Source organism: Jeotgalicoccus meleagridis (assembly GCF_903994045.1).
In the GTDB taxonomy this organism is placed as follows: domain Bacteria; phylum Bacillota; class Bacilli; order Staphylococcales; family Salinicoccaceae; genus Jeotgalicoccus; species Jeotgalicoccus meleagridis.
Genome location: NZ_CAJEWD010000003.1, coordinates 1 through 57160 on the forward strand (window position 1 = coordinate 1; position 57160 = coordinate 57160).

General features: G+C 36.2%; 60 protein-coding genes, 3 pseudogenes and 1 riboswitch (1 of these 64 cut by a window edge). Of the genes and pseudogenes, 14 read left to right on the top strand and 49 right to left on the bottom strand.

Annotation, left to right across the window (positions count from 1 at the left end; translation table 11 throughout):
• Positions 1-25: 25 nt before the first annotated feature.
• The 9 genes from JEOSCH030_RS00030 to JEOSCH030_RS00070 all read right to left on the bottom strand — a co-directional run bounded on the left by JEOSCH030_RS00030 (position 26) and on the right by JEOSCH030_RS00070 (position 8300).
• On the bottom strand, positions 26-181 hold the full coding sequence (locus JEOSCH030_RS00030; RefSeq protein ID WP_183369012.1) for a hypothetical protein: 156 nt from the start codon (positions 179-181) through the stop codon (positions 26-28).
• A 245-nt stretch (positions 182-426) separates the two neighbouring features.
• Positions 427-1200 carry a KinB-signaling pathway activation protein gene (locus JEOSCH030_RS00035; RefSeq protein WP_183369014.1) on the bottom strand — a complete coding sequence of 258 codons (774 nt, stop codon included), beginning with the start codon at positions 1198-1200 and terminating at the stop codon, positions 427-429.
• Complete coding sequence (locus JEOSCH030_RS00040) at positions 1197-2246, bottom strand: P-loop NTPase (RefSeq protein WP_183369016.1); 1050 nt, start codon at positions 2244-2246, stop codon at positions 1197-1199. The genes JEOSCH030_RS00035 and JEOSCH030_RS00040 overlap by 4 nt, the downstream gene beginning before the upstream one ends.
• 88 nt (positions 2247-2334) lie before the next feature.
• Complete coding sequence (locus tag JEOSCH030_RS00045) at positions 2335-3885, bottom strand: amidohydrolase (protein WP_183369018.1); 1551 nt, start codon at positions 3883-3885, stop codon at positions 2335-2337.
• 64 nt (positions 3886-3949) lie between these two features.
• On the bottom strand, positions 3950-4750 hold the full coding sequence (gene proC, locus JEOSCH030_RS00050; protein ID WP_183369020.1) for a pyrroline-5-carboxylate reductase: 801 nt from the start codon (positions 4748-4750) through the stop codon (positions 3950-3952).
• Positions 4751-4789: 39 nt separating this feature from the next.
• Positions 4790-5500, bottom strand: coding sequence for a PAQR family membrane homeostasis protein TrhA (trhA, locus tag JEOSCH030_RS00055; RefSeq protein ID WP_183369022.1), 711 nt, complete (start codon positions 5498-5500; stop codon positions 4790-4792).
• Positions 5500-6648, bottom strand: coding sequence for a UTP--glucose-1-phosphate uridylyltransferase (locus JEOSCH030_RS00060; protein WP_183369024.1), 1149 nt, complete (start codon positions 6646-6648; stop codon positions 5500-5502). Before JEOSCH030_RS00060 ends, trhA begins: the two co-directional genes overlap by 1 nt.
• 15 nt (positions 6649-6663) lie before the next feature.
• Positions 6664-7965, bottom strand: a complete 1302-nt coding sequence (locus tag JEOSCH030_RS00065; protein WP_183369026.1) for a pyrimidine-nucleoside phosphorylase — start codon at positions 7963-7965, stop codon at positions 6664-6666.
• Between the two features lie 14 nt (positions 7966-7979).
• On the bottom strand, positions 7980-8300 hold the full coding sequence (locus tag JEOSCH030_RS00070) for a hypothetical protein (RefSeq protein ID WP_183369028.1): 321 nt from the start codon (positions 8298-8300) through the stop codon (positions 7980-7982).
• 111 nt (positions 8301-8411) lie between these two features.
• On the opposite strand from JEOSCH030_RS00070, the gene JEOSCH030_RS00075 reads away from it, so the two are divergent.
• From JEOSCH030_RS00075 to JEOSCH030_RS00100, 6 genes are all read left to right on the top strand, one after another.
• Entirely contained in the window at positions 8412-9122 is a 711-nt protein-coding gene (locus JEOSCH030_RS00075; RefSeq protein WP_183369030.1) for an SDR family NAD(P)-dependent oxidoreductase, read from the top strand.
• Positions 9123-9259: 137 nt separating this feature from the next.
• Positions 9260-10180 (top strand): metal ABC transporter solute-binding protein, Zn/Mn family, encoded by a 921-nt coding sequence (locus JEOSCH030_RS00080; RefSeq protein ID WP_183369034.1) that lies wholly within the window; start codon positions 9260-9262, stop codon positions 10178-10180.
• Positions 10181-10192: 12 nt separating this feature from the next.
• Complete coding sequence (locus JEOSCH030_RS00085; RefSeq protein WP_183369036.1) at positions 10193-10915, top strand: metal ABC transporter ATP-binding protein; 723 nt, start codon at positions 10193-10195, stop codon at positions 10913-10915.
• Positions 10915-11790, top strand: a complete 876-nt coding sequence (locus JEOSCH030_RS00090; protein ID WP_235962172.1) for a metal ABC transporter permease — start codon at positions 10915-10917, stop codon at positions 11788-11790. Before JEOSCH030_RS00085 ends, JEOSCH030_RS00090 begins: the two co-directional genes overlap by 1 nt.
• Positions 11787-12644 (top strand): metal ABC transporter permease, encoded by an 858-nt coding sequence (locus tag JEOSCH030_RS00095; protein WP_183369038.1) that lies wholly within the window; start codon positions 11787-11789, stop codon positions 12642-12644. The genes JEOSCH030_RS00090 and JEOSCH030_RS00095 overlap by 4 nt, the downstream gene beginning before the upstream one ends.
• Positions 12645-12689: 45 nt before the next feature.
• Positions 12690-13340, top strand: a complete 651-nt coding sequence (locus JEOSCH030_RS00100; protein ID WP_183369040.1) for a metal-dependent transcriptional regulator — start codon at positions 12690-12692, stop codon at positions 13338-13340.
• Positions 13341-13417: 77 nt separating this feature from the next.
• Here JEOSCH030_RS00100 and JEOSCH030_RS00105 read toward each other — a convergent pair whose 3' ends face one another.
• The 5 genes from JEOSCH030_RS00105 to JEOSCH030_RS00125 all read right to left on the bottom strand — a co-directional run bounded on the left by JEOSCH030_RS00105 (position 13418) and on the right by JEOSCH030_RS00125 (position 17029).
• Complete coding sequence (locus JEOSCH030_RS00105) at positions 13418-13873, bottom strand: Dps family protein (RefSeq protein WP_183369042.1); 456 nt, start codon at positions 13871-13873, stop codon at positions 13418-13420.
• A 205-nt stretch (positions 13874-14078) separates the two neighbouring features.
• Positions 14079-14858, bottom strand: a complete 780-nt coding sequence (locus tag JEOSCH030_RS00110) for a Cof-type HAD-IIB family hydrolase (protein WP_183369044.1) — start codon at positions 14856-14858, stop codon at positions 14079-14081.
• 18 nt (positions 14859-14876) lie between these two features.
• On the bottom strand, positions 14877-15284 hold the full coding sequence (locus JEOSCH030_RS00115) for a hypothetical protein (protein ID WP_183369046.1): 408 nt from the start codon (positions 15282-15284) through the stop codon (positions 14877-14879).
• A gap of 8 nt (positions 15285-15292) precedes the next feature.
• Positions 15293-15886 (bottom strand): ribonuclease H1 domain-containing protein, encoded by a 594-nt coding sequence (locus JEOSCH030_RS00120; protein ID WP_183369048.1) that lies wholly within the window; start codon positions 15884-15886, stop codon positions 15293-15295.
• A 57-nt stretch (positions 15887-15943) separates the two neighbouring features.
• On the bottom strand, positions 15944-17029 hold the full coding sequence (locus tag JEOSCH030_RS00125; protein ID WP_183369050.1) for a 5-methyltetrahydropteroyltriglutamate--homocysteine S-methyltransferase: 1086 nt from the start codon (positions 17027-17029) through the stop codon (positions 15944-15946).
• 84 nt (positions 17030-17113) lie between these two features.
• Positions 17114-17219: riboswitch (SAM riboswitch) on the bottom strand.
• A 163-nt stretch (positions 17220-17382) separates the two neighbouring features.
• Here JEOSCH030_RS00125 and JEOSCH030_RS00130 point away from each other — a divergent pair.
• A complete protein-coding gene (locus JEOSCH030_RS00130) occupies positions 17383-18558 on the top strand; it encodes an MFS transporter (protein ID WP_183369052.1) in 1176 nt (391 codons plus the stop codon).
• Positions 18559-18588: 30 nt separating this feature from the next.
• On the opposite strand, the gene JEOSCH030_RS00135 is transcribed toward JEOSCH030_RS00130, so the two are convergent.
• From JEOSCH030_RS00135 to JEOSCH030_RS00165, 7 genes are all read right to left on the bottom strand, one after another.
• The gene (locus JEOSCH030_RS00135; protein ID WP_183369054.1) at positions 18589-19542 is read right to left on the bottom strand and encodes an MsnO8 family LLM class oxidoreductase; all 954 of its coding nucleotides are present in this window, start codon (positions 19540-19542) and stop codon (positions 18589-18591) included.
• A gap of 1 nt (position 19543) precedes the next feature.
• The gene (locus tag JEOSCH030_RS00140; protein WP_183369056.1) at positions 19544-19825 is read right to left on the bottom strand and encodes a DUF3219 family protein; all 282 of its coding nucleotides are present in this window, start codon (positions 19823-19825) and stop codon (positions 19544-19546) included.
• An 88-nt stretch (positions 19826-19913) separates the two neighbouring features.
• Positions 19914-20408 carry a hypothetical protein gene (locus JEOSCH030_RS00145; RefSeq protein WP_183369058.1) on the bottom strand — a complete coding sequence of 165 codons (495 nt, stop codon included), beginning with the start codon at positions 20406-20408 and terminating at the stop codon, positions 19914-19916.
• 28 nt (positions 20409-20436) lie between these two features.
• Positions 20437-20805: a DUF1801 domain-containing protein gene (locus tag JEOSCH030_RS00150; RefSeq protein WP_183369060.1), complete on the bottom strand. Its 369-nt coding sequence runs from the start codon at positions 20803-20805 to the stop codon at positions 20437-20439.
• Entirely contained in the window at positions 20806-21741 is a 936-nt protein-coding gene (locus JEOSCH030_RS00155; RefSeq protein WP_183369062.1) for a CorA family divalent cation transporter, read from the bottom strand.
• Between the two features lie 90 nt (positions 21742-21831).
• Positions 21832-23235, bottom strand: coding sequence for an NCS1 family transporter (locus JEOSCH030_RS00160; RefSeq protein WP_183369064.1), 1404 nt, complete (start codon positions 23233-23235; stop codon positions 21832-21834).
• A gap of 150 nt (positions 23236-23385) precedes the next feature.
• The gene (locus tag JEOSCH030_RS00165; protein WP_183369066.1) at positions 23386-25017 is read right to left on the bottom strand and encodes a PucR family transcriptional regulator; all 1632 of its coding nucleotides are present in this window, start codon (positions 25015-25017) and stop codon (positions 23386-23388) included.
• A gap of 199 nt (positions 25018-25216) precedes the next feature.
• On the opposite strand from JEOSCH030_RS00165, the gene JEOSCH030_RS00170 reads away from it, so the two are divergent.
• Positions 25217-25618: a RidA family protein gene (locus JEOSCH030_RS00170; RefSeq protein WP_183369068.1), complete on the top strand. Its 402-nt coding sequence runs from the start codon at positions 25217-25219 to the stop codon at positions 25616-25618.
• Positions 25619-25681: 63 nt separating this feature from the next.
• On the opposite strand, the gene JEOSCH030_RS00175 is transcribed toward JEOSCH030_RS00170, so the two are convergent.
• The 10 genes from JEOSCH030_RS00175 to JEOSCH030_RS00220 all read right to left on the bottom strand — a co-directional run bounded on the left by JEOSCH030_RS00175 (position 25682) and on the right by JEOSCH030_RS00220 (position 34825).
• Positions 25682-26632: an AEC family transporter gene (locus JEOSCH030_RS00175; RefSeq protein WP_235962173.1), complete on the bottom strand. Its 951-nt coding sequence runs from the start codon at positions 26630-26632 to the stop codon at positions 25682-25684.
• Entirely contained in the window at positions 26616-27065 is a 450-nt protein-coding gene (locus JEOSCH030_RS00180; protein WP_183369070.1) for a YaiI/YqxD family protein, read from the bottom strand. Before JEOSCH030_RS00180 ends, JEOSCH030_RS00175 begins: the two co-directional genes overlap by 17 nt.
• An 83-nt stretch (positions 27066-27148) precedes the next feature.
• Positions 27149-28087 carry a hypothetical protein gene (locus JEOSCH030_RS00185; RefSeq protein WP_183369072.1) on the bottom strand — a complete coding sequence of 313 codons (939 nt, stop codon included), beginning with the start codon at positions 28085-28087 and terminating at the stop codon, positions 27149-27151.
• A gap of 137 nt (positions 28088-28224) precedes the next feature.
• On the bottom strand, positions 28225-28941 hold the full coding sequence (locus tag JEOSCH030_RS00190; protein WP_183369074.1) for a 3-ketoacyl-ACP reductase: 717 nt from the start codon (positions 28939-28941) through the stop codon (positions 28225-28227).
• Between the two features lie 80 nt (positions 28942-29021).
• Positions 29022-29696, bottom strand: a complete 675-nt coding sequence (locus JEOSCH030_RS00195) for a YjjG family noncanonical pyrimidine nucleotidase (RefSeq protein WP_183369076.1) — start codon at positions 29694-29696, stop codon at positions 29022-29024.
• A gap of 359 nt (positions 29697-30055) precedes the next feature.
• Positions 30056-30808: an iron ABC transporter ATP-binding protein gene (locus JEOSCH030_RS00200; protein ID WP_183369080.1), complete on the bottom strand. Its 753-nt coding sequence runs from the start codon at positions 30806-30808 to the stop codon at positions 30056-30058.
• Positions 30805-31857: an iron chelate uptake ABC transporter family permease subunit gene (locus JEOSCH030_RS00205; RefSeq protein ID WP_183369082.1), complete on the bottom strand. Its 1053-nt coding sequence runs from the start codon at positions 31855-31857 to the stop codon at positions 30805-30807. Before JEOSCH030_RS00205 ends, JEOSCH030_RS00200 begins: the two co-directional genes overlap by 4 nt.
• A complete protein-coding gene (locus JEOSCH030_RS00210; protein ID WP_183369084.1) occupies positions 31854-32876 on the bottom strand; it encodes an ABC transporter permease in 1023 nt (340 codons plus the stop codon). Before JEOSCH030_RS00210 ends, JEOSCH030_RS00205 begins: the two co-directional genes overlap by 4 nt.
• Before the next feature lie 18 nt (positions 32877-32894).
• Positions 32895-33944, bottom strand: a complete 1050-nt coding sequence (locus JEOSCH030_RS00215) for a siderophore ABC transporter substrate-binding protein (RefSeq protein WP_183369086.1) — start codon at positions 33942-33944, stop codon at positions 32895-32897.
• A 203-nt stretch (positions 33945-34147) separates the two neighbouring features.
• Entirely contained in the window at positions 34148-34825 is a 678-nt protein-coding gene (locus JEOSCH030_RS00220; RefSeq protein WP_183369088.1) for a response regulator transcription factor, read from the bottom strand.
• 287 nt (positions 34826-35112) lie between these two features.
• On the opposite strand from JEOSCH030_RS00220, the gene JEOSCH030_RS00225 reads away from it, so the two are divergent.
• From JEOSCH030_RS00225 to JEOSCH030_RS00245, 5 genes and pseudogenes are all read left to right on the top strand, one after another.
• Entirely contained in the window at positions 35113-36258 is a 1146-nt protein-coding gene (locus tag JEOSCH030_RS00225; RefSeq protein ID WP_183369090.1) for an NADH-dependent flavin oxidoreductase, read from the top strand.
• Between the two features lie 293 nt (positions 36259-36551).
• Positions 36552-37696, top strand: a pseudogene (locus JEOSCH030_RS00230) (IS3 family transposase).
• A gap of 19 nt (positions 37697-37715) precedes the next feature.
• A pseudogene (locus tag JEOSCH030_RS10925) lies at positions 37716-38060 on the top strand (S41 family peptidase); the annotation flags it as partial.
• Between the two features lie 31 nt (positions 38061-38091).
• Positions 38092-39663 (top strand): ATP-binding cassette domain-containing protein, encoded by a 1572-nt coding sequence (locus JEOSCH030_RS00240; protein ID WP_183369092.1) that lies wholly within the window; start codon positions 38092-38094, stop codon positions 39661-39663.
• A 594-nt stretch (positions 39664-40257) separates the two neighbouring features.
• A complete protein-coding gene (locus JEOSCH030_RS00245) occupies positions 40258-41070 on the top strand; it encodes an NAD(P)H-binding protein (protein WP_208454268.1) in 813 nt (270 codons plus the stop codon).
• Here JEOSCH030_RS00245 and JEOSCH030_RS00250 read toward each other — a convergent pair.
• The 4 genes and pseudogenes from JEOSCH030_RS00250 to JEOSCH030_RS00265 form a co-directional block, all read right to left on the bottom strand.
• Positions 41038-41900 (bottom strand): annotated as a pseudogene (locus JEOSCH030_RS00250) (SDR family NAD(P)-dependent oxidoreductase). The gene JEOSCH030_RS00245 and the pseudogene JEOSCH030_RS00250 sit on opposite strands and share 33 nt — an antisense overlap.
• Positions 41901-42027: 127 nt before the next feature.
• Positions 42028-42663 carry a FusB/FusC family EF-G-binding protein gene (locus JEOSCH030_RS00255; protein WP_183369096.1) on the bottom strand — a complete coding sequence of 212 codons (636 nt, stop codon included), beginning with the start codon at positions 42661-42663 and terminating at the stop codon, positions 42028-42030.
• A 163-nt stretch (positions 42664-42826) separates the two neighbouring features.
• The gene (locus JEOSCH030_RS00260) at positions 42827-43492 is read right to left on the bottom strand and encodes an ABC transporter ATP-binding protein (protein ID WP_183369098.1); all 666 of its coding nucleotides are present in this window, start codon (positions 43490-43492) and stop codon (positions 42827-42829) included.
• A gap of 14 nt (positions 43493-43506) precedes the next feature.
• Positions 43507-44556 carry an ABC transporter permease gene (locus JEOSCH030_RS00265; protein WP_185125020.1) on the bottom strand — a complete coding sequence of 350 codons (1050 nt, stop codon included), beginning with the start codon at positions 44554-44556 and terminating at the stop codon, positions 43507-43509.
• A 245-nt stretch (positions 44557-44801) separates the two neighbouring features.
• Here JEOSCH030_RS00265 and JEOSCH030_RS00270 point away from each other — a divergent pair, with 245 nt between their 5' ends.
• Positions 44802-46163, top strand: coding sequence for a PQQ-dependent sugar dehydrogenase (locus tag JEOSCH030_RS00270; RefSeq protein WP_183369100.1), 1362 nt, complete (start codon positions 44802-44804; stop codon positions 46161-46163).
• A gap of 95 nt (positions 46164-46258) precedes the next feature.
• Here the strand turns inward: JEOSCH030_RS00270 and JEOSCH030_RS00275 are convergent, their stop codons facing one another.
• From JEOSCH030_RS00275 to rpsM, 14 genes are all read right to left on the bottom strand, one after another.
• Complete coding sequence (locus tag JEOSCH030_RS00275) at positions 46259-48391, bottom strand: heavy metal translocating P-type ATPase (protein ID WP_183369102.1); 2133 nt, start codon at positions 48389-48391, stop codon at positions 46259-46261.
• The gene (locus JEOSCH030_RS00280; protein WP_183369104.1) at positions 48384-48752 is read right to left on the bottom strand and encodes an ArsR/SmtB family transcription factor; all 369 of its coding nucleotides are present in this window, start codon (positions 48750-48752) and stop codon (positions 48384-48386) included. Before JEOSCH030_RS00280 ends, JEOSCH030_RS00275 begins: the two co-directional genes overlap by 8 nt.
• A gap of 125 nt (positions 48753-48877) precedes the next feature.
• Positions 48878-49468: a transposase gene (locus tag JEOSCH030_RS10805; protein ID WP_235962176.1), complete on the bottom strand. Its 591-nt coding sequence runs from the start codon at positions 49466-49468 to the stop codon at positions 48878-48880.
• Positions 49417-50388 carry a transposase gene (locus JEOSCH030_RS00285; RefSeq protein ID WP_235962177.1) on the bottom strand — a complete coding sequence of 324 codons (972 nt, stop codon included), beginning with the start codon at positions 50386-50388 and terminating at the stop codon, positions 49417-49419. Before JEOSCH030_RS00285 ends, JEOSCH030_RS10805 begins: the two co-directional genes overlap by 52 nt.
• Positions 50389-50617: 229 nt before the next feature.
• Positions 50618-51010, bottom strand: a complete 393-nt coding sequence (rpsI, locus tag JEOSCH030_RS00290; protein ID WP_183369106.1) for a 30S ribosomal protein S9 — start codon at positions 51008-51010, stop codon at positions 50618-50620.
• 19 nt (positions 51011-51029) lie between these two features.
• Positions 51030-51467, bottom strand: a complete 438-nt coding sequence (gene rplM / locus JEOSCH030_RS00295; protein WP_183369108.1) for a 50S ribosomal protein L13 — start codon at positions 51465-51467, stop codon at positions 51030-51032.
• 172 nt (positions 51468-51639) lie between these two features.
• Positions 51640-52362 (bottom strand): tRNA pseudouridine(38-40) synthase TruA, encoded by a 723-nt coding sequence (gene truA / locus JEOSCH030_RS00300; protein WP_235962178.1) that lies wholly within the window; start codon positions 52360-52362, stop codon positions 51640-51642.
• Between the two features lie 19 nt (positions 52363-52381).
• Positions 52382-53176, bottom strand: coding sequence for an energy-coupling factor transporter transmembrane component T family protein (locus JEOSCH030_RS00305; RefSeq protein ID WP_183369112.1), 795 nt, complete (start codon positions 53174-53176; stop codon positions 52382-52384).
• A complete protein-coding gene (locus tag JEOSCH030_RS00310; protein WP_183369114.1) occupies positions 53169-54029 on the bottom strand; it encodes an energy-coupling factor transporter ATPase in 861 nt (286 codons plus the stop codon). Before JEOSCH030_RS00310 ends, JEOSCH030_RS00305 begins: the two co-directional genes overlap by 8 nt.
• The gene (locus tag JEOSCH030_RS00315) at positions 54026-54814 is read right to left on the bottom strand and encodes an energy-coupling factor transporter ATPase (RefSeq protein WP_183369116.1); all 789 of its coding nucleotides are present in this window, start codon (positions 54812-54814) and stop codon (positions 54026-54028) included. The genes JEOSCH030_RS00310 and JEOSCH030_RS00315 overlap by 4 nt, the downstream gene beginning before the upstream one ends.
• 149 nt (positions 54815-54963) lie before the next feature.
• Positions 54964-55362 carry a 50S ribosomal protein L17 gene (gene rplQ / locus JEOSCH030_RS00320; RefSeq protein ID WP_183369118.1) on the bottom strand — a complete coding sequence of 133 codons (399 nt, stop codon included), beginning with the start codon at positions 55360-55362 and terminating at the stop codon, positions 54964-54966.
• A 15-nt stretch (positions 55363-55377) separates the two neighbouring features.
• Positions 55378-56322 carry a DNA-directed RNA polymerase subunit alpha gene (locus JEOSCH030_RS00325; protein ID WP_183369120.1) on the bottom strand — a complete coding sequence of 315 codons (945 nt, stop codon included), beginning with the start codon at positions 56320-56322 and terminating at the stop codon, positions 55378-55380.
• 80 nt (positions 56323-56402) lie between these two features.
• Positions 56403-56792, bottom strand: coding sequence for a 30S ribosomal protein S11 (gene rpsK, locus JEOSCH030_RS00330; RefSeq protein ID WP_183369125.1), 390 nt, complete (start codon positions 56790-56792; stop codon positions 56403-56405).
• Between the two features lie 30 nt (positions 56793-56822).
• Positions 56823-57160: the 3' portion of a 30S ribosomal protein S13 gene (gene rpsM, locus JEOSCH030_RS00335; protein WP_183369127.1), read on the bottom strand. It continues 28 nt past the right edge of the window; 338 of the gene's 366 nt are visible here — the last part of the coding sequence; the start codon falls outside the window, past its right edge — the gene reads right to left on this strand; its stop codon occupies positions 56823-56825.

The following is a 57160-nucleotide window of genomic DNA, read 5'->3' on the forward strand; positions in this document are numbered from 1 at the left end:
CATGTATTAGGCACGCCGCCAGCGTTCATCCTGAGCCAGGATCAAACTCTCCATGATTGGAAAACTTGTCTAAGCTCTCGTGTGATAATTCAATATCACGTTTTGCGTTTGCCTTGTGCGCCTCAAGTAACTTCTTAAAGAAGTCTGTTTTTATCGGAATTAAACGTTGACATATTGTCATTCAGTTTTCAATGTTCTTTTCTTAATGCTTAGTTATCTTAACATATCTAAAAATCTTTTGCAAGACTTTTATTAAATTAATGTTAAGTTTGTTATTTTTTGATTACGTCTTGTTTTGACGACTTTTATATCTTATCAAGTTATTTCTTAACCGTCAACACATTTTCTTATTTATTTATAAAAAATATATAGAAATGCCGCCAAAGCTTGATTTGGCGGCATTCCTCTTTGTAAATTTATTCAGCATTACTTATCTTTCTTACTTTTTCTTGCCATTCTTGTTTGATTTTTATAACCCATTTTCTTATTCGTCTTCGTTTGTTTCTTATTCTTTTCTTGTCTTAGAGCTTGTTCTTTTTCTAATTCAGCTCTCTTTTGTTCGTTATAATCCGCCTTTGTTGTCTTACCTCTTCTAATCTTATCTTGTTTAGAATCTTCTATATACTTAGGCATTCTGAGTAGTTGATAAGCATTCGTGATAATAACTGTAAATACTGAACGATATATCCATTCCGTATCTTCTACTGATATAAAAGGAATCAGAGTTATAGAAGTCATAAAGATCATAAAGAATAAAGAAGGGATGAAGACGTTTGTCTCAGATACTTTATTCTTATAGAAAGCAACGATAAATGCAGCGATGACTATAATGATTGGAATCCAGACATAAGACCATGTTGATTCGTGAGCAGTACCTACTTCTCTGAATCTTAAATAGAAGAGATCAAATATCGCATATAATATTAGGAGTATTTGTATATATGGCCAAAACGATCTAAAGATCCCTAAACCTAATGGATTAATAAATAGATATATGTAGAAAACCACTTGGCTGACTGTGGCGATTAATAGCCCATATCCTATTAAGTAGATAAGACCAACAAAGAAGTCTCCAAACTCTCCTTGAAAAAGAAAGGTAGTTACTGAATCGTATTCAGTAACTAAACTAATCAAGGTTGTGATGGTAGCACCAATCAATAGTGTGACAAAGTAGAATTTAACTAAATACTTTGATGTCATTTAGCTGATTCCCCAATCACTTTATCTGCAATGGCTTCATATACCCGACTAATTTCATCATCCTTATAGACAGAAGGTGCAAAGTCTTTTTCATCCCAGTCTGGCTGACCTAATGGTAGTTGACCTAAAAGCTCAGTGTTTAATTCATCTGCTAGCTTTTGCCCACCACCTGAACCAAAGATGTATTCTTTTTTACGAGTCTCCTTACTTTCAAAGTAAGACATGTTTTCGATGACCCCAATAATTTCATGATCTGTATGTTGTGCCATAGCACCTGCACGAGCAGCTACAAATGCTGCTGTTGGATGTGGCGTCGTTACGATTATTTCTTTACTATGTGGTAACATTTGGTGAACATCTAATGCCACGTCACCTGTTCCTGGTGGTAGGTCTAATAGTAGATAGTCTAAGTCACCCCAGTTTACTTCTTCAAAAAAGCTGGTTAGCATTTGACCAAGCATCGGCCCTCTCCAAATAACTGGTGTGTTCTCTTCGACGAAGAAAGCCATTGAAATGACCTCTACTCCAAAGCGTTTGACGGGGATAATTCTCTCACCATCAAGTTCAGGTCTTTCAGTAATCCCCATCATGTCGGGGACACTGAAACCATAAATGTCTGCATCGATCAGACCCACTTTTTTACCTTTTGCTGCTAGAGCAACAGCTAGATTGACAGCTACTGTTGATTTACCTACGCCACCTTTACCAGATGCAATGGAGATAAACTCCGTCTGTCCTAAAGTAAAGCCAAGTTCCATTGCTGCTCCTCTAGTTGAACGGAATTTCTCGATTGTTTCATCTGGTAGTTCAGTAAATCTTAAGCCTACACTGTCAGCTCCCGCTTCTTTAAGAAGGTTTACAATCTTCATCTGAAGGTCTAATTGTTCTTGGCCTCCCTCACGTCCAATTGCAATCTTCAAACTCACGTGGTTTTTTTCTTCTTTAATACTTAACTCGATAAGCCCCTCTGTTTCACTGATTGGCACATTTAAAATTGGATCATTTAAGTCGCCAACAATCTCTCTTACCTGACTTTCAGTAACCATGTAAACGCTCCTTCTTCAACTTGTTTCAATTAGATTTATGATAACACAAGATATCCCTGACTAATATCTTCTAATATTGAACAGATTCTTACATCTCAAATACTGTTTCTCCATCGATGATTGTTTTTAAAACCTTTGTCTCTTTTAACTCATTTGCCTCAACCTTCATCACATCACGATCTAAGACGATAAAGTCCGCAAAATATCCTTCTTTTATTTGTCCCTGTACATCTTCTCTATAAACAATTTTAGCTGCTTCGCTCGTATACATTTTAAAGGCTTCAAAACGTTCAACGACTTCATTCGGATTATAAACTGTGCCACCATCTTGACGTGTAATCAAAGCATGAATGCCTAAGAAAGGATTAACTTTCTCTATCGGTGCATCGGATGAGCCACCTAAAATGAGTCCTTTATCAAGTAAAGTTTTAAAAGGATATAAATACTTCGCACGATTTGAACCGATGTATTCTTCTACCCACGGCATGTCTGAAGTTAAAAAGGTGGGTTGAACATCACAAACCACTGGCAGTTTCGACATGCGCTCAATTAAATCCGGTCTAAGTAAGCTGATATGAATCAATCTGTCATGCTTACCTTTTGCCACTGGATATTTTTCAATCGCATCAAGTACCATTTCTATTGCCTGGTCACCAATCATATGAACAGCAATCGCGTCATCATTACTTCTCGCATTTTTAACCATCGCCTCTAGCTTTTCTTTAGAGTGAATTTGGAGTCCGTGTTGATCCGTGTGTTCATAAGGCTCACTGACAAGTGCAGTTTTTGCCCCGAAAGCACCATCGGCAAAGATTTTCATAGCATCTCTCTCAACATAATTCGGCTTATATGTCTTGTTAGCTTTGACAACATCATCATAGACCTGTTCATGAGTTAGCAAGTTCACACGGAATTTAAGACCATCTTCCCCAAGTGTAGAAAGATAAGCATCTAATGGTACGTTAAAATCACCATAGTATGCTAGATCTTCTGTATGCACATTTGCTATACCTAGTGACTGCATGTATTTAACAGCTCTTGTAATATCTTTAGAAATAGACTCAACTGTATCATCAACAGTGGCCGCTCTCATCATTTCAAACGCTTTGTCATATACCCAACCTGTTAACTTACCTTCTTCATCTCTTTCGAAGTAGCCACCTTCAGGATCTTTCACATCATCAGCAATTCCAGCTCTCTTAAAAGCTTCTGAATTCACTACTCCAGCGTGTGAACATATTCTAGTGATTAAAGTTGGTTTGGACGTCAGTTGATCTAGTTCATCAATCTTTATTTTATATTGATTATCAAAGTTGTTTTCATCGTAGCCTAAAATGTTATTCCACTGATGACCAGAATCAAAACTAGCTACTTTTTCTTTCATAAGGTCAATATCCGTAACATCATCTAAGGCTAGAGATGCTAGTTTTTTACCAATCATAATCAAATGTTGATGGACATCAGTTAAAGCCGGCATCATGGTTTTTTCTTGTAAATCGATAAAGTGATCCGCTTGTTCCTTTAGTTCTTCATAACTTCCTGTTCTTTTTACTTTGTTATCTTCAACTAAGACTGCTTCCTGTGTTTCGTTTTCACCAGTCATAGTATAGATTGTTCCATTAAAATATAAATCAGCCATCGTATCCATCCTCATAAAAAATACTTTCATATATAATTATATATGAAAGTATTGATCGTTTCATTTATTGTTCACTTAGTTTTTTGCTGCGATCTCTAGCAGAACCTAAAGTTTTAAAGATCATTTCTTGCAACTTAAATTCAGACAGAGTATCTAGACCCGCTTCTGTAGTGCCTGCCTTAGATGTAATATCTTTTCTCAACTGCTCAAAAGATTCATCTCTTTCAAGTAAAGTTTTCCCTGTTCCAATGACTAACTCACGTGTTAGCGCTTGTGCATCTTCCTCTGAAAAACCGAGCTCAATTAAACTATTAGCATACTGTTCATAAATGTAGTATAAAAATGCTGGTCCTGAGCCAGTAGCAGCAGTAATGTTATCCATACCATCTTCTTCAACGACAACATTTTTACCAAAGCTTGCCATTAAGTGAATAAGTTCATCTTTATCTTCAAAGTTATCCGAAAAAGCGATACCGTTCACTGAATGTTGAACCATGGCATTGGTATTTGGCATAATGCGGGCGACTGGATTAGCCGTTCCAAATACTTCGAGTACAGTATCAATGCGAATGCCTGCCATAATCGAAATGAGCTTAGTTTTCTTACTTAAGTGGGCTTTAATTCTCTCGGCCACATCAGTAAAGTTTTGGGGTTTAGAAGCAAGCACTATATAATCTGCATCTTCACAGAGTTCTTTATCGTTATAAGACACGTTTAAGCCAAGAGACTCTTTAAAAGCCATAGCTGCTACCCTGTTAGATTTACTAGTAATATAAATGTTTTTAGCATCGACAATACCTTTATGGATCATCCCCGTAAAGATTGCGCTAGCCATATTACCAGCACCGTAAAATACAATTTTCATAAGACCATCCTCTTTTAATTATTCTTCTGTATCTATTCATTAAATGTAGAAAACTATCGCTAGATAATGGCAAATCGCTGCAGCAATAATAAAGAAATGCCAGATGACATGGAAATACTTACGTGTTTTTTGTGCGTAGAACCAAGCACCGATAGTGTAAAAAATGCCACCGAGAAGAATAAGTGCGATAAACACCCAAGAAGTATTAGTAATGACTGCTGGTATAAATGCGACTGCTGACCAACCCATGACTAAATAAATGGTCAAACTGACCTTCTCATTCACAACTGGTGCTAAGACTTTATACAAGATACCTAAAATTGTCGCCAGCCACTGAACCACCAAGATGATGATACCAAATTTACCACCGACAACGGATATCGCAATTGGTGTATAAGTTCCTGCAATTGCGATATAGATAAAGCTATGATCCAACAATCTCATCACATACTTATGGCTCGTATTATGAGCCATTGAATGATAGAGAGTGGAAGTCAAGAACATTAGTAACATGCTGATGACAAATATTGAACCTCCAACGGCATGATCAACTCCACCATTCACGTACATGAACACAGCAGTAAATGGTAGTAAGAAGATAAAGATAATCGCCGCAACACCATGGCTGACCGCATTAGCAACTTCTTCGCCAAAACTTAAGGGCACAACATTTTTTAAGGTTCTCTCAATTCTCGATGAAACCTTTTCTCCTTCATAGTTATCATTCATGTGTCTTGACTCTTCAGTCATTAAATCAATCCTTCTTCCTCTAAATCCTTAAAGGCTGTTTCGATGCTGTCATTGCCCACTTTGTTTTTTAGTGGTGAAAATTCACCTTTTCTATCTACTTGTAAGGTATTATGTTTACCTGCATATTTAAAAGCATCGAAATAGAATTTCTCAAACTTCAAGACTTCCTCTTTAGTCACTTCAAGACTAGGCCCTAAATGTTCAAGTTTTTTCAAAGCTAAATGGTATGGCATCGCCCCATCTGCTGCCTCATGTAGAAAATTCATACTATAAACGTGAATCCCGATATTACCGTTGGTGAACTGATATTCACTACCTTCAGGTAATTCAGTGTATTCAACAACACCTTTAAAGCCGTCGATTACTGCAAGACGTCCAACAGATTCGCCTTCTTTAGGCGTAATGGATTTAGATGTCACATCATTGCCATCTTCTAAGTGCAAGCCAACTAAAGCTTGATCTAGCACTTTAACTACAACATTATCAACGTTGTTCATAAAGACTGTTGTGACACCGCGAGCTTCCATGTCTTCCAACATACCGCTATTTTTTAGAGAAGCAAAAATTCCACCATTACCATTCGGCGTTAGCATGATATCTTTATCAGGTGTTAAGAGGAGTTCTCCATCTTTTGAAAGTGGCGGGAAATGCTCCTGTTTAAAGAAATGAATGTTTTCTTCAGGCACTTCAAAATAAGTATGTTCTTTAAAGAATGAAACAGTCTCCTCATGGTTAATGTCACTCGTCATAATGTACCAATGCACTGGTAGTGAGCCATCAACTTTTTTATATTGAAGTAATTGTCTCGCTTGTAATTCAAATAGAGACACACCTTCAAAAGAAAAAGTACCTTTTGGCCCAGTGTGTTCTAAACGGGTTCCTTGGCCACCAGCAAGTAGTACAACAGCAACCTCACCATCATTGATTGCTTTTTTTGCTTTTTCAGTCACTACGTCAAGATTTAAATCTTCTTTTAAGACGTAAGGCACTTCTTCAATCTTTGTTAAGTCAACTTCATTGCCAGTAAGATAAACATCTTGATATACATGTTTAATGAGATTTAGATCAAGCTCATCAAATTGTTTTTTCACCTTATTTTGGAAGCTTTCTTCTAGTAATTTATATTGTGGAATTAATTCTTCAATCATATTTTGTCTCCTCACCTAAGCAGTAATTATGCGTTTGATTAGTTTAGTTTGTTTTTGATCTTGTCCGTAGTGGTAGCTATTTTGTACTTTTTTCACAACATCCTCAACTGCTTCAGTATTCGCTTCTAAAGTCGCAAGTACATCGCCTTCTTTAACTGCATCTCCAACTTTCTTATGGAGAATAATACCTACAGCAAGATCAATCTCATCTTCTTTAGTCTGGCGTCCTGCACCAAGAATAGACGCTGCAACACCGACTTGTTCTGCATCAATGCTATCTACATAACCACTGGCTGTCGCTAAAACATCAATATTATATTTTGCAGTAGGAAGTTTTTCAGGTTGATCAACGAGACTGCCATTGCCACCTTGATTATTAACAAACGCTTTGAATTTTTCTAAGGCTGAACCATCTGCAATGACTTTTTCTAAAAGTTCACGTGCTTCTTCTGTAGTCTGAACTTTACCGCTCGCGACTGCCATTTGACTTGCTAAAGTTAGAGATAACTCTTTTAAGTCCTCTGGTCCTTCGCCTTTTAGCGTGTCTATCGCTTCACGAACTTCATTAGCATTCCCGATTGCATAACCTAGTGGTTCTTCCATACTAGAAATAATTGCCATGGTACGACGACCTACATTATTCCCAATTTCCACCATCGCTTTTGCAAGTTGAACTGCATCTTCTTCAGTCTTCATAAATGCACCATCACCGACTTTTACATCTAAGACGATAGCATCAGCACCTGCTGCAATTTTTTTAGACATAATCGAACTTGCAATAAGTGGAATAGAGTTTACAGTTGCTGTAACGTCACGTAGTGCGTAAATTAATTTATCGGCAGGTGTTAGATTTCCTGATTGACCAATAACTGCTAGCTTATCTTTATTAACGAGATTTACAAAATCTTCTTGGCTAAGTTCCACGTGGAAACCATCCAGTGCTTCTAACTTATCAATGGTTCCACCTGTGTGGCCAAGCCCACGTCCACTCATTTTAGCTACTGGAATATCTAAGGCTGCTACAAGTGGCGCCAATACTAGAGTCGTCGTGTCACCAACTCCGCCTGTGGAATGTTTATCAACTTTAACGCCCTCAATAGCTGATAAATCGATTTGATCTCCTGAATTTACCATTGCCATAGTTAAGTTTGCCGACTCTTGTGCAGTCATATCATTAAAGAAAATTGCCATTAATAAAGCTGAAGCTTGATAGTCAGGAATTTCTCCCTTGGTATAGCCATTGATAAAAAACTCAATTTCTTCTTTAGTTAGTTCTTTGCCGTCGCGTTTGTTAGCGATAATATCTACCATTCTCATATTGCTTACTCCTTTTATTTCGAGGTTTTTGTCCATTCTTTTCTGTTTCTATACTTCTTAGTATGTGCATAAATATTTTCTGCCGCATAATCCTCATTCGTATAGACAGTAATGTCAAAGTAGCTACCATACTCACTATGTGGTTCATTTGTGTAAGTATCTTTTAAATGTTCAAAGAGATTTTTCATTGCTGTGTGATCTAAGCTTGGATATTCACGTAAGATCTTTTTTGTTAGCGCACCATTATTATCCATCACTTCTTGTACTACAATAACAAATGATTCGTTTTCTTTAAGCACATCATCAAATATATTCGTTTGACCACGTTCTGTCATGTATTTCCCCTCCTCAGTTATTAGGCATATCGATTTAATTATTTTATCACTTTCATTATACTTAAAAATGATAGTATTTCATAATATCAATTGAAATCAGGAGGAGAGAATATGCAGGATTTATCTGGAAAAACTGCACTCATTACTGGTGGTTCTAAGGGGATCGGCCTTAAAACCGCAGAAGCCTTAGCTCGTGAAGGTGTCAATGTCGCAATTACAGCAAGAAATGAAGATACTTTAAAAGAGGCTTTACAAACATTAAATCAATACAAGGTATCTACCATTGCTGTACGCGGAGATGTTTCAAATAAAATAGAAGCTGACGAAATTGTATCTTCTGTTATTGAGGAATTTGGTAAAATTGATATTTTAATCAACAATGCTGGTATTATGGGTGGCGGCTCATTTTTTGATGATAATGAAGACATGTTTAGACAAATGATCGATGTCAACGTATTTGGAATGTATTATGTGATGAAAGCGGCTCTTCCTCACATGCAAGACAAACAAAGTGGAGATGTCGTCAATATTGCTTCAGTCTCTGGCCTGCGCGCCTCTGCCACTAGTGCTCTATACTCTGCTTCAAAGCATGCAGTAATTGGCTTAACTGAAGGCGTCATGAGAGAAGTGAGAAAAGATAATATAAGAGTTTCTTACCTCACACCATCAGCAGTACTAACTAGAGAGCCGAGTCTTGATCCAGAAACGATGACACACCCAGAAGATATTGCAGATATTATCGTAAATAACTTAAAAATCCATCCAAGAACCTTTGTTAAAAATAGTGAAATGTGGGCAACTAACCCAAGAGAAATAGATTAATACTATAAATAAAAAACCTGGCAATCTGAACTTTGAGATTGTCAGGTTTTTTTGTCTCACGGTTTATTCGGTTTGACGAATTTTTATATTTAGGGTAACCTAATAATTAAATTTAGGATAACCAAGGAGAACTACATATGAAAAAACTACTACCCCTTATAATACTTTTGCTTTCTTCCTTTCTCGTCGCTTGTTCTAAGGATGAAGCGGCAGCTAATAGCAAGGAAAATATCGTTGTAACCACGACTTTTATAAATGATATGGTGTCTGTTTTAGAAAATAATATTGAAGGCTATAACGTGGAGCTCCTTATTCCAGCAGGGGAGGATCCCCATGTGTATGAGCCTAAGGCTAGTGATTTAAGAAAAATTGATCAGGCTGATTATGTTTTATATCACGGCTTAAATTTTGAAGGGAGAATGGCTGATTTACTTAAAGAAGGTACTTCCATCACTCGAAATTTTGAGACGAGTCATTTAACAGAAATGAAAGAAGGAAGTGAAACAATGACAGATCCACATTTCTGGTTTGATATAGAGCTTTACAAACAAGCTTTTACTGAGGTTAAAGAAGTACTCGTCAAGAATAATCCATCAGCTCAAGAACAATATGAAGAAAACTATGAGGCATATATTAAAGAACTTAATGAACTTCAAGTTTATGTAGAGAATAGAATAGATGAGATTCCACAAGAATCGAGAATTTTAATCACTCCTCATGATGCTTTTGGTTATTTAGCACTGACACAAGATATACGCGTTCATGCGCCACAAGGATTTTCAACAGATGGTGAAGTTTCCAATCAAGCAATTGAAGAAACAGCTAATATCATTGTAGACAATAATATTAAATCTATTTTCTTAGAGACCACTACCAACCCTAATCAGATGAAGAGACTTAAAGAGATTGTTTCCTCTAAAGGTCAGGACGTAGAACTTGTTAATAATGAAGACGATAAATTACTATCAGACTCTTTAGCTAAAGAAGGAAACGTTGGTGATAGTTACATCACTATGTATAAACATAATATCGATACGATTGTAGATAATTTAAAATAAGGAGCGGGTATTTTGTTTGATTATGCGATTGAAACACAAGATTTAACTGTGGCATACCAAGGAAAGATTGCCATAGAAAATATAAATTTGAAATTAAAAAGAGCATCCAGAACAGCAATTGTCGGTCCTAATGGTGCGGGTAAGTCTACTTTGATTAAAGCTATTCTGTCCTTAGAAAAAAGAGTCACAGGACAAGTCTCAATAGAAGGTGATGATTCCAAAAAGGCACGCCAAAAGATTGCCTATGTGCCTCAAAAAGGTGATGTCAATTGGGATTTTCCAACTACTGTTTTGGACGTTGTTATCATGGGACGATATAGCCATATGGGTTGGTTTAAGAGACCGAGTAAAGAGGATAAAGACATTGCTTTAAATGCTTTAAAAGCAATGAAGATGATCAAGTTTAAAGATCGACAAATTTCACAACTGTCAGGTGGACAGAGACAGAGGGTGTTTTTAGCACGTGCCATGGCAGAAGAAGCTGATATATACATTATGGATGAACCGCTTCAAGGTATTGATATTAAGACAGAAGCCTTGATTATGGAAACCATCAAGAACCTGCAAGAAAAAGGCAAAACCTTCCTCATCGTTCATCATAATATATCCACAGTTCCAGACTACTTCGATCATGTCATCATGCTCAATCAAACTATCCAAGCATCGGGTAGTGTTAATGATGTTTTGACAGAAGGAAATATTAAAAATACTTACTATGAAATGAGTGATGAATAGTGGATATTCTTTCTTCTTATTCATTCATCATTGTGATGCTAGGCACTTTGGTTTTAGCAGTCGCATGTGCTTGTATCGGTTCTATATCCGTCTTTAAAGGACAGAGTTTAATTGGAGATGCAATCGGGCATGCAACTTTTCCAGGTGTAGTCTTAGCATTTATGATCTTCGGTGTTTTAGATAGTGCTTACTTAATTATTGGTGCAATCGTCTTTGGCATCTTAGCTTTTCACTTAATTCAGAAGATAACAGATCATTCAAAAGTTACTTTAGATAGTGCTCTAGCCCTTATTCTAAGTGGTTTTTTCGGACTAGGTCTTGTCTTAAAAAGCTATGTTCAAGGGCACCCAAACTTTAATGGTTCACAAGGGATCGATGACTTCATATTTGGTCAAGCCGCCTACATGCTTAGAAGTGATGTGTATTTAATTATAGCTGCAGCCGTGGTCAGTCTTCTCTTATTCTATGTATTTTATCAACCTATAAAAATATATATTTTTGACCAAACCTTTAGTCAAACGCTCGGAATCAAACAATCTTTAATGAATGGTCTGGTTTTAATTATGACGATTTCCCTAATTGCTGTTGGGCTGAAAGCTGTCGGTGCGATCCTAATTGTAAACTTACTGATTGCACCCACTGTAATCGGACGTCTATGGTGTACAAGCTATCCTTATGTTTTAGCTCTCGGCATGATTGTAGCTGGGATATCTGCATTTATAGGTACTTATCTGTCCACAGCATTTGTCGGTATTGCAACAGGGCCAGCGATTATCTTAGTACTTTCTTGTGCCCTCTTAATTTCTTTAATTGTTGCACCAAGTGGACCCATCAAAGCATTAATAAATAAAAGAAGGGTCGGTAATCAACTATGATAGAAGTATTGCTCGTCTTACTACTCACTGCCCTATCAACCGCACTACTCGGTGTCTTTTTAGTTTTAAGAGGCCAAGCAATGACAACAGATGCGATTAGCCATACTATCTTACTTGGAATTGTCATCGCATTTTTTATAACAAATGACTTACGTTCACCTCTTTTGATTATTGGAGCAACCCTAGTTGGTTTGATCACCGTCTATCTTATTGAAGTTATAGGTCAGTCAAAACTCGTTTCTAAAGATGCAGCGACTGGCCTAGTCTTTACATCCCTCTTTGCCCTAGCCGTTATTTTAGTTAGTAAATACTTAGATAATATTCATCTAGATCTTGATATCGTCCTCATGGGTCAGGTACTATTTGCACCGCTTAATAGAATAGAAATTTTAGGAATCGATCTACCTTACGCATTATGGCAGTTAGCCATTGTATTACTGATTAACGTCACATTCGTCGCCTTATTTTACAAGGAGCTTAAACTATCAAGTTTCGACCCTGTCTACTCAATAGTTTCAGGCTTTTCAACAAGCATTATTTACTACAGTTTGATGTCTTTAGTTTCAGTCACTGCTGTTACTGCCTTTGATGCAGTTGGCACTATACTGGTCATTAGTTTCTTCACGGCTCCAGCTGCAACAGCTTTTTTATTATCTAAAAAATTATCAACCATGATATGGATTAGTCTAATGTTTGCCGCTATCAACAGTTTAGTCGGTGGTACTTTTGGTTACTTAACCGATACTTCGATTTCAGGAAGTGTCGCTGTCATCTCTATGATTAGCTTCTTTCTTGTATTCTTATTTAGAAAAGATGGTCCAATCTTAAGTAAAATTCATTTGCCAGTTCCATAAAAGTTCTTCATAATTAGTGATGAACTTTGTGAATGGAGGGTAACCATGAGCCCCACTAAAGAAGATTATTTAAAAGTATTGTTTGAACTCGGCGCTTGGAAGATTCAAGTTCCTAATAAAGAAATTGCAGAACGTTTAGGTATTGCCCCACCAACAGTAACAGAGATGATGAACAGCTTGGTTAAGACAGGTTGGGTTGAATATATTCCTTATAAAGGCTCTAAGCTAACAAAAGAAGGCGCTGAATATGCTAAACGTTTAATAAGAAAACATCGTTTATGGGAAGTGTTTCTCGTGAAAAACCTTAATTTTTCACAAGATGAAGTTCACGACGAAGCTGAATTACTAGAGCATTCCACAAGCGATATATTAGCAGATCGACTAGAAGCTTATTTAGATTATCCAACACACTGCCCACATGGTGGTGCGATCCCTCTAGACTTAATGGATCAACAAGAAAAAGTTTCTGTACGCTTATCCGATGTTAAAATTGGTAAAACAGTGACCATTTCTCGTATGTTGAATGAAGAAAAATTAGTTCAATATTTTAAACGTGCGAATTTAAATGTCCAAGACCAGATTATTATAACTGGTAGTGATAAAAAGCTAGACTTACTCTTCATAGAAAATAAAACGACCAAAGAGAATGTAGAACTCAGCCAAACAATTGGTCATTATCTATTCGTGGTAGAGTAATCTTAATCAGAATACATGACGAAAAAGCGACGTCACAGTGACGTCGCTTTTTGTTTAATATTGAGTTAAAAATTTTATTATTGGCCTAAATATGATTTAAGCATCCAGTTATTTTTCTCGATATCTTGAGAAATACCTGTGAACATATCTGCAGTACGGTCATCTCCTGCTTCATCTGCAGTTTTAACTGCTTGAGCAAGTTCAGCTGATAATACTTCAAAGTCCTCAGTTAATTGTTTAACCATAGCTTTAGCATCTAAACCATATTCAGCTTCATCAATACTTGATTCTTCAAGTGCTTCTGTTAATTTAGCAATTGGCTCACCGTCTAAAGTAAGGATTCTTTCTGCTAAATCATCAACGTAAATACCTACTGCATCATATAGTTCTTCAAATTTAGCATGTAGTGAGAAGAAGTTAGGTCCTTTAACGTACCAGTGATAGTTGTGTAATTTAGTCCATAATACTGTGTTGTTAGCGAGTTGTTTGTTAAGTGCCTCGATTACTGCTGCTTTTTCTTTTACTTGTACCATTATAAAATCACCTTTCCCTTTTCTTTATATAAACTTCATTTTTCGCAACTTCTTATTTAGAATCATTCTTATCTATATATTCATTATAGCAAGCAGGAAAATATTAATCAAGTCTTATTTAGAATAATTATAAATAAGACTAACCTATCTTCCTAACAGTTATCAATACCCTTAGTGTATTTGTATAAACATAAAAATGACTGGTTTATATTAAACCAGTCATCTCTAATCCTTCTACTAAACCATTGTCATCAACGTGACCTGTTTGGTAGCGACTCACTCTTTTTACTTCATCGACGCCATTACCCATAGCAACACTATTTTTAACTAAACTGAGCATCTCTACATCGTTAGGTCCATCTCCAAAAGCGTAAACTTGAGCTAAGTCAATTCCCATTTTTTCTATTAACATTTCAATACCTTTAGCCTTAGATCCACCTTTAGGTATGACGTCTGTGGCAAACTCATGCCATCTAAGAAAATACACGTCATCAAAGGCTTTAATATATGGATCTTCTTCACCCTCTTCACAGAAAAGTAAAGCTTGATAAATATCGTTATTTTGATAGTAAGAACGATCTTCATTTACTTGGAAGTTTAACTTTAAAGAGCCAATCCCTTCTTTAACATGATTATGCTCTCTAGTACTCACCCTGAGATCATTTTCATCGCAATAAGCGACAGGATGATCATTCTTGTAGGCACGTTTTGTTAAATCATCAAGCGTTTCTTCAGAGATAGCATTTTGATAAATGACTTCTCCTTCATAGACAATATATTGACCGTTGTAACTAATATAAGTCTCTATGCCAAGTGATTCTCTCAATTCTTTGAACATAAATGGTCCACGACCGGTTGCAATAGCAACAATATGGCCCTCATCTTTTAATTTCAAAATGGCTTCTTGAGCTTTTGCTGGCACTTTTTTATCCGAGTTATAAAGCGTACCGTCAATATCGAAAAAAATCAGTTTTTTATCAGTCATATGTGCTCCCTCTTCATTTTAAATAATGTAGACATTAGTTAATACAACGACACCAACAATAGCAAATAACCAAATCACAAGCATTACTAGATTGGCCTTGTCGTAAAATGTTCGATATAGAGAAAAATCAGTAACCATATTCATGACGAGTTGTAAGATGACCACTGACATTAACAACCAAATACCAAATTCATTATTTCCCGAGAAATATACGATAATCGCTGCAAGATAAAGGACTATCATCACTACAAAAAACACTCTTTCTTTAACTTGTAGTTTCATTCTCATCACTTTGGCAATGCTTTTTTCATCAGTGAAATATCTTCTCTCATCAAAAGAGAAATGAATTCTCTCCTTGTTTAAAAAACTAATCGTAAAGAATTTAATTAATAGTCCCCCAACGAGAACAAATAATAGTATGTGCATAATCGCTCCTATTTATTTACCGCTTGTTTAGCAAGCTCATCAGCAAGCTCGTTATATTTTACTCCAGTATGTGCTTTAACTTTATAAAAATGTATCTTAATTTTCTCTTTATAGGCATGCATCGTACGAACATATTGTTGTGTCACTTCATTCTTAGCTTGCCATTCTTTAGTGTACCATTTTTCAAGACCAAGATAATCGTAATACACATAGATCTCTGGATAACCGTTTTTTATGGCCCAATCAACTGCATATAAGATGCCAGCAATTTCAGCCCCAACATTCCACAAGTTAGCTTTAGGGTTAACTTCCGCTCTTTGAGCCTTAGTATGAATTACCTTGTCATCGACAATTAATACTGCCCCAAAACCTGCTTTTTCACTTCTTCTATCATATGAACCGTCAACATAGGCAATTAAAGATGATAACGGAATGTTTTTAGGTGCATTAGAACCACCATTTAAAAAGTCTTCTGCTTCTTTTTTTGTTTTAAAGGATTTAAACTCAGCTCCACTATAGCCTTTTACTGCTTTTTGACAAGTTGGCCAATCATTAAAGATGCCAGTTTGATGGCCTTTTCTTACTGCATAGTATTTCCCCATTATTATACTCCTTTACATAAATAACCACTCATGATTATATCATGAGTGGTCTTTGGCTTATAATAATTCTTCAGCAAGATCAATGACGTATCTTAATTTTCTCCACTGTTCTTCTTCTGTAAGAACATTACCGTGGTGTGTTGAAGAGAATCCACATTGGGGACTTAAACATAATTGTTCTTTCGGTACAAACTGACTCGCTTCTTCAATGCGTGCTTTGATTACTTCTTTGTCTTCAAGTTCACCTGATTTTGAAGTGAGTAAGCCGAGTACTACACTTGGTCCGCCATTTGGAATTTCAGCAAGGGGTTTAAAGTCACCCGAACGGTCGTCATCATATTCTAAAAAGAAACCGTCCACCTTTTCTTTAGCAAATAAAACAGGGGCAATTTTGGCATATGAACCTTCAAAAGCCCAAGTAGAACGGTAATTTCCTCGACATAGATGTGTTGTAATGACCATGTCATCTGGTTTAACCTCTAGGGCTCCGTTCACTACTCTTAGAGCAAGATCGATGAGTTGCTCACGGTTATAACCACTTTCTTGGTAAGGCTCTTCTTCTGTATTCAGTCTAGCAATATAAACATCATCTAGTTGTAAATAACGACAACCTACATCATAGAAAGCGAGTATGGCGTCTTGATAGGCTGCAATAATGTCATCAGCATATTCTTCAATATCAGGATAAATTTCTTTATTACGAACACCATAGTTAAAGAATTGGTTAGGTGAAGGAATCGTTTGTTTAGGAACTGCTCTATCACCGACGATTTCTTTAAACAAGATAAACTCCTTAACGTGTGGATGGTTTTTATCGAATGAGATTTTACCGATATTACGGATATTATAGGCTTCTGTTTTCATACCTTTGAAAGTATATCCTTCTTCTGGAACATAACCTTCAAATCCACCGACGTGCTCCATGAAGTCTGTATGCCAAAAGCGGCGTCTAAACTCTCCATCTGTAACTGCTTTTAGGCCGACTTCTATTTGTTTATCAACAACTTTTTCTATTTCTTCAGTTTCAATTTTAAAGAGCTCATCCTTAGAAATTTCACCTGCTTCAAAATCTTTTCTAGCTTGATGAATTCTTTCTGGTCTGAGTAAACTTCCAACGTGATCCGCTTTAAATGGTGCTGACATGTTACAACCTCTTTCGAATTTATTTTTAAATAAATAAAACCCCTTTTAATGTGTCGAGATTAAAAAGAGGAATACATGTCCATCTTCTCATCTTCAAGTCACAAATAACTAAAGGAATTAGCACAGTACCACATTCGGCCTGTTGCTGAGGTATCGTCGGGCCTATTCCCTACACCTCTCTTGATAAGAATTTTATTTATTCAATTGATTAGTATGTTAGCATTTTCCTTAATATTCTGTCAAATATATAAAATTATTTTCATATGGAAACAGTTTCATTGATTTGATGGCTAGACTTCAAGTCTATACTGTAATAAGATTTCCTTTGTACTTTTTTAACTGAGGAGGCTTATATGATTAAAAATCCACCTAGATCCCTAGTGATTTCAATTTTTATGATTGGTGCTTTTGCGGTCGGCATGACAGAATATGTCGTCACAGGTCTCTTAACGCAGTTTGCTAATGATTTAAATGTCCAAGTGTCAACGACTGGACTGCTGCTTAGTGTCTACGCTTTAAGTGTTGCATTTTTTGGACCGATCATTCGCTTACTCACCTTAAAATTTCCACCTAAATTATTGTTAATCATGTTGATTTCTATATTCATTATTAGTAATATCGTTGCCGCAACCGCGCCAAATTTTGAAGTTCTACTTTTATCAAGATTACTATCCGCTTCAATGCATGCACCATTTTTCGGTGTTATGATGAGTCTGGCCATGGCAATTTCACCACCTCATAAAAAAACTGGTGCAGTCGCACTTGTGAATGGTGGTTTAGTCATCGCAGTCATGCTAGGTGTACCTTTTGGTTCCTACGTCGGTGCAGTTTTAGATTGGAGAGTCGTCTTTTGGATTATCGTCTTTTTAGGCATAATTAATCTCTTAGGACTTATACTAGTCACTCCAGATTATAAACTCGGTCATACTCCTAAAATTTCTAGTGAGCTTTCTGCATTAAAAGATAAAAATGTCATCATGCTCATGATTACTATTATCTTTGGTTATTCTGGCGTCTTTACAGCCTATACATTTTTAGAACCGATGCTTAGAGATATCGCTGGTCTAGGAGACTTAGGGATTACCTTTAGTCTTTTGATGTTTGGAACATTTGCTGTCATCGGTAACTTCTCAACTGGAAAAATTCAGCCGAGTAAACTTACAGGTGCTGTCGCCTGCGTAATTTTCTTTTTAGCACTCGTCTTATTTGGTTTAACCTTTATGCTTGAAGTCCCGTATCTTGCTTACCTTGCATCAGGTTTATTTGGCCTTGGAACTTTCGGTATTTCACCGATGCTAAACTCAAAAATTATTTATGCTGCGATTACAGCACCAGCCCTCGCTGGAACACTCGCTGCATCTGTCTTTAACCTATCGAACTCCATCGGCGCATCACTGGGTTCTTTTTTGTTAACAAATGGCTACTCTTATAGAGCAATTACCTTTGTTGCTGCAGGTATGTTAATCTTTGGTGTCTTTTGTATGGTAGTGACTCATTTTATTGAAGATAAATCGAGATTTAATAATTAAAAGGATTCGAGAAAATTTCTCGAATCCCTTTTAAATTTCACTTATTCTCTTATAACTCTCAAGCTTATCTTTCATATCATGAGTAATCGTCACGATCATAACTTCATCGATATCATAATCTTCAGCTAAGTTTTTAAATGCTTGTTTCACACTTTCTTTTGAACCGATAATACAGCTTTCTTTAATTTTATCAATTTCACTTTTTTCATCTGCTGTGAGCTCAATTTCACTGACTTCTTCAAGAGAAGGTATGCCAGGAAATTCTCGTCCCGATGATTTTAGAACTTGATTCACCAAATATGGATAGGCCAATTGTTCTGCATGGTCATCTGATTCACCGCAATAGACATTTACTGTGAGTATAACTTCTCCTTCTTCGTTACCTTGACGATAAACATCTAGGACTTCGCCAATGTTTTTATCGGACATAAAAGCGCCAAAGCAATAATTTAATGAAGCTTCTTTTGCAAATGTTGCACTTTTTTCACTTGTTCCAAGCATCCATAATTTAGGTTGACTGCTTGGTTTCGGCACTGCTTTTAAATCAGGATCTCGATCATTAATAAATTTTGTGAGATCACTGACAAGCTCTGGCATTTTAAATACATGGGCTAAGTAATTATCGCTCAACGCTTCGGATACTTTATTATCCCCACCTGGAGCACGGCCAATGCCAATATCTACTCTGTCTCCAATTAAACTTGCTAATGTATTATAATTTTCGGCAACTTTTAAAGGCTTATAATAAGGTAATAAGGTTGCGCCACTACCTAATCTAATATTCTCAGTAACCATACCAATTGCTGTGAGTGTTACTTCCGGGCTTGTAGAAGCGAGTCCTTTCATACTATGATGTTCAGCTAGCCAGAAACGTTTAAAGCCAAGTTTGTCTGCAAACTTGGCCAACTCTACACTATTATTCAATGCGACTTCTGAGGTCATTCCTGTAGAGATAGGTGCTTGATCTAAAATGCTATAACGCATATTAATCCATCACTTTCAGAGTAATTTTATATTCCCCTACATTATCTTCTTCATACAAGTTATCCAAAGATGTTGAAAAATTAACGATTTTCCCATCAAATTCTTCATTATTATTACCTGGAATTCTTACTTTAAACTCCTCTTGATATAGATGCTCAGATAAGTGGTGATAGTCTTCACTAGCTACGTCAAAAGTGATACGCACCTCACCTGCTTCTGTATCCCTGATTAATTCTTTCACATCCAAAGTTAAATCATCCAGCATAATTATGTCGTTCGCCATTCTAATTCATCCTCTCAATTCTTAAAAAGAAGCATACCATCTATAGTATTCTTTTTCTATTAAAGTGCATACCCTTAAATGCCAAAATTTAATCTAATAAATGCTTGACCTCTACAGGATAATTAAAGTGTTCTAAACGTCCTAGCAACTGTTTCTCATTAAATTTCACATGATTCAATTCTTTAATAATTTCTTCACCTTTATAGAACTTGATTACTGTTTGAATGTCATGCTCAATCACGATATTTGTGACGTCTTCATAAGGGATAATTTTTTCTCCACGTTTAAATTTAATAATGATCCCTGAAGGTGCAATATGGAGCTGGTAATACTTATCACCCTTATCCGCCTTAAAGATAAAAGCTAATATCAATGAAATCAGTAGAATAATCGCAATAATGTAAGCACGATTAAACGCACTTTCTTCTAAGTTGTTAAAAGTTTTATAAAAAATATCAAAAATTATAAATAAGAAATAAGATCCTGCTGCTAAAATCCCAAACAAGGTAAAATTAAAACCTTTTGGATCATAGTTTCTAGGAACATCTTTTCTCTTCATATAAATTACACTGTCATCTGTCATAAGTCACCTTCTTATTCACGTTTTCATTCTATCTCCAAAAAGTATCTAGATGTTTTTTATCCTCAATATTGAAATCGATAATTTCCTTTAGTAAATCATAATTCATGTCGTCTGTATATTTTACTTTGTATGTCATTTTTTCATGACTATAGCCTGCATTCTTTATTTTCTCACTAAATTTTTCAATGCCTTTAGCTTCTGGATTAACTGAAAAATGATGTTTGCTCGGCTTGATTCCAATCATAAAACTACCGTCTTTGACATACAGTGGAGTACTCCATTTTACTTGTCCTTCAAATTCTGGATAATGTTTTTCTATCCAGTCGAACACTTCTTTTAGTTTCTCTTGTTTAGTCTCATCTAAACTATCTATGCTCTTTTTAAATATATCTTTCATTCACATCCACCTCTTGTATTTAAAGAATATAATCATTCCAATGCTGATTGAAAGCATAACCAATAGTGTAATAAAGTAACCATATGGCCAATTTAACTCTGGCATATTCGTAAAGTTCATTCCATAGATACCAGTAATCAGAGTGAGCGGTAAGAAAATTGCAGAGATAATGGTTAAAATATTGATGACTTTATTCATTTGATAAGTATTATAAGACGTATAATTTTCCTTAATCTCATCAACCATCTCTTCGGAGAATTGAATAATTAATTTCTGTCTGTCGAGTTTGGTGTTGATATGTTTAAAAATGTGATCGCTTTGTTGACTATTAAAGATATCCTCTTCTTGTAACTTGCCAATCAATTCGGACATAGGTATGATGACCCTCTTTACTCTGAATATCTTTCTCTTGATATCAAACATAACAGAATTGATATTCTCATTTCTTTTCTCTCCGCCATGCTTTTCTTCGAACTCTATCACTTCGTCTTCAATCCGGTGTAAGATTTCAAAATATTGATCGACCGCTTGATGTAGTATGTACAAGGCAATATCAATTTCCAAGTCTTCTGTCATAGTCTCTACAATACTTTTCACATCGATAAAATCCTCTAAATCCCCATTGTGAAACGTAATAATCATATCTTTTTTAATCAAGATATTGATTGCTTTAGCACTAGCTTCAGTGTCTCTGATATTATGACAGATTAAAATTTGATAACCATCTTGGGTAAAGTATGATGGTCTATATATTTTTCTTGTCTTATCTTCTAGTAAAGTTTCTGGAACATCATCGAAATGACTTAAGAGCAAATCCTTGTCATCAAAACTCGAATAGTCATACCAAACAAAGCTTGCACTTCTTTCGACTTGAGTCGGTTCCTTAACTTCTTCAATGGCATTATTACTTGAGATATATTGTATATTTAACGTCATAAATACACCTCCCTTTCACATATACCCAAAAATTTCATGAAAAAGCAAAGAGAGTGAAAACTGTGGACAGTTTTCACTCTCTTATTACTTTTATTTTGTTTGATCAAAAATTGTATTGTTTTTAAAGCTTGAGCCCTTAAACATGTACTTAGTCACTAATGGATAAACGATTGCTGCGACAATAAACCCGATTAACCAAGCTAAGTCTACGAATAAGAAGGCTGCCGCTGCACCAACGATAAGCGCTATGATAGCTGCGTAGTTGACACCAGAAAAGTCTCCGCCTTTTCTATACAGCTCTTCAATATCAATATGTTGTTTTCTCAACACGTAGAATTCTATAACTAAGATTGCAATCATTGGCCCTAAGAATGCTGAGTAGACATGAACAAAAGTGTCTAAACCTTTAGCATTGTCATCTTGAACTAATACCCAAGGGAATGATCCCATTGCTAGTAAACCTGTAATTGTTACAGCAACTTTATAGTTCAACTTAGTAAATAGTTGAATCACATAAGTTGGTGTTACAATATTTGCTACCATGTTTACAGCGATCGCACCAAAGACAATAAAGGCTGAGATAAATAACTGCATACCTTCACTTTCAAAGAGTGCAGGTAATCCAAGCGCCGGGTTTGCATAACCTGTTGCACTTGCTAACATCGCACCAACAACGATTACTGAACCATAAGCTACAACGATTGGTAAGAAGTAAAGTAAGCTACGTTTACCATCTGTATAACCTGTTTTTAACTCTCTAGAATAGTCAGCAGCACTTAAGAAGATCGCTGCATAGTTACCTAAGAATACCATGACGTATGCGAAAAATTCTACGCCCCAAGTACCATCTGATTGAATCCAAATATTAGTGATGTTTTCACTGTGTACTGGATCGCTCACTAAGATATAAAATACTGTAATCACAATACCTAAAAGAACAACTGATGCAACAGATTCAACCATCTTAATACTATGGAAACCTTTCATAGATAGTAAGATTTGAACTACTAGTAAAATAATAAATGCTAAAAAGACATTATCTAAACGATCATTCGATAAGATTTTGAATACTTCGTTTAGAGCAGTACCACCGATCCAACTTTGAATACCATACCAAATGACGGCTGGTACGGCACGAAGGAGTGACGATACGAGTGTCCCTTTTTCCCCAAATGATGCTTTTAGATGTGTAACATAAGAAATACCATATTTATAACCTGCACGGTCGTTCAATGCGAACAAGACCGAAACAATCGCAATCGCAACAAGGGCTGCTGCTATTGTCTGATAAATATTTAAAACTGCCATCCCGGCAACTACAACACTAGCTCCTAGTGTCATGTTCCCCATGTTAACACCATCACCAACCCATAATGACATGTAGCCGAATGCACCTAAAGTACGGTCTTCTGGACCATTCGGTTTTAACGAGTCAGTTTGAGCGGCAGCATCTGGATTCTCAATTCCTTGAGTCCCTTTATTTTCTTCTGACATTTTCCCACCTCTTCAAATATATAAAAGTTTTCTTATATGCTTAAATAATGCACATCCATCATTATATATTTCTACAAGTCTCAAGTCTTTATCCATTATAGATAAAATAAAATCGTTTCCTTTCATTATAATTCCAATATATAAGTATTTCTAATGGTTAATCTCTAGTATTTTTAATCCAACTTGAACGGATAGCATTTCATTGGCATCTTCATAATCCATCTGCGTGATTTCTTTTATTTTGTCTAATCGATAAGTCACCGTCTTATAGTGAATAAACAGGCGATCTGCAGTGCGTGAAATATTTTGTTGGCTTTGTAAATACATATCAAGCGTTTCAATTAGCTGTTTTCTATTGGATTTGTGGTAATTAAGTAATCGTCTAAGACTATGTGGGATAAATTCATCTAACTTATTATTATCGTGTTTAAATTGATAGAGTAATCTGTAGACCCCTAACTCTTCAAAACTTTTAACCGGTTCAAACAAGGTCAACATATTCGTTACTTCTTGGGCTTCGGTATGACTTCTTGGCAAATCAAACACAGTATTGGCTATCGTACCAATACCTGCTAATACAGTCGCATCTTCTGTAGTGCTTTCAAATTTTGATAAGACTAAGTTAATACTCTTTTTAATATAGGACATCTCTTTTTTAATATTGTTCTGACCAGAGTGAATTGGCCAAATGACAATGACCTGATTAAAACGTTCTCTGATAATCGCGTCTTTTAAATAATAATCAATGTTATTGATCAACATATTGTAGTAGCGTTGATGATTCTTACTATCAATATCCTTATTTTTAAAGTTCAAACTAAAAACAACCACAGCTGAACGACTATTGAGATCAAAGTTTATGTTAAACGCACGTTCCTTAATATCATTATCATTCTTCAGTTCACCTGAAAGAAGGTCATCGATAATCTCGTTTTTATATTTTTTCTCAACTTCTGATACCGCAATTTTTTTAGCTAAATTTAAAGATAGGGCGGTTGCAGCATTTTCTATAGCTATAAAGTCAAACTCATTAAAATTCGAATTTACCGCAGAGATAACCAAATTCACTCTTGTCTGATTAACTGTAGTAATCGGAATCATAATCTGCTCACAGAGTCGGTCCTGTAATTTAGGGAAGATCACATTCCGTCTATATATTGGGAAAAGGGAGTCTTTACTGTCATCTCTTTCTTTGAATTTATCATTCTCATAAAACAGTTCCACTTCACTATCTGTCGTTGCTAAGACAGTAAAGAGCTCATTATAAATCGTCACTGGGTTACCAATCAGTGATTCTAAAGTTTGAATGATGACCTCATCATCCATATTTCTAATCGACAGTTCAGTAAAACGATGATTGATTTCTCTAAAGTATTCTAAGCGTTCAACATCTTGACTGAATAATTTACGCGTCACTTTTCTTATAATGCTGATAAAAGGCACATCTCTATGAATGACAATCATGGCAATATTTCTTTTAGCACATACTTCTTCTATGACTTCTGGTATTGTGTCACCTTCATTTGGATTTTTCACTATTAAAGCACTGATTTTTTTATCAGCAAGATTCTCTGCCCACTCAGATAGACTTTCTTCATCAAAAGTACTGACTGCGTGAAAACTAGTTAAAAGAATCTCTCCACCTTTTAACCAACGTGCGATATATGGTGAGTCGATAATTGTAATCCCTGTTATAAATTTGCTAAGGCTTTGTTTAGTTCCTTTAAACTCAGCTTTGTCTAATTCTTCTAACTGCAATAAGTCTCTTACAGTATAATTCATAATAAATCCCTCATTAAATTACTGATTTATCCAATATGGATAAGTAGAATTTTGTCTCTTTCACTATACCCTTAGGCTTTGTGAAGTTTAAAACATGAATCATTTTAAACTATTTCACCGATTTTCTTATCGATATTGGATATCCTATTTTACACTGTTTAATGCTAAGATGGAATTAATACATACAGGAGGTAATATTATGACAAGAAAAGCATTTAATACAAAAACAGTCAGCAGCTCTGGTCCTTATTCTCATGTCACTGATGCTGGAGACTTTTTATTTTTCTCTGGTCAAACCGCCAAAAACCGCATTGACTTAGAGGAAGACTTAACAGGCGATATCGCTAAACAAACTGAGGTTGCTTTTAATAACCTTTTTGATGTGATGGCTGATCAAGGTGTATCTGAAAGTGACGTTGTTAAAGTAAACGTCTACTTAACAACTATGAAAAACTTCGAAGCAATGAACGAAGTATACAAAACAAAGTTCTCAGAACCTTTCCCATCTCGTACTTGTGTTGCAGTTTATGAGCTACCACTTGGTGCGGAAGTTGAAATTGAAATCATCGTTAAAAAAACAAGCATAGTATTTAACCTATAAATAAAGCGGCATGAGAATCTTAAATTTAAGATTCTCATGCCGCTTCTTTGTCTGATATACATACTAAAATACTGTCATGGCTGTAAAGATAATCAACGGTACTGTAATCGCACTAAATAAAGTGCTAATCATTACAATTTCAGCAGCGTATTCAGGATCATTGCTATACTGTTGAGCAATGACTGAACTGTTCACTGATGACGGTAAGGCTGTTGTAATGAAGATTGCTTGGGCAACGACACCATCAATATTAAAGACCATCAGTAAGATTAAACTAAAGAATGGAATAATTAACAATTTAAGGCCAGCTGCAATAAATGCTGATGGTCGTAACTTATGAAATTTAATCCCAGCAATTTGGGTTCCAAGTATAAATAAAACAAAACCAATCATTGAATCCTTAACATAGCCAAAAGATTTGGTAAGTGGCTCGATTAAATCAACAGAAAAGTAATTTAAGAGAAGACCAAATACTAAACCGTAAAACATCGGCATCTTAAAGTAACCTAAGAGCGCTTTTAATTTACTAGACTCTGCCGATGAAAGGGCTATAATGCCATAAGAATAAGAAAGGATATTTTGAAACACCATCATAATAACTTGTACGCTCATGGCAAATGGGTCACTTCTAAAGACGAGATCATTAACAGGCACCCCATAGTTCCCCGCATTATAAAGGAGACTTGAGTTAGTAAAAAGCACCTTATGATTTTCTTTCACCTTACTAAGTTTTGCGAAGATACTAGATATCAAAAAAGATACCCCTGCGAATATAAAAAGAAAAAACATTATGTATAACAGTAGTGAAAAATCAATATCTGATTCGTATAGATTCATGAAGATAAAAATCGGCATGATGTAATTGATCATCATCTTACCTAGAGTGCCTCGATCTAGTTGTAACCTTATTTGAACAAAGTAGCCAAGTAAAACGATAATGGCAATTGGTAACATGACGTTGTATAAAATAAAAGCAAATTCTTCCAAGTTATCACCACTATTTCTTAGTCTCATCTAAAGCTTTTGAAAAAATCTTTCTAAATGTCATTCGATCATCATCTGTGAAAGCTTTTGGTCCTTTGGTTCGTCCACCACCTTTACGAATGACCGAACCCATGTGCCTAGTCGCTAACATGTGGTCTATATTTCCTTTATCATACTCATAGCCCATGTGATGAAAGACTCTCACTCTTTTTGCTAATAATAAAGCAGCTAAGCCGTAATCCTGAGTCACGGAAAAATCCCCAGCACTTGCGAGTTGAACGACCTTATAATCCGCAGCATCTGGTCCTGCATCAACATAAACTTCTTCCACATGAGTACTCACATCTTTAGTTGAAAAATGAGAGAGACTAGATACCAGAATAACCTTGATTCCACGCTTCCCACATTCTTTTATAACGACATCTTTGACCGGACAAGCATCAGCATCTACAATAACTTTCATTTTTGTCCCCTTTTAAACATATTAATTAGATTATATCAAAGAAAGACTCATCAAGGCACAAGCCTTAACGAGCCTTAAAAAAATTATTCAACTTCAATAATGTTCAGATCGAACGTGTATTGTTCATCGAAACTGATGTTAATATAATTCGCTCCATCGACTTTTGGTAAGTAAGCAGGTGCTTCTGTAATTTCTACAGTTTCAAAGAACTGTGTATTTCTATAAAAGCTAATCGTGACTGGGCTAGTGACAACATATTCGCTACTTGGCTTATACTCTAGTGCCTCTGTGATTCTATAATTTTCAGCATCGATAAAGTTCCCCTTATTATCGATTCTTTGTCCTTCTGTTACGTCATCACCACTTAAGAAGTCTTGGCCAAATAAAATCGTTCCTTTTATGTTGTCAGTATCTGGTTTACCTCGCCCAACCAAATCATCAGGTGTCGTGTTTTCCACTTCATCTGATGAAGCTTCATCTACAGCACCAGTCAAGAGTTCAACCGCTTCTTGATCTGTTTTAGGCATCGAAACAACAATGCTATCTGCAGCATCAACTTTTTCAATTAAGTATGGTCCATCATGTCCATATTTATTCGTTTTTATAAAAGAGTCCCCATAGAAATAAGAAATATAAGCTGCCCCGGTCAATGTATAATCCTCAGTCGGGTCATAGTCGATAAAATCCGTTCTCGACATATGTGCTCTCGCATCATCTACACCTGAGTAGTTTATCCAAAAGCCTTCTACAATTTCACTATCCTCTAAGAGGTTAATTTCTTCTACCGCTTCATTTTCTTCTTCGGCAGTTTCTTCATCTTCATTTGAAACATTATCTGTAACTTCAGACTCAGCCTCTTCTGTTGAATCTTCTTTTGAGTCCGCTTTTGAATCCCCTTCTTCTGCTTTGTCTGCCTCTGTTTCAACATTTTCTGCATTTGTATCTTCTTTTTGCTCACTAGTATCCTGATTGCTACATGCCGCGATAGTTACCACTGATAAAATAAGTAATAATAGTCTCATGAGGCCCCCCTTATACGCTTACCGTTATATTATATTTACTATACCCATAATTCAGGAAACTAGCTAGTAGGGAAAATAACAGTAAGCTACAAGAAAAAATACACTTACTCTTAAGAGTGAGTGTATTGACAAAAAGCTTATGGATTATTTGACCAGAGTCCTGCGTGTTTTAAGACCACACGGTTATTTAGTTTTAGTTGAGCAACGATAAGCTCAGCTAAATCTTCTGCTTGCATCACTTTTTCAGGATTGCCATCAGTCAATTCTAATTCTTTAGCCATATCCGTTGCGACTGTACTTGGAGTTAGAGTCACGACTCTGATATTATCTTTCCTTACTTCCATCATCAATGATTCACTTAAACCGATGACCGCTGCTTTTGAAGCCGAGTAAGCACTAGTCACAGGACCACCTTTTTGACCTGCTGTTGACGAGATATTGATAATGTCTCCAGCTTGTCTTTCAACCATTTCTGGTAGGACGGCACGCGTTGTATAGTAAACACCTTTAACGTTCACATCAACAATGTTCGTCCATTCTTCTGGTGTTAATTCCATAAATTTACCAAACTTAGAAATACCCGCATTGTTCAAGAGTATATCGATTGGTCCAAGTTCCTGACGAATTTTTTCAACTGCAGCTGTAATATCATCTAGGTCAGACACATCTGCACTGGCAACTGAAACCTTAATATCATAATCTTTAAGCTCTTCTTTTACTTTCTCTAGGTTTTCTAGAGTTCGACCCACTAGACCGACATTCACGCCTTCTTTAGCCAGTTCAATCGCTGTCGCCCGACCAATACCACGACCACCGCCAGTAATTAACGCAACTTTACCTTTAATATCTTGCATGATCATTCTCCTTAATCTCTTAATAACTTTATTTTATCATTTTCAAGGATAAAGATAGAGTCTTACGATTTTTTTCTTCCTTATAGAAGTTTTGGAAGTTCTTTTAAATCATTCACTTCATAATTTAACGGTACCTCAATATTTTGATCTAACTTATAAGGGTTGTACCAACATCTATCTAGTCCTGCATTATATGCACCGTACATATCAGAGATTAAACTATCCCCTACCATTAAGACTTGGTCCGGCGACAGTTCTGCCCGTCTCAAGCTTTCTTCAAAAAATTTAACATTCGGCTTTTCATAACCAATGTCATCAGAAATAAAGAAATCAGTAAAATATTCGAAAAGACCTGCTAATTTTAAGCGATTTTCTTGCATGCTCTTTTGGCTATTTGAAGCGGCATATATCTTATAATTCTTAGATAATGATTGAACCATAAAATCAGCACTTTTCTCTAGAAAATGTTGGCGGCCGAGCCCTCTTTGAAAATGATCTCTTACTTGATTTGAGTCAATATCCAATTTCACCTCTTCTTTTAAGAGTTCAAATCTCGTATTAATCACATCACTCACAGAGATTTCTTCATTCTTTTGTTTTTTCCAGAGATGATCATTAATCTCTAAATACACATTATATAAGTCATCAGTAAAGTCTAAATTAAAATGATCAAAGGTATCTTTAAATGCACCTTCACTTGATTTCGGGAAGTTTAATACAGTGTCATCTATATCTAAAAATATTGCTTTATACATAAGTATCACCTAGTTTTGTTTGATTAAAGATTGATATTTTGATAAATCAAGTATATCACTAATTTTTTCTACTAAGAATATACGTTTTTTATACTTCTCTAATAGTACATTATTGCACGTGTCTAACTCTTTCATTCATCAGCTGTATGAAAGATATTAGAATTCACAAATGCTCCCCCATAAGTATCTACTTAAGGAGGAGCATATCAAAGAAATCTGATGTAAATATTTTTATCACACGATATTATGGGCTTAACCGAAAATCGAGCTGGAAATTCCATTGGGTATAACCAAAATCAAGTCGAATAGACAAAATCAGCTCTAAAGTCTACTTCAATACCATCAAACCCCACACTCTTTTAATAAATAGCGACCTTACCGTGAGGACCATCGATGATTTCTATATCTGTTTCAAATATTCTTGTCAGAGTTTCAGAATCCATCACTTCATCTACACTACCAAAGGCTGCAATTTGTCCGTATTTCATGGCACAAATGCGATCTGAATACTTAGCTGCAAAATTAATGTCGTGCAGTACTGTCACAATTGTTCGTCCAAATTCATTCGCCGCTTCTCTTAGGTGTTTCATCATCTGTACTGAGTGGGCAACGTCTAAGTTATTTAATGGTTCATCGAGTAAGACATATTCTGTTTCTTGACAGAGTACCATAGCGACATAGGCACGTTGTCTCTGTCCACCAGAAAGTTCATCTAGGTAACGGTCTTCTAAGTCTGTTAGGTTTAAAAAATCGATATATTTAGAAATAATTTCTTCATCTTTTTTAGTCAGTCTACCTTTAGTGTATGGAAAACGTCCAAAACCAACTAGTTGTCTCACTGTCAAACGTGTGACAAAGTGATTTTCCTGACGTAATATCGTTAAGATTTTAGCTAAATCTTTAGATTTAGAGCTCGCAATATCCATATCTGCCACTGCTATTTGTCCTTCATCGATATCTAATAGTCTGCCAATCATGAGGAGTGTCGTCGACTTCCCAGCCCCATTTGGCCCAATTAGGGATGTTAATCCTGCTTTCGGAATATCAATTTCTAAAGGACCTATCGCAACTTCTGAACTGTATTGTTTTTTTACATTACTAATTTTTATCATAGTGACCTCTTCCTTAATATTACGATTAAGAACACCAATCCACCGACGAGTTCAATAATTACCGAAACAACGCCTTGGGCATTAAATACATGGTACATGAAAAAGTAAGCACTTGTCAGCACACAGAATCCAATAGCAAGGGCCATAGGAAATATATATCTGTGATCATAGGTTGGTGCTGCTTGATACGTTAACGTCGCGACTAAGAATCCGTAAAATGTCAATGGTCCAACTAGTGCTGTAGATACTGACATCAATATGGCAATGAGTACTAAAATATAAATCACTTGGCTCTTATGACTGATTCCGAATGAAGTAGATGTGTCTCTACCTAGTGACATAACATTCAACTTTCTTGAATGCATTATCAAGAGAATCGCAACAACAATCACCATCGGAATGACTACTGGAAAATATGCCGGATCTGCATTATTGACTGAACCGAACAATCTAGCCTGCAAAACATCAAATTCAGAAGGTGATAAAACCCTTCTCATAAATGTGGATACTGAGTTTAAGCCGCCACCAATAATGATCCCTACTAATAGCATTAATTGTAGATTGCCGTATTTACCTGATAGTAGCCAACCATACAAGATGAGACTCATGAGGATCATCAAAGCAACTTGTAAGAGAAAAGGACCTGTACCTGTAAAATTAACCAAGGCACCTGCACCAAAGAAAAACATCATGCTCGTTTGAATGGTTGAATATAATGAGTCATAACCCAGTAAGGATGGGGTAATGATTCTGTTACTTGTAATGGTATGAAATGCAACTGTTGATAAGCTCTGGCATACTGCAGCAATCAGCATGGCTGTCACTGCTACCATGCGTCGTTTAGTCACAGGAATAAACGACGGTGAATCAACAGGTACAGGGTTGTTATAGAGTAAGAGTCCTGCTGCAAATAGTCCGCCTAGAAGAAGAATAGCGATTAAGATAACCCAATAAGTCGTTCTTTCTCTAGTATTACGAAAAGCTTTGGCAGATCTTTGTTTAGGCTCCGTAACGCTTTGGTTGATGGTGTTTATCCTAAGGTGACTCATCGTGCTCTCGCCCCCTTAGGTTTTCTGTTTCTTAAGAGTAGGTAGATGAATACTACTGCCCCCACTGTCCCAAGAATAACCGAAACAGAAATTTCAAATGGACTGATAATCGTTCTTGAAATAATGTCACATAAGGTAATCACACCCATACCCAGCACACAGACCCAAGGGAGATTACTCCGTAAGTCATCACCACGCATCATGGAGATAATATTGGGTACGATTAAGCCTAAAAATGGTAAGTTCCCAACCACTGCAGCAACAATTCCCACTGCAACTGCCACAAGCATCGTCGCTATTAATACAATCGTGTTGTAATTTAACCCTAATGATTTTGCGACATCTTCTCCTAAACCCGCTATAGTTAAGCGGTCTGCCAATAAGAAAACGAGTATGGTGATAATAATAATGAGCCACAAGTATTCATATCGACCTGCTTGGATTGGTGCAAATGAACCGATAAACCAATTGGCGATATTTTGAGACATATCGAAAAATAAGCCAATAAATGTAGAGAATGCTGAGATAACAGCACCTAACATCAGGCCAATAATGGGCACGATTAATGAAGACCGAAGTTTAACCCGTCTTAAAAATAAGAAAAAGATCATTGTGCCTATGAATGAAAAGACGATGGCACCTAACATTCTTAGCGACAAACTTGGTGAGGGAAATAGTATGTATACAAATAAAAGACCAAGTCCTGCCCATTCTGTCGTTCCTGTTGTGGTAGGTTCTACAAATTTATTTTGGGTAATCAATTGCATTACTAAACCAGATAAAGCCATGGCTGCTCCGGTTAATAATAGTGCTGTAGTTCTTGGCACACGGGTAATAAAGAACATATCCCAGCCATCTTCTTTACCACTAATATCATATACTCCAGTAAACAATGAAATAACCGCCAAGGCTAAAACAACAAGCACTGCGGTGATAAATGGTTTTGTCCATATTTTATTTTTATTAGGAGAGGAGGGCTGAGAAAAATTCCCAACCCCACCCACTGTTTTCTTAAGCATATGATATGCTCCTTAATATTACTGATTAAATGCTTCTGCCATATCTGTGAATAATTCAGTATAAGTTTGAATTGATTCGTTAGTGTAAGTATCTGCAGGTGCATATACAATATTACCTTCAGATACTGCAGTTGTATTTTGTAGTGCAGCTGAGTTTTCAATGACATCCGCTGCAGGTTGTGAATCTTCAGATCCTACCGCTGCATCACGATCAAGCACCATGAGCCAATCTGGATTACTATCAGCAATCGCTTCTACTGAAACGTCATCACCTTGATGATCTGTAGAAGAAGAATCAACTTCTAATGATGGTACCCAGTCAAAGATTTCATACATCGGACCAAAGACGCGTCCAAAGTGTGGTGCTGAGAAGCCTGTTTCTCCACCTGAGACGATTAAACTCATTACTGTTGATTCACCATCGTATGAATTTTTAACTTCTTCAATCGATTGGTCAAAGTTAGCATTGATTTCTTCAGCTTCTGCTTCTTTATCAAAAATCTGACCAAGAATAGTTGTGTTCTCTTTTAGACCGTTGACTAAGTTTTCCCCAGGCGTTTCAGTTTCTTCTGAAACATCAACGTTTAAGTCAATGACAGTCGCTTCAGGAACTAATTCTTTAATGTCCTCGTAGTAGCTTGCAAATCTTTGACCGACGATAACAAGGTCAGGATTAGCTGCTGCAATGACTTCTAAATTCGGTTCACGGTGGTTACCTATATTTTCAACTGCTTCGTCGTCTACGTAGTAACCTAAGTCAGCAGGCATTACATCTTTAGGCGCTGCTACAAGTTCTACCCCGAAATCTCCTAGAGTTTCAAAAGTTCTGTTATCGAGTGCTACGACTGTTTCAGGATTAACAGGTACTTCTACTGTACCGTGTGCATCTTCTATTTCGATTGTACCGCTATTTGCTTCATCTGGTGATTCTTCAGTTGTTTCTTCTGTTCCACTTTCTGTTTCTTCTGTTGTTTCCTCTGAACTTTCTTCAGAATTACCACATGCAGCTAAAGCAAGAACAAAAACTGACATTAAAATCATGTATTTAAAGCGTTTAAACATTTCCATTACTAATACCTCTTCCTCTATTTTACATTTATACTGTTGAGCTATGTAAAACTATCCTCCTTATAAGAAACTAAAATGACTGCAATTGAGAATCATTTTCAATTAAACTTATAAGTTGAAGTATAAGCTATAAATCTGAGAAAGTCCTGAGAATTTCAAGTCATTTTTAAATTTTTTATCCCTAGTTTAGGTGAGATAAATAATCACTCGCTCATTATGTATCCCCTACCATGAACGGTCTTTATATAGCGGTTATCTTTATGACAACCGATTTTCTTTCTAACATAACTGATGTAACGATCAATCACATTATCTGTTACTGCGGTATCATAACCCCACACTTTCTCCATTAGCATATCTCTCGTCACTATCGTATTTAAGTTAGACATAAAATAATACAATAAGTCATATTCTCGTTGGCTAAAAGGAACAAGATGGTTGTTGAGGGAAACTGTCTTTTTCTGTTGATCCAGCATTAAATCTTTAAAAATCAAGTATGTATTATCTTGACGGTTACGTCGTCTCAAAAGTGCTCGCACTCTCTCAATCAACTCTATTTTGACAAATGGCTTTCTGATAAAATCATCGGCGCCCGCTCTCAGGGCGTCCACACAGGAATCTGTTGAGATATTATCTGTAATAATCACTATAGGGATTTGAGTAAATTCTCTTAAGGTTTGGCATATCTCTGGACCAGAGCGACTTAAGTCGTCCCAATCTAAAATAATTAAATCTGTCTTATTACGAGATAGTTCGATCGCAAAGTCATCATCCGGACTCTCATCGTAGAGTCTTAAATCAAATCCTCTATCTACGGTTAGACAACTGACTAATTTTTTAGCCTTAGAACGTTCATTCTTGATGAGCAAGATGTGATTCAATGACCGCTTCACCTCTTTATTTTTGAAGTATCATCCGATACTACAATTTTATAAACTCATTATTATACATATAACATTTCTGAAGCGCTTTATCAATGATAATCATTATCATTGAAATGATGAAATCTTCATTCTAGCAGTATTAGACACATAAAATTCATATGCTAGCCTTTAAATCTTGAGTATTATTTTTGTATATATTTAAAAAGCAATTTATTTTTAGAAAAACCTTGCTATGTTTATAATATGGAAGTGATTGATTTAAAAATTGTAGGAGGTCTCTTACTATGGAGAAGAAATATGAAGGGTTATTTCAACCTTTAACGCTTCCAAATAAGGTTACACTGAAGAACCGTTTTGTACTTGCACCAATGACACACGTTTCATCACATGATGATGGTACAATCTCTGATGTAGAATTGGAATATATAGAAAAGCGTTCTAAGGATGTAGGCTTATCTATTTCAGCAGCAAGTCATGTCACACCAATTGGTCAAGCATTTACCGGACAACCCTCTGTCGCATTTGACAGTGATATTGACGGTTTAAAAAAACTTGCACAGTCTATGAAGAAAAATGGTGCACAAGCACTCGTTCAAATTCATCACGGCGGTGCAAAATCCTTACCTTCATTAACACCTAACGGTGATGTTGTTGCACCAAGTGAAATTCAAATGCAAGCCCAGCCTCCACATAATCCTAGCAAGGTAGATGAGGATTATCACGTGAGAGAGATCACTGTTGATGAAATAAATGAAACTATAAAAGCATTCGGTGAAGCGACACGTTGCGTCATTGAAGCCGGATTTGATGGAATTGAAATTCATGGTGCCAACCACTATCTGATTCATCAATTTGTTTCACCGTATTATAATCGTCGTACTGATGAATGGAAATATGATGACTTTAAATTCCCACTTGCTGTAATCGATGAAGTTGTTTCAGTTGCGAAAGAATATGCTAATGAAGACTTCATTATCGGCTACCGCTTCTCTCCTGAAGAAGCAGAATCACCAGGTATTTCTATGGAATTAACGAAAGAATTACTAGAAACTTTAGTACAAAAACCTCTGGACTATCTTCATGTTTCACTAGGAGATATTCAATCTAAAACACGTGAAGGTAAATACAGTGGAGAAAGTCGTCTTCATCTTGTTCATGAGTGGATTGACAGCAAACTCCCATTGATTGGAATTGGTTCAATTTATACTGCAGAAGATGCCCTAAGAGGATTCGAAACAGGCGATACAGAACTCATCGCACTTGGTCGCGGCATCCTTCTAGACCATGACTTTGTTGGTAAAATTAAAGATGGACGCGCGGATGAAATTACTTCAGAATTTGATCCAGACAGAGCAGACTTACATGAACTACCAGAAAAACTCTGGCACCAGTTGAACGACGGACACTACGGTGTACCGAGAACTAAATAAATATAGTTTTTGAATGGCCTAGAAATGTGATTGCCACACATTTCTAGGTTTTTTCTTTTTGTAGTGATAAGTTGCTCTCTTTTCTCTCACTTATCACCATTTCCCCTTATTTTGGTGATAAGTCACTCTTTTTTACTACACTTATCACCGTTCCTCTTATTTTGGTGATAAGTCACTCTCTTTTACTACACTTATCACCACCTCATACAATTTTCCTCTGAATCGTCTACACTTGATTGGACAACTCCTATGAGGGAGGTTATTGTTAAATCAATGAAAGTAGGCGTTTTTTTATGTCAAGAACGAGAAGAACATTTACCCCTGAATTTAAACTACAGATGGTCCGATTATTTGAAAATGGTAAATCAAAATCTGAAATTGTACGGGAGTATGATCTCACGGCTTCAGCTTTAGATAAATGGGTTAAAAATCATCAGAACACAGGTTCATTTAATCATATTGACAATTTATCTGAAGAAGAGCGCGAACTCAGAAGACTTCGCAAAGACATTCAACAGTTAAAAATGGAAAACGAGATTCTAAAGCAAGCAGCGCTGATCATGGGACGAAAATAGAAGTCATTCGTAAGAATGCACACAAATATTCAGTATCAGCAATGTGCAAAGTCCTTCAAATCTCTAGAAGCACCTATTATTTTGAAATTAATAATCAAAAAACTAACAAGCAGTATGAGCGAGATAACGATATCAATGAAACGATTATTCAGGTATTTAATTCTAACCGAAAATGTTTTGGTACCCGAAGAATAAAAAATGCGTTACATAAACTAGGTTTGACAGTCTCGAGAAGACGCATCGGTCGGGTCATGAAACAGAATAATCTGGTGTCAACCTATACTATCGCAAGCTATAGGCCCTATCCGTCGAAGTCGAACGAGCGTCTGATCACGAATGGTCTAGACCGAGATTTTAACAGAGCACAACCAATGGAAGTCATTGTCAGTGATCTAACATATGTAAAAGTAGCAGGAAAATGGCATTACATATGTGTATTTATTGATCTCTTTAATCGAGAAATTGTTGGGTACAGTGCAGGTTCAAGAAAGAGTGCTGAGCTAGTCTTGTCATCAATCAGCACCATTAAGCATGATTTAAGAGATGTGCAGATGTTTCACACAGACAGAGGAAAGGAGTTCGATAACCAGCTGATTGATGAAGTTTTAGATGGCTTTGATATTGAAAGATCACTTAGTATGAAAGGCTGTCCTTATGACAACGCTGTGGCTGAAACCACGTTCAAAGCGATGAAAATTGAATTTATTAACTAATATACTTTTATATCATTAAAACAATTAAACATCGAACTATTCGACTACGTAAACTGGTATAACAATATTAGACCCCATGGTGCATTGAATTATCTCACGCCAAAGGAGTATAAAGAAAACTTCTATAAAAACTGTCTAATATTCTGTTGACACACCATCTGGTGGTTCAGTTAAAAATGCCATACACTTTTTAGAATATTTCATTCCTTATAAAGAAAATATTGTCTACTTTAAAAATCGTCATAATAATTATAAAATAACTTGTAGTAATAAAATGACTGTATCACCCAAGTGTGTGTATGTCATAATTGACCACCGCACATTAAGCTCAGCAGAATTAATAGCAAAAGCATTAAAAGTAAAATGTAATGCAAAGATATATGGTAGTAGATCTGGTGGAAAAAATATAGTTACAAATATATTTAAATATAAATCATATTCTATTAAAATGCCTCAATTTATATATTACTTTAACGATGACGTAGATGCTTCCTCTCGGTTAAGCGCTGATTAAATTATTAACAACTAAAGGAGATGGTATACAAATGAAAGATTTGATACTTAAAAATAAAAAATTTGTTATCATCACCTTTATTCTGACTTTATTTACCGCAATTTTAACTGTTTCTGTACCTATTCTACTATCCAATATTTTTAATAATAACTACACGATTAACACTCAAAATTTTATACTGATCATTATATTTATGTTTATTACATATGCGATTCAAATTTCAATGGTCATCATACGTGAAAACTTCGCATTAAAGTTTAATACCGACTACACAAAGGAATTATATTCAAAACTATTTAATATGAAGTACGATTCAATTTTAGAGCAAGGGTCTTCTTACTTAATTGATCGTATTGGCCAAACGGTTAATAACTTATACCTATTTTTAATTAACAGTCTTGTTGGCATTATAAGTAATGTCATTATCATCACTGTTTCACTTGTACTTATTGGCTTAATTAATGTTTATCTATTTCTAATGTTGCTAGCGCTCGTCCCTATTAATTACTTAGGATATAAATTCATTAATAAAAAGCTTCATGAAAAAAGTAAGGTAATGCAAGAAGAGACGTCTTCCGGTTATAAAGAGTTAATCGCTATATTTAAAAATACCGATATGATTAAACAAGAAAGTGACTATAACAGAATAGAGTCACTGATTTCTCCTTCAATTAAAAGGATTTACAGTTCAATGGCCAATGTAAATAAATTTGGTCAAAGTACGAGTTTAATCATCAAACTAATCAACAGTTTCGTTCAAAACTTAATGTTCTTCGTCTTGGCTTACTTAATATTCATAGGAGAAACACAAGTCGGTAATCTAGTCATTGCAAGTATCGTGCTTCCGATATTCTTCACTGCACTTCAAGCATTCACCAACGTAAACCTGGAGTATAGAGATTTAATCGTATCTAAAGAATTTGTTGAAGAAAGTATTTTGAATGAGCAAGAAGAACAAAAAGATGTTATTTTAGAAGATATAGAATCTATACATTTTGGTAAAGTTGACTTCAATATCGCTAAGAAAAGTATCACTCACAATATTAATGCCACTTTTAGTCGTGGTGATATTATCTATGTGGATGGCCCTTCAGGATCAGGAAAAAGTAGTTTGATGAAATCACTATTAAAATTCAGAGATGCTTCAGGTATTCGTATAAACGAATACAAGTTAGAAGATATTAATATTCAATCTTTAAGAAATCATATATTTTATTTGTCACAAGAAACTTCAATCCTACCCTTTACCTTAAAAGAAAATATTGCCTTTGGGTCTGTTGATCCATATTATGACTGGAGTAACCTTCAAAATTCTGAACTAATGGCTTCAATACTAAAAAACCACAGTTTAGATGGGAAGTTGTTAGATCAAGGTAGTAACTTATCAGGTGGAGAAAAACAAAGGGTCATGCTAGCGAGGTTATTAATAGAAGACTATGATGTCGTGATATTAGATGAAGTAACTAGTAATATCGATAAAAAGTCACAAGATATAATTTTAAATACAGTGTTGGAAAGAATGAAGAACAAGATTGTATTTATAATATCACATGATTTAACCGTTAAAGAATTTTGTAATAAAGAAATTAAGATTACTTTGTAATTGGTTAGATTAAAAAGTTTATTCTATAATTTAAAAGTAATGTCATTCGCTCACTAAACTAACAATGTTAAGGATATCTGTACGTACATAATTTAAGATTAAAATAAAGCCTACTCAAATTGTGTATTATTGAGTAGGCTTCTTTCTATTAGGTCTGCCTAATTGACATTAATATTTTTTATTCCAAAATGCCTGATTGTTGGAGTATGAGCTATTTCATAAAATGATTCGAAACAAAGTGAAAAGTTTCTGCTCATTAATTTTAAAAATTACAGCCTGCAGAACTAGCCTAAGTGTCGTATTTCAACTATATTCCCTGAAAAAAATGCAAGAGTCTTTATATCTTGTATCTGTTTTAATATCAATGCAATCTCTGTTTAATATCTCTAAGTTCTCAAGGACTTTAATAACACTTTCAAATTCTTTATAACTCTTTGGGTATATGGTTATAAGTATGAATCGTCTACACTTGATTGGACAACTCCTATGAGGGAGGTTATTGTTAAATCAATGAAAGTAGGCGTTTTTTTATGTCAAGAACGAGAAGAACATTTACCCCTGAATTTAAACTACAGATGGTCCGATTATTTGAAAATGGTAAATCAAAATCTGAAATTGTACGGGAGTATAGGTGGTGCTGTTGCAGAATCACTTAAACATTCAAAGTATGCACTTACAGCTTTAATCCACAAGAATACAAACACTTTTCTGGAAAATAACGCTAATTTAATCAAGGGTTCACTGACAGATGTCACTCTTCTAGAAGACCATCTACAAAATCACGACTACCTCTTCATTGCTGTTAATGCTGGGAATGATCCCGAAGCAATTAAGCGTATTGAAGAAGATGCGGTAATCAACGTACTTAAGATTGCAGAAGATGTTGGCATTAAAAAAGTAGTCTATATTTCTGGTATGTATGCTGAAGAAAGATTTTCCAATCACCCATCTGAAAGTGCGAAAATTAATGTAGAAAAACATTTAAAAGAAAGTGACCTTCTATACACGATTTTTAAACCAGGGTTTATAGATGTCACACTACAACAATTTGTCCAAGGTAAACAAATCATGTTACTCGGTAGTCAACCTCATCCCATGCACATTGTGAAACTTAGAGAAATGGCCAATGATATAATTGCTTCTTTTAGCATGCCAGAAACAAAAAATCAAACATATGTTGTAACAGGGAGAGAAGAACCAATACTTCTTAAAGATGCCTTAGAGCAATATGGTAAAAAGTTTGATCCAGTACTATCTGTTAAAGTTATGCCACTTTGGTTTATGAAAATTTTAAACAAGACGTTTTTAAAAGGTAAACTAACCCGCGCCATAGATACGATGAGTTTAATGCAAAAACACGGTGAGATTGGGGATTTAGAAGGTTATCATAAAACATTTAATAAATAAGAAATAGACCCAAAAAAGATAATTAACTTCTTTGGGTCTACTTGTTTTTGTGTATTCTATATTTGTTTTACATGAAGTATATCCACCATCAACATTGAGCACTGTACCTGTTACATATGAAGATAGGTCAGAAGCCAACCAAGCATTTGCTTGCGCAACTTCATCTGCATCAGCAAATCTATGAAGCATACTTAATTGTTTAGCATACTCATCTGGTTCAAAACCAAATTGATCCAAGGCACCTCTCAGCATAGGTGTATCAATAGCACCAGGAGCGACTGAGTTAATGCGTATTCCTTTAGGAGAATAGTCCATAGCTGCATTTTTAGTTAAACCAATAACACCATGTTTGGCTGCTACATACGCAGGGTTTGCAGGCTGAGGTCTAATACCACTTACTGATGAAGTATTAACGATTGATCCCGCAATATTATTTTCTTCAAAATATTTCAGCTCATATTTTAAGCATAGTACTACACCACGTAGGTCCACTGACATCAGCTTGTCATAGTAATTCATATCGATTTCAGAAAGTGGTTTATCATCTGGAGTGATTGCTGCGTTGTTAATAGCAACATCTAATTTTCCATACGTATCTACTGCAAAATCAACCATAGCTTTCACTTCTTCTTCGTTAGAAACATCTACCTTACAAAATGAAGCTTCCCACCATTTTGTTTAATTTCTTCAACTACCTCATTGCCCGCTTCTTCATTGAAATCAGCAACAACAACTTTAGCCCCGATTTTAGCAAATAGTAAGGCTGTCGATTTACCCATACCCATTGCTGCACCTGTAATTATAGAAACTTTGTTTTCTAGTGATAACATATTGAAAATCTCCTCCTTTTCAATCTCATATTAACAAAAGTCAGAACATTATCATATTTTTATGAACCCATAAAAAACAGGAAGGCAACCTCTGTTCAGATTCCCTTCCCGTTATTACCTAACAATATTATTTCAGACTCTCAATGAATGCATAAAAATCATCGATGTTTGTTAGATTACTATTACATATTGCACTATCATTACAAATATAATCGCCTTTTTTACTATAAGTTCCGTCATTTCCCGTTTTGGATTTACTTAAAAATAGTGATACGTCCGATTCATGATTACATATTTTACAGAATCCTTTTACTTTCTTTCTCGATAAAGTTCCATATGTCCCTTTCAATTCATCATTAGTATCTCTATATATAAAATATTTTCGATCTGTAGCAATATCATTCCAAGCTAAAAATACAGTCGATTTTCTATCCACTAAATCAAAATCTGGTGTTTTTAATTTTTTAACTTTCTTAAATAACTTATTAATCTGAACATCACTTGGAATTTCAAATCCATCTACATAAGGTTTTAGCTTATTAAAATGAAAGTCCAATTTCTTTCTAGTCAATCTAACATCATCTAGCGCTTCAATAAACACCTTAGAATCCAGTTTATGTTGGTCAAGCACGTTCTTAATTTTATTTAATAATAATTCTTTATGAGCCTGGTGTAATTGAACATCATTCGTTTGATACACTCTATAGAGTTCACTGGCATCATTTTTTATTTGATTAAATTCATAAACTTTCAATTGTGTCATTTCTATTTCCTCCTAATTTTTAGAAGTACTCTATGAAATGAATCTTATATTTCAATAAAGCACTTCTTATTATAAACGTTCAGTGCTTGTTCGTATGATTAATGACATATTGTAATGTCTCATGTAATTCACTCCTTTTACACCCTCAAGTATACCAGATAAACTACTTTATTTTTTCTAAAACACCATCTGTCATTTTGTATACCGCATCACAATATTCGGTCAATCTTTCATCATGAGTCACAATGATACACGTCTTGTCTCTTTCAATCGTCTGTTCTTTTAAAATTTCCATAACCTTCATCGCATTTTCTGTATCAAGTGAAGCTGTGGGCTCATCGGCCAAAATAATACTAGGATTCGTATATAAGGCTTTGGCTATGGCAACACGTTGTTTTTGTCCCCCGGATATTTCACTAGGTAATTGATTTTTCACTTCAGTTAATGACAAATGATTAAGCAGTTCATCCAGCTCTTCATCAGTCATGACATCTTTTTTTGATTTCTTCAATAGTTTAAATTGCTGTTGGACAGAAAGAAATGGGACCAAATTACTGGCTTGAAGTATAAAGCCAATCTCACTCATTCTGAGCTTAGCTAAACTTTTTGTATTCATCCCTGTGATTTTCTGTCCATTCACGATAACTTCGCCTTCGGTGGGTGTTTGTAGAGCACCTGCCATGGTTAAAAAGGTACTTTTACCAGAGCCTGATGGCCCGATTACTGCAATACAACTTCCCTTATCGAATTCAACTGAAGTTTTCTTAACCGCTTCTATACTTTGATTCCCATCTTTAAAAGTCTTTTTCACATCTTTAAATTTAAGCATACTATCCGCCTCTCTTAACCGATTGCTTTTAATGGATCTACTTTTCTAACACTAATGACTGAGAACAGGCTGCCTAGCATAGCAACAATAATTAAGACCACCATATAAATAACCATGGTTAAATAATCAAATTCTATAGGTACTGCTGGCGGTAGAAATACACCTGTTAATAAGGTAAGTCCTAGGCCAATAATAGTACCCATCAACGCTACAATCAGTGTCTGCCCTAAGACAGAACGGGCTAAATAACCATTAGTAAAGCCTTGGGCTTTTAAGACCCCAAAAAGACTTGTTTTCTGTAAAGTTAACACGTATAAGAAAATGCCAATGACCGCTGATGAGATAATGAATAAGAATATTATCATAAAGTTTAGAGTTAATTGCTGTGGTGTATATCCCGGTAAATTCTCTACAAATTCATCAATAGCCAGCACTTCAAGTTCATCATCAACATTTACATTTTCAAAATTTTCATCCTTGACTACTACAGCATTGATTACATCTTCACCTAGCATTGGATTTAATTTTTCTACTGTTTCATTACTCGCAAACAGTAATGAAGATGCACGGTACTGAGCACTATCAGTGAAACCAGTAATTTCCAACACTTCATCACTATTGGATAAATTCAACTCATCTCCTATATTGAATCCAGCTTCTTTTAGTGAATAATCTGCAACCACTTCATTTTCAGATACTGTAGCATCACCTTCTATAACAGGAGGCATTAAGAATGAGTCTTCTTCTAAGCCGAACACAAAGGCATTCTCTTCTACTTCTTCATTAGAAATAATGACAGAAAGCTCTTTTAGCTCTGCCTGTTCTTCAAATAAATTATTGATATCCTCTGTATTAATCATAGATTGTTGGATTGTTTGATTCGCATCTTCACTAATCACAATGGCATCAGCTTCCCACTGATCAATCGCTTCCTTATTAAGGTTCATTAATCCGCTGGCTAAACCAGACAAAAGGAATAGTAAATAACTAATCATCACAATAACACCAATGATTAATCCAAATTTCAATTTGTTTCTTCTAATTTCATTCCAAGCTAAATACATAGCTACCCCAACTTTCATTTAACTAACCCATCCATTATAAACTACATGACTGACTCCTCAAAGAAGAAAACTATACGACCTATAAATTGATTGAAATTTCAGAATTATTATGGTATTATTACTATAAGTCAGTCTCCCTAATAAATTAAGGTTCGTGAATACTACACAATTTTGATACTAAGGTTCAGTCTAGTGAACGTTACTATATATTGAGTTTGTATATTTTATGTTAGGAGGGAGAAAATATGCCGAAAATTACGTGGTCTATGTTACTCTTTTTTACTGTGTTGATTTTTGTATTGGTTTTAAGCGCATGTAGTAATGAAGATTCTTCAGACCAAGGCACAGCCGAAGAGACAGATGCAGCAACTGAAGAGACTAGTGATGAGTCTAGTGAGGACGAGAGCGCTTCAACGGAAGAAGACGATAGTACTGATGATGCCGCTTCAGAAGAAAATGAAGATGGTAGTGCAGAATCTGAACCTAAAGTAACTGAGTTTGAGCCAGCATTCGAAGAGCAAACGAGAGCACCAGCGGTAGAGACTGAAACGGAGCTTAATGTAGAAACTGTTACTGAGGGTCTTGATGTTACTTGGGGTATGGAAGAGTTTGAACCGAATCGTTTACTTGTAACTCAAAGGGATACAGGAGAACTTCTTATCGTTAATCTTGAAGATAACTCTGTGTCAGATCCAATAGAAGGGACACCAGAGGTCTTTAATGAAGGACAAGGTGGTTTATTAGATGTCACTGTTGCACCTGATTTTGAAGATTCAAGATTAGTATATCTTTCCTTTTCCGAAGAAGTTGATGATGGCAACTTAACTGCATTAGGTAAAGGTGTGTTATCAGAAGATGAAACTTCTCTTGAAGATTTTGAAGTCATCTTCCAAGCAGAACCAGCTTATGATGGCGAGCTGCACTTTGGTGGACGTATTATTTTCGATGAAGACGGAAATCTATTCTTAACAACTGGAGAGCGTTCGGATACACCAATTCGTGAACGTTCACAAGATCTAGATGTTTATATAGGTAAAGTTATTCATATCACACCAGACGGTGAGCCAGTAGATACAAATCCATTCATCGATGATGAGGATGCTTTAGACGGTATTTATAGTTATGGTCACCGTAATATTCAAGGGATCGACTTCAACCCTGACACAGGAGATTTATGGATTGTAGAATTTGGACCTCAAGCTGGGGATGAGTTGAACATTGTTGAACCAGGAAACAACTATGGTTGGCCAGTTGTGTCTTATGGTATTGACTATGATGGTGAGTTTATCAATGATGGAATCGCAGAACACGAAGCACAAGGTTTTATTGAACCTAGATATTATTGGGACCCAACCAGTGCACCAAGTGGTATGTCATTCTATGATAACGATGCAATTCCTGAATGGGAGAACAACTTATTTATCGGTGGTTTAGCACCGAACTATATTGTACGTGTGGTCATTGAAGATGACACAGTTGTAGGTGAAGAACGTCTACTCACTGACGAAGGTGAACGTTTCCGTGATATTCTTGTTACTGAAGATGGCGCACTTATCGCAAGTACTGATGGTGGTAAGATTTATAAAGTGACAGCAGCGGATGAGTAAGAATATCCCTAATCGTTAACAGTATTAAAAAGCAGTCATTCTTGTGTGCCCAAGAATGACTGCTTTAAATTTTTATTCCATCAATTAAATGTAAGCTACTTTTTACGTTTCAATAATCTTAAACTGTTTAAGGTAACAAGTAAGGTTGCACCCATATCAGCAAATATCGCAATCCATAGTGTTAACCAACCTGGTATGACTAATAATAAGGCTAGTAGTTTGATAGCTAATGAGAATGTAATATTTTGCTTAATAATCGTCACAGCTTTACGGCTTAATTTAATAGTGTACGGTAATTGGTTCAGATCTTCTGACATTAAGGCTATATCAGCTGTTTCTAATGCTGTATCGGTACCAGCGCCACCCATTGCCACACCGACAGTAGAAGCGGCTAGGGCTGGAGCATCATTGACACCATCTCCCACCATTCCTACTTTTTTATGTTTTCCATAAAGTTCTTTAATGAAATTCAGTTTATCTTCTGGAAGTAAACTTGCTTTAACATCTGACACTCCGACTTGTTTACCAATTTCTCTTGCTGTCCGTTCGTTATCTCCTGTCAACATCACTGTTTCAATACCGATTTTATTTAACTGATTAATAACAGCTTTAGATGTCTCTCTTATTTCATCTGCTACTGCGATAAGAGATAAAATTTCTTCTTCATTCCCTAACACCATGACTGTTTTTCCTTGAGCTTCTATATCATTAATTTGTCGTTTTTGACTATTCTCAAGAACACCGTGAATTTCTTCAAAAAGTTTTGGACTTCCTACATAATACATTTCATTATTTACTTTGGCTTTTACACCTTTACCTGTTATAGATTGAAAATCTTCAACCACTAACTTATCAAAATCCAATCCTCTACTTTCCGCTTCTCTCATCAGCGCTGAAGCTAGTGGATGTTGCGACCCTTTTTCAATCGCTGCGGTAATTGTCAATAAGTCATTTTCATTCCCACTATACGTAATGATATCCGTTACAGCAGGAACACCTTTTGTTAAAGTGCCTGTCTTATCAAAAGCAATAGCTTTTAAAGCGCCTGCTTCTTCTAAGTAAATACCACCTTTAATTAAAACTCCGTTATTCGCTGCATTTCCTATAGCAGTCACTACTGCAACAGGTGTTGAAACGACTAAGGCACAAGGACAACCAACAACTAAGACTGCTAAGCCTTGGTATACCCAAGTACTCCATGCAGCACCAAATAATAGTGGTGGTACGACTGCAATTAAAAGTGCGAGAACGACGATAAGCGGTGTATAATACTGTGCAAATCTATCCACAAAGGCTTGGGAAGGTGCTCTTTCTGCTTGAGCTTCTTCTACTAAATGAATGATTTTGGCAATAGTTGTATCTTCTACCTTTTTTGTGACTTCGACTTCTAGCAATCCTTCTTCATTCAAGGTTCCTGCAAAAACTTCGTCTTCAAGAGTTTTAGTTACAGGTACACTTTCACCTGTAATTGCAGCTTGATTTAAGGTTGATATTCCCTTAATTACTCTTCCATCCATGGCTAACTTTTGGCCAGGTTTTACAATCATAATATCGCCAACTAGAATATCTTCAACGTGTACTTTGATTTCTTCATTGTTACGACGAATGACCGCTTCTTTAGGAGCAATATCCATCAAAGATTCAATGGACTGTCGAGCTTTGTCGACTGAATAACGTTCTAACGCTTCGCTTATGGCAAACAAGATAACCACCATAGCACCTTCGCCCCATTGACCAATCGCTGCAGCGCCTATAATGGCGATTGTCATAAGCGTCTTCATATCGAATTTAAATTTGCTGAGGTTTTTAAATCCTTGAATAAATAATGAATATCCACCGATCACAATTGCTGTTGCGTAACCAATCGTTGGAATAAGTTGATTTTCACCATATTGCTGACTTAAAATCCAACTCACAACTAATAATACGGCTGAGATATACACTTTGATATTTGCTTTTTGTTTCCAAAATGATTCTCGCTCTACTTTTTGTTCCTTGTCATCACGAACCTTTAAATTTTCAAAAGCACCTGCTTCTTCCAATTCCTCAATCGTTGTTGTTCCCTGAACATAAATTTTAGACGCTCCAAAGTTTACCTTTGCATCCTCAACACCTTGTAAAGCTTTTACGTTGTTTTCAAAAGTGTTTGCACAGTTCGAACACGAAAATCCTTGAACGCGGTACGTTTTCATATCTTGATCCGATAAAGTAACTTGTTGATCAGACATTTACCTTACCTTCTTTCTCATGTGCTAATGCGTTAACAAATAGTTGTTCAACATGAGCATCGTCTAGCGAGTAAAATGCTTGTTTACCTTCTTTTCTGTATTTAACGATTCCTTGAGCATGAAGCGTGCGTAGGTGGTGGGACGCATTTGCAACTGTTGCGCCAATAATATTTGCGATGTCACATACACATAACTCTTCGCTTTTTAGTAATGCAAATGTAATTTTAGCTCTATTCTCTTCAGCAATTGCTTTAAACAATTGCGCAATACTAGAAATATTAACGTTTTGTAGTTCATCTTGGATGCGACTTACTTTTTCTTCATCATAGCAATAAATCTCACATGTCTCTTTATTACTCATTCTTTCACCTCATTGTCATTCAAATGTTCATTTGATTATATTATACACTTTTAATTCCATCATTCAAGTCAACACTTGAATATAGATAAAAAGTTTTCAGCCAAAATGTGGCTGGGACAAAAGCCCTAAAGAAATAATAGAACTGGGTTTGTTAATTTGAGCAAAATACCTACAGAGTGCCGGGCCAATTTTCTCAAGTTCACTGCCATTAAGGCAATGCCAAGTTCGTTTCGCACCGACTGATGCCCGCGAACTGACATCCGAGTGAAACCCAAATTCGCCTTCAAGTTTCCAAAAGTGATTTCGACATCAATTTTGCGTTGCGCATATCGATGACGGCCGTCTGTACTTGAAAGCGTCTGCTTCACCTGAGCTTTGAAATACGCCAGGTTCATATTTTTGTGAATTTGTTTGGGTCGATCCGATTCAGATGATTTACATAATGTCATTAACGGACAACCCTGACACCCTTCACATTCATAGATTTTGATGACCCGTTGATACCCGTATTGATCTGTGCGTGTGCTGTGTCGTTTTAAGGGTAACCGGCGATCGTTTGGACACACATAATAATCATCAATTTCGTTATATTCCCAATGGTCTGGGTGCATCTCATTCTCGAGATATTTCTTTTTCTGTTCCTTGTGGTAAGTATGATAAGGGATTAATGCCTGTCGTTCATATTTATCGATGACACACTCATAGTTGGATTCCAAAAGACATCATAACCTAAGACATACTGATGATTCGTGGCAATTTGTAAATTATAACCGGCTTTCAGCTGACCATTCTGCATGTGATCATCCTTCATCCGCATGAAGGTCGCATCCGGATCTGTTTTAGAATAGCTATTCCGTTCTCTCATCAGTGCGCGTTGGGTTTGATAATGGAGGCGTCGGTCCAAGTAATCTTTCATGGCTTTCTTAGATTGACGAATCTCTGAGCGCACCGAGCGAGTGGCTTTTCGAGTGGGCATATCTTCAGTCCCGTTAATCTGTTCAGTGAGTTCAGTGTCAATATCATCTAATTGCGTGTGAATGTGTGCTAATTCTGATGCCGTCAAGGGTTCATCTGATTCCCGAATCATTTCCGGAATCACTTCGGATTCGACGAGTGCTTCATATTTTGCTTTGGATTTTTCCAGCAGAGCCGATTCATGCCGGTCGATATTTTTTCTAAAGACAAAGGTATACTTATTGGCACTCGCTTCAATTTTAGTACCATCTATAAATATCGCATCTGAGTCAATTAACCCATTGGATTCCAGCTGGGTTCTAAATTGAATGAAGGCAGATTGAAGCAGTGCCGCCATCTTGGGATGCACACGAAATCGATTAATGGTTCGGTATGATGGCGTCTGCTCTTGAGCTAGCCATCGCATTCGAATACTATCATGAAGTAAAGCTTCGATTTTACGACCAGAAAAAGTCGATTGGCTGTAAGCGCAGAGTAAAATTTTCAGCATCATTTTGGGATGATAAGAAGATGCGCCTTGAGATTGTCTGAAGCCTTCAAATATCGCTTCTGGCATACTCTCGACCAGTGTATGTACTGCCTTTGATATATCGTTATCTGGAATGAGGACTTCTGTTTCCAGTGGTAGTGTAATCTGGTTCATGTTATAATGTTTATACATAAGATTCCTCTTTTCATTGTTTGTGTCGTAACTACATTGTATCTGAGGGTCTTATTTTTTGTAGCGATATCGTATATTTTCATATAAAAAAAGCGCACTTGACTTCTTGGGGAGTAGCGTCTGCGTGAGACTACAGGCTCACGCGACGCCCCAGAAAAGCAAGTGCGCTTTTTGATTTAGGAACTGGACTTATGTCCCAGCCCCTATAAATACTGATATAACAAAATTCTTAACGTTTTGAGAACTGTGGAGAACGACGAGCCTTTTTAAGACCTGGTTTCTTACGTTCTTTCATACGTGGGTCACGTGTTAATAGTCCAGCTCTTTTTAGTGCTGAGCGGTGTTCTGGGTCCGCTTCTAGTAAAGCTCTTGCAATACCGTGACGGATTGCTTGTGCTTGACCAGTAAATCCACCACCGTGAACATTTACTAACACATCATAGTTACCTGCAGTTTCTGTTACTGCAAATGGTTGACTTAAATCTAAGATTAAACTTTCAAATGGAAGATAATCTCTCATGTCGCGTCCGTTAACTGTTACGTTACCTTCACCAGGTACTAAACGTACACGTGCTACTGAATGCTTACGACGACCAGTTCCTCTATATTCTACTTTAGCCAAATGTTTTCCCTCCTAATCCTTAACCACGTAACTCGTAGTTTTCAGGTTGTTGTGCTTCGTGTGGGTGTTCCGCTCCACCGTATACAAATAATTTCTTACCTTGTTTACGTCCAAGTGGATTCTTAGGAAGCATTCCTTTAATAGAAGTCTCTAATAATCTCACTGGGTTTTTCTCTCTTAATTCACCAGCTGTAACTGATTTAATTCCACCAACATGACCTGAGTGTCTGTAGTAGATTTTTTGTGAATCTTTTTTACCAGTTAATTCAATTTCACCAGCATTGATAATGATCACATAGTCACCAGTATCAACATGTGGTGTGAATGTTGGTTTATGTTTTCCGCGTAATAATGTAGCAACTTCTGTAGATAGACGGCCTAGTGTTTTACCAGCTGCATCTACTACAAACCATTTACGTTCGATGTTTGACTCATTAGCCATAAACGTTTGACGCATAATTTTTCCTCCTAAATCCAATCTCTATTTCGTTTTTTTATTAGTCGTTTTTGTCTTTTTATATACATAATCTTAAAAGGTTCCGGGGCCTTATAATCATGGATGGATATAAAAATGTACCGTTAGTTATTATATAATTTCCAATCGATAAAGTCAATATACTAAGAAGATTTTATAAGTTTTCATACCAAACTTTTTCTAAATACAGTCCTTCTGCAGGTGCTGTTTTAGGAATGATGGTCCGATCTTTTTGAGCAATCATATTTAGGGTGTCTGCTTTTCTAAGTCCTCTCCCGACTTCGAGGAGATAGGCGACGATTATTCTGACCATATTGTAAAGGAAGCCAGTACCTGTAATGACAATATCTAAACCCGCTTCTGTCTTGATGATATCCACTTGTTTAATCTCTCTTACCTTATTCTTAATTTCTGCCTTAGCACTGGAGAATGTCGTAAAGTCATGTACACCTACAAAATCTTTGGCTGCTTCTTTTATTTTAGAGATATCAAGTTGGTCAGGAACATGAGTAACTAAACCTTTATAGAAGGGGTTTTTAGCACCTGTATAGATCTTGTAGCGATATGTTTTACCCTTAGCATGGTAACGTGAATGAAAGTCATCATCCACGATGTCAACGTCTTTGATGTAGATATCATCTGGCATGGCTCTATTAAAGATAAAAGCCCATTTATCACCTGGTAAATCGATGGTCGTATCAAAGTGAATATATTGATCTAAGGCATGTACACCTGCATCGGTTCTTGAGGCACCGTGGATTCTAGTTGGCATCTTGTGCATTCGCTTCAACTGTTTTTCTATTGTCCCTTGAACAGTTCTGTAATCATGTTGATATTGGAAACCAGAAAAGTCCCGTCCGTTATAAGATATATTCATTCTCACTCTCATATGTTCACTACCTTAACCATAATAATAGTACACCGAGCATGATGAGAAGGATAATTGAAATGGTGTCTCGGCGCTGCCATTTTAGTAACCTGTAGTGGGTTCTACCTGCTTCTCCTTGATAACCTCTCACTTCCATGGCAATTGCCATTTCTTCTGCGCGCTTAAAGGCCGACATGAACAGGGGTATAAACACTGGTATTAAGGCTTGAATGCGTGATTTAAGAGACCCTGTCATAAAGGTTGATCCTCTGGCACTTTGAGCTTTAATAATTTTATCTGTCTCATCCATAAGTGTAGGAATAAACCTTAAGGAGATAGACATCATCATCGCAATTTCATGAACAGGTACTTTAATCGCTTTTAGAGGTTTACATAGTTTTTCTATAGCGTCTGTGAGCTCAATTGGACTTGTAGTCAAGGTCATCAAGGTTGTAATAATCACCAAAAGTATGAGTCTAATCGTAATGAAGATACCGGTAATAACCCCTTCTGATTCTATAGTAAAGAAACCACCATCTATTAAAACACTGCCACCTTTGGTTAGGAAGATATGCATAAAGAAGGTAAAAATCAGTAGAATTAAGACTAATTTTAAACCATTGAGCAAGAAGATGATGGACAGTTTTGCAAGCTTTGTCATCAGTAAAATAAAGAGTATCAAGATACCGTAAGTCAGCCAATCATTGGCAAAAAATACTGTAATCATGAAAAGTATAACTGAAATAAGTTTTGCTCTTGGATCAAGCTGGTGGACGATACTATTTCCCGGGATATAACGTCCTAACAACATGGAGTTAAGCATGACTTCGCCTCCACTCCTTATACAGAACGATAAACTCCTCGAAATTGCTAGGTATTCGAGACAAGTGAATGCCTTTATCTTCTAAGTCTTGACTCAATTGTAAGACGTGTGGAATATCCAGGTTATAACGCGTCATAAAGTCTTTATCTCTTAGAATTTCTTTAGTTGGTCCTTCATTAACGAGGTGTCCTTTATCCATGACTTTTACTTCATCAGTATAAAATAGCACATCATCCATATCATGGGTAATTAAAATGATCGTCACATTCAATTTTTTATAGACATCATAAAACAGTTTCATCGTCTCATCATGGCTCACTGGATCAAGTCCTGCAGTAGGTTCATCCAAAATGAGTATGGACGGTTCCATAGCCAAAATACCAGCAATAGCGACCTTTCTCATCTGACCACCTGATAGTTCAAACGGGCTTCGTTCGTACAGATCTTCTGGTAGCTTAAGAAGCTGTAGGTACTCTATCGCCTTAGTTTTGGCATCTTCTTCTGAGGCGCCCATATTCATCGGTCCAAACATCACATCTCTTAGCACGGTTGCTTCAAAGAGTTGGTGTTCAGGAAATTGAAAGACCATACCTACCTTCATCTTAGATTGATGAATTGTCTTTTGTTTGGTTTTTTTATTTAAGATTGTTCCATCAACATTAACCACACCTGAAGTTGGTAAAATCAGACCGTTCATAGACTGGATTAAAGTCGACTTACCTGAACCAGTATGACCGATTAAGCCGTAGAACTTCTTATCGTCAAAAGTCGTATTAATATCTTTTAAGGCGTGAAATTCAAAAGGTGACCGTGGATTATATATGATATTTACATCTTTAAATTCAATCGTCATAGCTTATCCACCAACTCTTCATGTGTGACATATTCACCATTTAAAAGTGCTTCTGATATGACCATAGTATAGGGCAATTTTAAATTGGACTGTCTTAAAAGTGTTTTATTTTTGTAGATTTCTTCTATATCACCTTCAAGTACAATTGCACCTTTATTCATCACCACTACCTTGTCACTTGAAGAGATTTCAGTTAAGTCATGAGTGATATAAAGTATCGTCGTATCTAATTGTCCGTGAAGTTTTTTCAATATATTAAGTACATCCTGTCTACCTTCAGGGTCTAACATAGACGTTGACTCATCTAATATTAATACTTCAGGCTGGAGTGCAATGGCTGAGGCAATAGCAACTCTCTGCTTTTGTCCCCCTGATAGACGGTGAGGTTCATGATTCTTAAAGTCAGACATTCCAACAAGTCCTAAAGCATAATTCGTTCGTTCAATCATCTCATCTCTTGGCATGCCTAAATTCTCTAAACCAAAAGCGACATCGTCTTCAACAGTAGCCCCAACAAATTGATTGTCAGGATTTTGAAAGACAATGGCAAAATGCTTACGGAGCTGATGCTTGTTATCTTCTGTTAATTTTTCACCATCAACAAATATGTCACCATCATAACTTTCATTGATACCCATAATGATTTTTACCAAGGTAGACTTACCTGAACCATTATGACCGATGATGGAAGTCCAGTCTCCTTTTTTAAAGCTGATGGAGATATGATCCAGTGCATACGCTTCATCTTCTCTATATTTAAAAGTAAGATTATTCAACTCAATCATATCTACACCCCTTTAAAAATTTATGTAAAAAAAGCGCGTACCCTGCAATAAGAGTCGCGCACTGATTATATACTGCAGGATACGTTGAGCTAGACGAAAGAGCCCAGATGGGCTCATCATCATAACACTCATTCTGCTTTTCGATAAAATTACGCTTCTTCAGTTGTTACTGGAGCGCCTTCTACGAATTCAATAATTACAAGTTCTGCTCCATCTCCACGACGGCTACCAAGTTTTTTAATGCTTGTGTATCCACCTTGACGGTCTGCAAAACGTGGAGCGATATCTTCAAATAATTTTTGAAGTGCGTAACTTGTTGAACCATCTTCATTGATGATTTCTACGTTGCGTACAGTTTGACCAGCACGTCTTTTAGCTGCTAAGTCGCCTTTTTTACCAAGCGTTACTAAGCGGTCAGCTAATTTACGAAGTTCTTTAGCACGGTCTTCAGTCGTAGTGATTCTTTCACTAACGATTAGTGAAGTTGCTAAGTCACGTAACATTGCTTTTCTTTGGTCAGATGTACGTCCAAGTTTTCTGTAACCCATTGTTTCTCCTCCTTTTTAGTCTTCTTTACGGAGACCTAAACCTAAGTCTTCAAGTTTAAATTTAACTTCTTCAAGTGACTTACGTCCTAAGTTGCGGACTTTCATCATATCAGCTTCTGTTTTATCAGTAAGTTCCTGAACAGAGTTGATACCAGCACGTTTTAGACAGTTATATGAGCGTACTGACAAGTCGAGTTCTTCGATAGACATTTCAAGAACTTTTTCTTTCTGATCTTCTTCTTTTTCGATCATGATTTCAGCATTTTGTGCTTCATCAGTTAGACCTACAAAGATATTTAAGTGTTCAGTCAGAATTTTAGCAGCTAAAGATACTGCTTCTTGTGGAGTGATTGAACCATCAGTCCAAACATCCAATGTCAATTTATCGTATTTCGTACTTTGTCCTACACGTGTATTTTCAACCGTATAATTTGCACGTTCTATCGGTGTATAGATAGAATCGATTGGAATTACACCAATTGGCATATCAGCTTTGTTGTTGCCATCAGCAAGCGTATATCCACGACCACCATCAGCAGTCATGCGTAATTTCAAGCTTCCACCTTTAGATACTGTTGCAATCTCAAGGTCTCTGTTTAAAATTTCTACGTCACTATCGTGCGTAATATCAGCTGCAGTCACGACACCTTCACCGCTAAAATCAATTTCCAAAGTTTTTTCTTCTTCAGAATAAATCTTCAATGCCAGGCTTTTGATGTTGGTAATAATTGTAGTCACATCTTCAACAACATTATCGATTGTTGAAAACTCATGAAGTACATTTTCTATTTCAATCGTCTTAACTGCCGCACCAGGTAGTGATGATAAAAGAATGCGACGTAAGGAGTTCCCAAGTGTTGTTCCATAACCTCTTTCCAAAGGTTCTACAACAAACTTACCAAACTTAGAATCTTCCGATACTTCTACTGTCTCAATTCTAGGTTTCTCGATTTCGATCATGTGTAACATATCCTCCCTTTAAACGCCGAAAATATTAGAAAATAATATTGTTCCCAACTACTTAAGCGATTAAATAATTATTATACACGGCGACGTTTAGGTGGACGGCAACCATTGTGTGGAACTGGAGTAACGTCTTTAATCGCAGTGATTTCAAGACCTGCTGATTGAAGTGCACGGATTGCTGCTTCACGTCCAGCACCAGGACCTTTAACTGTAACTTCTACAGTTTTAAGACCATGTTCCATCGCTACTTTAGATGCAGTTTCAGAAGCCATTTGAGCTGCGAAAGGTGTAGATTTTTTAGAACCTTTAAAACCTAATGCACCAGCAGATGACCATGAAAGGGCATTACCGAACTCGTCAGTGATTGTTACAATTGTATTGTTAAATGTTGAGCGGATATGAGCTATACCAGCTTCGACATTCTTTTTAACTCTGCGTTTACGCGTAGTTTGTTTGCGAGCCATTTGTTATCCTCCTTTACTAAAGTAAACTATTTATTTCTTCTTATTCGCTACTGTTTTGATAGGTCCTTTACGTGTTCTTGCGTTGTTTTTAGTCTTTTGACCATTAACTGGCAAGCCACGACGGTGACGCATACCTTTATAAGAACCGATTTCCATAAGACGTTTAACGTTTAGGTTAGTTTCACGGCGTAAGTCACCTTCTACTTTGTAACCATCAACGACTTCACGGATTTTGTTTAATTCATCTTCAGTAAGATCTTTAACACGAGTATTTTCATCGACTGAAGCATCAGCTAAAATTTTAGCAGCTGTACTTGGGCCAATTCCGTATACGTAAGTTAAAGAGATTACAACACGTTTGTCACGTG

What these genes read in the sequence shown, in the direction of transcription:
- JEOSCH030_RS00030 (WP_183369012.1), bottom strand. Translation starts at nt 181, where the DNA reads ATGACAATATGTCAACGTTTAATTCCGATAAAAACAGACTTCTTTAAG.
- JEOSCH030_RS00035 (WP_183369014.1), bottom strand. Translation starts at nt 1,200, where the DNA reads ATGACATCAAAGTATTTAGTTAAATTCTACTTTGTCACACTATTGATT.
- JEOSCH030_RS00040 (WP_183369016.1), bottom strand. Translation starts at nt 2,246, where the DNA reads ATGGTTACTGAAAGTCAGGTAAGAGAGATTGTTGGCGACTTAAATGAT.
- JEOSCH030_RS00045 (WP_183369018.1), bottom strand. Translation starts at nt 3,885, where the DNA reads ATGGCTGATTTATATTTTAATGGAACAATCTATACTATGACTGGTGAA.
- proC (WP_183369020.1), bottom strand. Translation starts at nt 4,750, where the DNA reads ATGAAAATTGTATTTTACGGTGCTGGTAATATGGCTAGCGCAATCTTT.
- trhA (WP_183369022.1), bottom strand. Translation starts at nt 5,500, where the DNA reads ATGACTGAAGAGTCAAGACACATGAATGATAACTATGAAGGAGAAAAG.
- JEOSCH030_RS00060 (WP_183369024.1), bottom strand. Translation starts at nt 6,648, where the DNA reads ATGATTGAAGAATTAATTCCACAATATAAATTACTAGAAGAAAGCTTC.
- JEOSCH030_RS00065 (WP_183369026.1), bottom strand. Translation starts at nt 7,965, where the DNA reads ATGAGAATGGTAGATATTATCGCTAACAAACGCGACGGCAAAGAACTA.
- JEOSCH030_RS00070 (WP_183369028.1), bottom strand. Translation starts at nt 8,300, where the DNA reads ATGACAGAACGTGGTCAAACGAATATATTTGATGATGTGCTTAAAGAA.
- JEOSCH030_RS00075 (WP_183369030.1), top strand. Translation starts at nt 8,412, where the DNA reads ATGCAGGATTTATCTGGAAAAACTGCACTCATTACTGGTGGTTCTAAG.
- JEOSCH030_RS00080 (WP_183369034.1), top strand. Translation starts at nt 9,260, where the DNA reads ATGAAAAAACTACTACCCCTTATAATACTTTTGCTTTCTTCCTTTCTC.
- JEOSCH030_RS00095 (WP_183369038.1), top strand. Translation starts at nt 11,787, where the DNA reads ATGATAGAAGTATTGCTCGTCTTACTACTCACTGCCCTATCAACCGCA.
- JEOSCH030_RS00100 (WP_183369040.1), top strand. Translation starts at nt 12,690, where the DNA reads ATGAGCCCCACTAAAGAAGATTATTTAAAAGTATTGTTTGAACTCGGC.
- JEOSCH030_RS00105 (WP_183369042.1), bottom strand. Translation starts at nt 13,873, where the DNA reads ATGGTACAAGTAAAAGAAAAAGCAGCAGTAATCGAGGCACTTAACAAA.
- JEOSCH030_RS00110 (WP_183369044.1), bottom strand. Translation starts at nt 14,858, where the DNA reads ATGACTGATAAAAAACTGATTTTTTTCGATATTGACGGTACGCTTTAT.
- JEOSCH030_RS00115 (WP_183369046.1), bottom strand. Translation starts at nt 15,284, where the DNA reads ATGCACATACTATTATTTGTTCTCGTTGGGGGACTATTAATTAAATTC.
- JEOSCH030_RS00120 (WP_183369048.1), bottom strand. Translation starts at nt 15,886, where the DNA reads ATGGGGAAATACTATGCAGTAAGAAAAGGCCATCAAACTGGCATCTTT.
- JEOSCH030_RS00125 (WP_183369050.1), bottom strand. Translation starts at nt 17,029, where the DNA reads ATGTCAGCACCATTTAAAGCGGATCACGTTGGAAGTTTACTCAGACCA.
- JEOSCH030_RS00130 (WP_183369052.1), top strand. Translation starts at nt 17,383, where the DNA reads ATGATTAAAAATCCACCTAGATCCCTAGTGATTTCAATTTTTATGATT.
- JEOSCH030_RS00135 (WP_183369054.1), bottom strand. Translation starts at nt 19,542, where the DNA reads ATGCGTTATAGCATTTTAGATCAAGCACCTATCTCTACAGGAATGACC.
- JEOSCH030_RS00140 (WP_183369056.1), bottom strand. Translation starts at nt 19,825, where the DNA reads ATGGCGAACGACATAATTATGCTGGATGATTTAACTTTGGATGTGAAA.
- JEOSCH030_RS00145 (WP_183369058.1), bottom strand. Translation starts at nt 20,408, where the DNA reads ATGACAGATGACAGTGTAATTTATATGAAGAGAAAAGATGTTCCTAGA.
- JEOSCH030_RS00150 (WP_183369060.1), bottom strand. Translation starts at nt 20,805, where the DNA reads ATGAAAGATATATTTAAAAAGAGCATAGATAGTTTAGATGAGACTAAA.
- JEOSCH030_RS00155 (WP_183369062.1), bottom strand. Translation starts at nt 21,741, where the DNA reads ATGACGTTAAATATACAATATATCTCAAGTAATAATGCCATTGAAGAA.
- JEOSCH030_RS00160 (WP_183369064.1), bottom strand. Translation starts at nt 23,235, where the DNA reads ATGTCAGAAGAAAATAAAGGGACTCAAGGAATTGAGAATCCAGATGCT.
- JEOSCH030_RS00165 (WP_183369066.1), bottom strand. Translation starts at nt 25,017, where the DNA reads ATGAATTATACTGTAAGAGACTTATTGCAGTTAGAAGAATTAGACAAA.
- JEOSCH030_RS00170 (WP_183369068.1), top strand. Translation starts at nt 25,217, where the DNA reads ATGACAAGAAAAGCATTTAATACAAAAACAGTCAGCAGCTCTGGTCCT.
- JEOSCH030_RS00175 (WP_235962173.1), bottom strand. Translation starts at nt 26,632, where the DNA reads ATGAGACTAAGAAATAGTGGTGATAACTTGGAAGAATTTGCTTTTATT.
- JEOSCH030_RS00180 (WP_183369070.1), bottom strand. Translation starts at nt 27,065, where the DNA reads ATGAAAGTTATTGTAGATGCTGATGCTTGTCCGGTCAAAGATGTCGTT.
- JEOSCH030_RS00185 (WP_183369072.1), bottom strand. Translation starts at nt 28,087, where the DNA reads ATGAGACTATTATTACTTATTTTATCAGTGGTAACTATCGCGGCATGT.
- JEOSCH030_RS00190 (WP_183369074.1), bottom strand. Translation starts at nt 28,941, where the DNA reads ATGCAAGATATTAAAGGTAAAGTTGCGTTAATTACTGGCGGTGGTCGT.
- JEOSCH030_RS00195 (WP_183369076.1), bottom strand. Translation starts at nt 29,696, where the DNA reads ATGTATAAAGCAATATTTTTAGATATAGATGACACTGTATTAAACTTC.
- JEOSCH030_RS00200 (WP_183369080.1), bottom strand. Translation starts at nt 30,808, where the DNA reads ATGATAAAAATTAGTAATGTAAAAAAACAATACAGTTCAGAAGTTGCG.
- JEOSCH030_RS00205 (WP_183369082.1), bottom strand. Translation starts at nt 31,857, where the DNA reads ATGAGTCACCTTAGGATAAACACCATCAACCAAAGCGTTACGGAGCCT.
- JEOSCH030_RS00210 (WP_183369084.1), bottom strand. Translation starts at nt 32,876, where the DNA reads ATGCTTAAGAAAACAGTGGGTGGGGTTGGGAATTTTTCTCAGCCCTCC.
- JEOSCH030_RS00215 (WP_183369086.1), bottom strand. Translation starts at nt 33,944, where the DNA reads ATGGAAATGTTTAAACGCTTTAAATACATGATTTTAATGTCAGTTTTT.
- JEOSCH030_RS00225 (WP_183369090.1), top strand. Translation starts at nt 35,113, where the DNA reads ATGGAGAAGAAATATGAAGGGTTATTTCAACCTTTAACGCTTCCAAAT.
- JEOSCH030_RS00240 (WP_183369092.1), top strand. Translation starts at nt 38,092, where the DNA reads ATGAAAGATTTGATACTTAAAAATAAAAAATTTGTTATCATCACCTTT.
- JEOSCH030_RS00245 (WP_208454268.1), top strand. Translation starts at nt 40,258, where the DNA reads ATGGTAAATCAAAATCTGAAATTGTACGGGAGTATAGGTGGTGCTGTT.
- JEOSCH030_RS00255 (WP_183369096.1), bottom strand. Translation starts at nt 42,663, where the DNA reads ATGACACAATTGAAAGTTTATGAATTTAATCAAATAAAAAATGATGCC.
- JEOSCH030_RS00260 (WP_183369098.1), bottom strand. Translation starts at nt 43,492, where the DNA reads ATGCTTAAATTTAAAGATGTGAAAAAGACTTTTAAAGATGGGAATCAA.
- JEOSCH030_RS00265 (WP_185125020.1), bottom strand. Translation starts at nt 44,556, where the DNA reads ATGTATTTAGCTTGGAATGAAATTAGAAGAAACAAATTGAAATTTGGA.
- JEOSCH030_RS00270 (WP_183369100.1), top strand. Translation starts at nt 44,802, where the DNA reads ATGCCGAAAATTACGTGGTCTATGTTACTCTTTTTTACTGTGTTGATT.
- JEOSCH030_RS00275 (WP_183369102.1), bottom strand. Translation starts at nt 48,391, where the DNA reads ATGTCTGATCAACAAGTTACTTTATCGGATCAAGATATGAAAACGTAC.
- JEOSCH030_RS00280 (WP_183369104.1), bottom strand. Translation starts at nt 48,752, where the DNA reads ATGAGTAATAAAGAGACATGTGAGATTTATTGCTATGATGAAGAAAAA.
- JEOSCH030_RS00285 (WP_235962177.1), bottom strand. Translation starts at nt 50,388, where the DNA reads ATGTATAAACATTATAACATGAACCAGATTACACTACCACTGGAAACA.
- rplM (WP_183369108.1), bottom strand. Translation starts at nt 51,467, where the DNA reads ATGCGTCAAACGTTTATGGCTAATGAGTCAAACATCGAACGTAAATGG.
- truA (WP_235962178.1), bottom strand. Translation starts at nt 52,362, where the DNA reads ATGAATATATCTTATAACGGACGGGACTTTTCTGGTTTCCAATATCAA.
- JEOSCH030_RS00305 (WP_183369112.1), bottom strand. Translation starts at nt 53,176, where the DNA reads ATGCTTAACTCCATGTTGTTAGGACGTTATATCCCGGGAAATAGTATC.
- JEOSCH030_RS00310 (WP_183369114.1), bottom strand. Translation starts at nt 54,029, where the DNA reads ATGACGATTGAATTTAAAGATGTAAATATCATATATAATCCACGGTCA.
- JEOSCH030_RS00315 (WP_183369116.1), bottom strand. Translation starts at nt 54,814, where the DNA reads ATGATTGAGTTGAATAATCTTACTTTTAAATATAGAGAAGATGAAGCG.
- rplQ (WP_183369118.1), bottom strand. Translation starts at nt 55,362, where the DNA reads ATGGGTTACAGAAAACTTGGACGTACATCTGACCAAAGAAAAGCAATG.
- JEOSCH030_RS00325 (WP_183369120.1), bottom strand. Translation starts at nt 56,322, where the DNA reads ATGATCGAAATCGAGAAACCTAGAATTGAGACAGTAGAAGTATCGGAA.
- rpsK (WP_183369125.1), bottom strand. Translation starts at nt 56,792, where the DNA reads ATGGCTCGCAAACAAACTACGCGTAAACGCAGAGTTAAAAAGAATGTC.